The organism is Oribacterium sp. KHPX15 (assembly GCF_900107835.1).
Taxonomy (GTDB): Bacteria; Bacillota; Clostridia; order Lachnospirales; family Lachnospiraceae; genus Oribacterium.
Genome location: NZ_FNRG01000009.1, coordinates 1 through 57,671, shown reverse-complemented (window position 1 = coordinate 57,671; position 57,671 = coordinate 1). Strand labels below are relative to the sequence as shown.

The following is a 57,671-nucleotide window of genomic DNA, read 5'->3' as shown; positions in this document are numbered from 1 at the left end:
ATGGTGCTTAATAAGGTCAATAAATCACTTGTACAGCTCATCAACAACCTGGGCGGTAAATCTGTGGGTATCTCCGGCAAGGATGGAAACCTTCTTAAGTGTGTAAAGAAATACAGTAATGGAGAGGATATCGGTTTTGTAGGAGAGGTTGTAGACGTTGATACCACCGTCATTAAAGATCTCATGGATGATAACTTTATACCTGTTATTTGTCCTGTAGGCTTTGATGATCACGGTCAGACTTACAATGTTAATGCTGACGATGCGGCATGTGCCATTGCAGCAGCTATGCATGCCGAGAAGCTTGCTTACCTTACTGATGTAGAGGGCGTATACAAAGATTTTGAAGATAAAAATTCCCTTATACATACATTAAGCCTTGATGAGGCTCAGGAAATGATTGATTCCGGAATTCTCGGAGGCGGAATGCTTCCCAAGCTTCAGAACTGTATAGATGCCATGAAGAAGGGCGTTAACAGTGTGCATATACTTGACGGAAGAGTACCTCACTGTCTCTTGCTTGAGATATTCACTAATAAGGGTATCGGAACCATGATTGAGAAATCAATTGATAAAGCATTTGACTGAGATTGAATTATGAAGCGTTTCTCCATGAAAAATTGGAGAGACGCTTAAAGCATATATACAGAGGGGAAAGACCCCGGTATCGGAGGTATGACAATGAAGTTTATGGATGATTCCATAGTAAAAGGCAACGTAGTAAATGACCGTGTCATAAATGACGGAGACAAAGTATTTTACAAGACCTATAATCGTTTTCAGGTTGCATTTGATCATGCAGAAGGAGTTTATCTCTACGATGTAGGCGATAATAAGTATCTGGATTTCGGAGCAGGAATTTCAGTTTGCGGTCTTGGATACGGCAACGATCTTCTGAACCATACGATGAAGTCTCAGATAGACAAGGGACTTCTTCACACATCAAATCTGTTTTATAACGAACCGGCTGTGGAAGCTGCGGAGAAGCTTACCGAAATGACCGGAATGGACAAGGTATTCTTTACTAATTCGGGAACCGAGGCTGTAGAGGGTGCACTTAAGATCGCCCGCCGTTATCATTTCAACAAAGGAAAAAAGGGCTGCGAGATCATCGCCATGCAGGGTTCCTTCCATGGAAGAAGTATGGGTGCTCTCAGCGTGACAGGTAAGGATCATTATCGCGAGCCTTTTGAGCCGCTAATCGGAGGAGTTAAGTTCGCAATCTACAACGACCTTGATTCGGTCAAGGCTCTTATCAATGAAAACACCGGAGCCATCATCATGGAAACATTCCAGGGTGAGGGCGGAATATATCCTGCCACAGAGGAGTTCCTTAAAGGCGTGAGAAAGCTCTGTGATGAAAATGATCTCCTTCTTATTCTGGATGAGATCCAGTGCGGAATGGGACGTACCGGATATCTTTTCGCATGGCAGGAGTACGATGTGAAGCCGGATGTCATGACAGTGGCAAAGGCCCTTGGTAACGGAGTTCCCATCGGCGCTTTCCTTGCCTGCGGGGAAGCTGCAGAGGCCATGAAGCCAGGTGATCACGGATCCACCTACGGCGGAAATCCGTTTGTTTGTGCGGTTGCTTCAGCAGTTCTGGATGTATTTAAAGAAGCAGACATTCCGGGACACGCAAAGAAGATGGGAGAGCATCTCTGGAAGGCTCTCGAGGAGATTAAGGAAAAATACCCTGATCTGGTGGTTGACCACAGAGGAAAGGGTCTTATCCAGGGACTTGAATTTGCGGAAGGAGTAAAGGTTGGTGAAATCGTGAAGAAAGCCCTGCTCGAGCAGAAGCTGATCCTCATTTCGGCAGAACACAACACCATCCGTTTCGTACCGCCTCTTGTTATCGAAAGAGAGCATGTAAACGAGATGCAGGAAAAGCTGGAAGCAGTGTTTGCCGGTCTCAGTTGAAGTGATCAATAACAGTATCTGTACATGACTCATATCAAATTATTAGGTCATATAATCCACAGGAGACGGTTCCTTTATAAGAAAACCGTCTCCTGTGGATTAGCTTTTATAGAATATAATTAGCGAAGCTTCATGATCTCATCCAGCAACCTGTTTGCTGCATCCCATTTTGAAAGCAGTGGGAGTTCAACTTCCGAATCATGTGAGATCAATGTGAGGACGTTGGTGTCGCCCTGGAAGCCGGCGCCTTCGACTTTAACGTTGTTTGCGGCGATGAGGTCCAGGTTTTTCTTTTCAAGCTTCTTTCTGGAGTTTTCAATCATGTTCTCGGTTTCCATTGAAAAACCGCAAAGGAACTGGCCTTTCTTTTTGTGTTTTCCGAGATATTTCAGTATATCATCTGTTCTTTCCAAAGGAAGTGAGAGATCAGATCCGTCATCCTTCTTCTTTAGCTTGTTATCTGCAACGGTAGCCGGTCTGTAATCTGCTACGGCAGCCGCTTTGATGATGATATCCGTATCCTTCTGACGAGAGGTGATTGCCTCGTACATGTCAGCGGCACTTCTGATGTTAACAACCTTGACATTTGCAGGATGAGGAAGGTTCACAGGCCCGCTTACCAGAGTAACTTCTGCACCTCTTGCGGCAGCGGCTGAAGCTATGCTGTAGCCCATCTTGCCGGAGGAACGATTGGTAAGAAAACGTACAGGATCCAGATCTTCACATGTAGGTCCGGCACTGACCATGACGCTGAGCCCCTTCATATCCTTTTCGCAGGCCGCCTGATTGATGACCCAGTCAACTATCACAGATGGATCTTCAAGCTTTCCGGCACCTTCTGTACCGCATGCAAGATGTCCTGACGCGGGTTCGATAACAGTCCATCCGTAATGCTTGAGCTTCTTCAGATTGTCCTGAAGTATGGGATTATTCCACATCTTGGTATTCATGGCAGGAGCGATAAGCTTGGGACATTCGCAGGCCATGAGAGTAGTTGTCAGCATGTCATCAGCTATGCCGTTTGCCAGCTTTCCGATTATATTGGCGGTGGCAGGGGCAATGATGACACAATCCGCCTTATCCGCCAGGGCAATATGCTCAACCTCCCAGGGGTGGTTTCTGTCAAAGGTATCTGTTACCACCTTATTGTGGCACAATGCTTCGAAAGTATTGGGAGTGATGAAGTTCAGGGCATGCTCGGTCATGATGACGTCAACATTGGCATGGTTCTTAACCAATCTTGAGCAAATGTCAGCGGCCTTGTAAGCAGCAATCCCGCCGGTTACTCCCAACAAAATATTTTTACCTTTAAGCATAAATACTCCTTCCTGAAGTTTTTATTTGATGGTCTTGTGATACAGTATTTCGAGACCGTTCAGCAATAGATCCGGTTCAAAACAGACCTCGTTCTTCAGCCAAGGCAGGATAAGTTTTCCCAGTCCCCCTGTGAGAACCAGAGGTAGTTTATTCTTTGGGAGACCAATCTCCTCAGCCACCCGGTCATGAATTCCGTCGATCATGGCAGCTGTGCCAATGACTTCTCCGTTAATCATACACGAAACCGTGTCATCCCCCAAGAGCTTTTCAGGTGCATCAGCAGTGAGCTTCGGAAGCTGGGCAGTCTTTTCTGCTTCAGCATCCAGGCTCAGCTGTATCCCTGCCGAAATCATGCCGCCAATGAAATAACCCTCACTATCGATGGTGGACATGGTGGTACAGGTACCGAGATCATAAACCATTACGGGAGCACCATATTTTGTAACCGCAGCCAGCATATCCACAAGTCTGTCCATGCCGAGAAGAGACATATCGTAATTTCTGACAGGGATGTCAATGTTCTGTTTGCTTGCAATCTTCGGTACCTTTCCTATAAGTCTCTTTATCGCGGAAACAAGTATAGGGTTAATGTCCGGCACAACCGAAGATATTATGGAACCCTCAATCTCCGAAGGAGAAACAGAATTCTTATCAAGGATAGTCTGAAGCTCATTCATGAAGCTAAGCTGATCCCATCTCTGTTTGGTAACTGCTCTGTCCTGAAAAAGCTTTGTGCCATTTTCAAAAACACCTATAACGATATTTGAATTACCAACATCTATCAAAAGAATTTTCATAATAATCCTCATTCCGCCTATTACTGCCGGCGGAAAAAATACCAGTCAAATATAAAATTTGACTGGTATAAATTAATCATTTAATAAAATTTATTTTGCTGCAATTCGTGATTTGATAAGTGCTGTCACAACGATAGGAACGATAACAGCAGCAACGATCATTTCAGGAACACCGTTTCCAAATACTATGCCAAGTATCACTCCGAGAACCTGGTCAACCGGGATGTTATTGGCTGCGGCATAAGCATTCTTAAATACCACATAGATGGTGCCCATAACAAGACCTGTGTTTGTGAAAGCTCCCACAGCGCCGCATAAAACCAGAACAGCAAAGCGGATTGCATCATTCATCTTGGGAAGAACCTTGCTGAATGCTTTGTAAACAAGCCATGGTGTAACACCAACAAGCATACGAGGTACAAAACATATGAACAGAGCCCATGGTGATCCGTGTGAAAGACCCGGAACAGGAACTGTCGGTGTAAATGCAAATGAAAGGATACTTGGAGCCATGATGTTCTTAAAAAGACTTGTTGCTCCGAAAAGGAATCCAAGGAAAGCACCCTTCTTAGGTCCCATAAGGATTCCGCCGATGATGACCGGCACATGTAAGATAGTAGCTTTGATGAGAGGCAGGTCAATGATGCCAAACGGGGTGAATGCCATGATCAGCACAATGGCTGTAAACATTGACATGATGGAAAGGTCACGCACCTTGCCGGAAACATTGATACCAACCTGTGACTGAGTGGTTGAAGTTGATACATTATTATTCATTTTTATCCTCCTGCTACGGTCTTTGACTTATAAGGCATCTGCCGAACGACTATCGTACGGAGTCCAATGCAAAGTATCGTGCAATTTCATTATGTCATTAGTTGACTTTTCTTGCAATGTTTTGGAATGGACTTTTTGGCATACAAGATATAGATATTTAAAAGGAAATATACATGATATTTGGTTAACATGTATATGAGCATTAAATATAGCAATGATGCTTGCTACTTTAATAAAATATCCGTTATACTTTCCTCATCTGTTAATGCCGCTTTTTGAGCCATACTATCTGACAAACTTGTTCATAGCTTAAGGGCTCTGTATAAGCATTATCTTTAAATCTATATCTGACATGTAAATGTAGATTATATCGCTGATAATTTAATTATGGAGGATCAGGACATGACAGCAGGAGATACAGTATTAAAAGAATATCTGTCTAAGCTCGGGGCGAAGGAATCGGTCCCGGGAGGGGGAGGCGCCAGTGCACTTTCAGGAGCCTATGGCGTAAGCCTCGGACTTATGGTCTGTGCATTCACAAGCGGTAAAAAGAAGTACGCTGACTTTGAGCCGGAGCTTATCAGGATACAGGAAAAACTCACTAAACTGAGAGAGGATTTTCTGAAGCTTTCAGATGAAGATGAAGAAGTGTTCTATCCCCTCAGCAAAGCCTACGGACTTCCCGAGGACACAGTGGAGGAAAAAGATTATAAGGAAACAACTCTCGAAACCTGCCTGTCCAATGCTTCCATGACACCCATAAAAGTTATGGAAAAAGCCTGTGAAGCTCTTATCTATATGCAGCAGCTAGCGGATAACGGCTCAAAGCTTATGCTTAGTGACGTTGGAGTGGGAGTTTCATTTTTGAATACAGCCATCGAAGGAGCTGTGATGAATGTTTACATCAATACCAAAATGATGAAAAACACTAACCGCATGATTGAGCTCAATGAATATGCAAGAAAGCTGCTTCTGGACGGAACCTCCAGAGCGAGACTCATCTATGAACAGGTTGAAAGCACCATTAAACAAAAGTATGATGATGGGGATAAAATAGAAAGAAATAAAGTAGATTTCAGCTGACAATTAAATCGGAACAAATTGATTTCAGCTGATAGTTAAATCGGAACAGGTTGGGTTTTGGTCAGATAGCTCTGTTTTGCAGAAGGATGCCGGGACCTGAAACTGAACCAGGCACAATATAATTATCATATAAAGGAGAAAAATGAAAGAATTAAGAGGAAAGCTTATTGCAGACAGAATAAAGGGCGAATGCCTGGACTTTGTGGGAAAGTACAACGGAATCCTTCCGGCTCTCGCAGTACTGAGAGTAGGTGAGAAGGAAGACGACATCGCCTATGAAAGAAGCATCAAAAAACGATTTGTGGATTACGGACTGGAAGTAAAGGATTATGAGCTTCCGGCAAACTGCACCAACGAAGAATTCCAGGAAGTCTTTGACTTCATAAATGATGACCCTGAAATCCAGGGAATCCTTGTTATGAGACCTCTTCCCGCACAGATAGACGAAGAGGCAATGCTGAAAAAAATGAATCCTCTAAAGGATCTTGATGGAATTACCGATGCCAATGTTGCCGGTGTGATGCGTGGTGACAAGCATGCATTTGCCCCCTGCACCGCACAGGCAGTTGTGGAAATCCTCAAGGACTACAATATCGAAATGGCCGGAAAGCGTGTCTGCGTAATCGGAAGATCCATGGTAGTAGGAAAACCCCTCTCCATGCTCCTTCTCAAAGAGAACGCCACAGTTACAGTCTGTCACTCAAAAACAGAAAACATCAAAGCCGTTGCCAGTGAAGCAGACATCGTAGTTGCCGCCATCGGTAAAGCCAAAAAAATAAGCAGCGGTTACGTCAGAGAAGATGCCACCGTCATTGATGTCGGAATTAACGTTGACGAACAGGGCAACCTCTGCGGAGACTGCGACTGGGATCAGATCGTCCTCAAAGCCTCAGCCGCAACCCCCGTCCCCGGCGGCGTAGGTACCGTAACCACTGCCGTCCTTGCCCAGCACCTCGTCGAAGCCACAAAACTCCAGAAAAACCTTTAATGATTATTTATGTAAACAGCACCAAGGTGGTCTTGCCTACTCTTAGGTGCTGTTATTTGCATCCATAAATATCCAGAAATAAAACATATGCCCGAGCCGGTCATTCAGACTGCTCGGGCATTTTCACATTCATATATAGTCTAAAAACAGACATTGTGCGATTTATCTTTTAGTACTACAATACAGCAATACATCTCTTACGGCTGAGAAAACCAGGAAAATGGAAGGGATGGGTGGCAAGGCTTGCGGGTTGAAAGAACATTTGGTGCAGACATGTACGAACAGGATGCACAGAGTGCAGCCTGGGCGAACATGGATGTGCCAAATGTTCTTTCAATCCCGTGGGCCGTCACACGTCCCTTCCATTTTCCGTCCTGTTTATCACTAACCCTGCGTAGCCACCGTAGCCTTCACTCTGTCAAACGCATGGAATACCGAAGTGGCCCTCAACAGCACAACAGTCACGAGCGCCTCAGCCCCGATGTAGATCAAATTGTAAACCGCAGAGTAAGCGGCCGGATTCCAACCACTCCAGGCATATTCGCCCCAGAAAACCCAACCTGATAAGAAAGAAAAGAACCATCTAAGACAACAGGCTGCCAGATATCCGATGAACAGCCCATTCTTCCTGCTGCAGAAGAAACCTGACACACCAAAAGCACCAAAAGCAAGAATGTAATCAAGGATAACCTGCACAGGTGAAAGAACAAAAGGCTCCAGAATAAACTGGAGAATTCCATAAGTTACACCGGAAACGAGACCGACTACAGGTCCGAAAAGAAAACCCGGAAGAGTTGCGAAAAGCATGGAACATAGAGTGATAGCTCCGCCCGTAGGAAATTCAAAGACCTTGATCATTGAAGTTACGGTAGCCAGTGCGATGCAAAGCGCACAGTAAGCGAGTGTCCTGACATTTTTTGACATAAAAAAACCTCCTTAAAATGGAGGGGCAGACTACTATCCGGACATGGATAGTCAGATATTTGCTTCCCTACGCAGGTACTAACCTGATCAGGTAAAAAGGGTTGATCCTTAGATCATCTCAGCAAAAGCGCCCCTAGCGTTTACATAGAAATTATAAGCTATGAGGAAAAACTGTCAAGTTAAATCTGGTTGCATAAAAGTAATATTTAATATAAAGAAAGTGAATAAAATATATGACTGAAAAGAATAAATATAAACTGCAAAAAAAACTCGAGAAAGTAAAACAACTGATAATTATAGGCTTGATGGTATTATGCGGACTATGGTATGTGACCAAAGGCAGGGAAAAGGATAATTCAGCCTATGCCTTCTCGGAACAGAAGTCTTCAAAGATTATTATAGAAAAAGAAGGATACGGAGTGGATTCAGATTCATCAGATGATATCGAAACCCGGGCATCTGCGGATAATGATTCCGGAGATCGCATCAATCTTAACAGTGCCACTCAGAAGGAACTTGAATCTCTTCCGGGAGTCGGACCGGCAACCGCCAAAAACATTATCGATTACAGGGAAAAGTATGGTGGATTTGCGGATGTCGAAGAAATAAAAAATGTAAAGCGAATAGGAGACAAGACCTATGAGAAACTGAAAGAATATATAACGGTCTAAGCTACGGCACATACTTTCACCGGCTTATCAAAGATAAATTCGGAGTCAGGTTTTTGTATAAAAGATTCCCTAATGCATAATATACAGAATTGTGCTATCATAGACGTAAGATTACAAAAAAATTTGTCGGACTATGCCTAAATCTGAAAATATTCTGTACAAATCAGGCAGATGTCTGTAAAATGTGCATTTGCACAACTTTTAAGGGAGGCTCTTAATGGAACAGAATCAGGAGAGAATGACTCACGTTGTATATTCAAAAGATGATGATGGTCAGGTGATAATCGCAGATGAGGTTGTTGCCATCATCGCAGGCATTGCTGCCACAGAAACAGAGGGTGTTGATTCCATGGACGGAGGATGGTCAGGTGAGATCATTTCCAGAATGGGTATCAAGGACCTCAGTAAGGGAGTTACCACCAGCATAGAAGAAGGACATGTATCCGTAAATTTAAGTCTCAATGTTAAATATGGTTACTCCATACCCGAGGTATCAAAGAACGTACAGGAAAAGGTTGTTCAGGCCATAGAATCCATGACAGGACTTAACGTGCTTGATGTTAATGTTAAGATTTCCGGCGTTGTCACCACAGAGTAAAGTTAAAAAATTATACTATCGAAAGGTATAACTATTGATCGTAAGCAAATGACTAAATCATTTGCAATATAGAAATAATATTATAGATAGGACAGATATGAATAAGCGAGAAGAAAGAGATCACAAATTTAAACTTCTTTTCTCCACACAGTTTTATCCCGGAGATGAGATCCCTGCACAGATGGAGAGCTATTTTGCTTCACCTGATTATGAAGACGGCGATGTACTCTTCAGGGTTGAGAATGTTTCCGAGGAAGAACAGCAGGAACTTGAAGCCGCAGTGCAAAAGATCGTAGATAAGCTTCCTGAGCTTGATGAAAGGATCAATTCATCAGCTGAAGGCTGGAAGACAGACCGTATGACAAAAACTGATCTTACAGCCATACGTCTCGCTCTTTATGAGATAAGCTATGATGACGACATCCCCGAGAAGGTAGCCATAAACGAAGCCATAGAGCTTGCTAAAAAGTATGGTGGTAACGAATCAGGATCTTTCGTTAACGGAGTTCTTGCAAGACTTGTTGATGGCAGCCGTGAGTCTACCAGAGTAGAAAAAGCTCCCCGTAAGCTTCAGGGCGAGATAACAGAAAAGAAGTCTTCGGAAGGTAAGAGTGTTCATATCCTTATCAATAAGAATAATAAGTAAGTTATGAATAAGCCGAATCGAGCATATTCAGTATCACAGCTGAATCGCTATATTGCCAATATGTTCGCTCAGGATTTTGCCCTTTCAGGCATTACCATAAAAGGCGAGATATCAAATCTGAAATATCATTCTTCAGGTCATATTTACTTTACTTTAAAAGATACAGCTTCGCAGATTTCCGGCATCATGTTTGCCGGAGATCGTGCGGGGCTTCAGTTTAAGTTAGAGGATGGCATGAGTGTCCTTTGCACCGGAAATGTAGGTGTATATGAAAAGGGCGGAAGTTATCAGATTTATGCCAAAAGTTTCACCGCAGACGGACTTGGGGATCTCTATGTAAAGTTTGAACAGCTGAAAAAAGAACTTTCCGAAATGGGGATGTTTGATGAAATGTATAAGAAACCGATTCCCCAATATGCCGGAAAGATAGGTGTGGTTACTGCCAAGACCGGTGCAGCTGTAAGAGATATCATTCAGATTGCTAAAAGACGTAATCCATATGTAGATATCACTCTGTATCCGGCGCAGGTTCAGGGCGAAGGTTCCGCCGAGTCTATAGTCAGAGGCATTAAAACTCTGGATCTTATGGGACTTGATGTCATTATCGTCGGAAGAGGCGGAGGCTCCATCGAGGACCTTTGGGCATTTAATGAAAGAATAGTGGCACAGGCAATATTTGATGCCGACACACCTGTGATTAGTGCTGTAGGTCATGAAACAGATACCACAATTGCCGATTTTGTTGCTGATCTGAGAGCTCCAACCCCCAGTGCCGGAGCTGAACTGGCTGTATTTGATCTTGATAAACTGTTTAATGATCTTTCAGGTTACCGGGCAACTCTGGATGCTTCCATGTCAGAGCATATTCTGGATGAACGCCAAAAGCTTTCCATGTATAAGCTGAAGATCAATCAGCATAGTCCCAAGTCTATTCTCAGCGAGTATCAAAAGAGGGAGATCCTGTATAAAAATGAGCTGAAGCAGCTTATGCAGGATAAACTGACCGACGAAAAAGAACGATTAAAGGATTATGATGAGTTTAAAAACATCATGAGAGACCGCCTGCTAAAGTCAAGAAACAGACTCAGAGATTATGAACATCTGCCTTCTGTCATGAGGCAGAGTATTGAGAAATCAAAACACAGACTTTTGATCCATACTGAAAAGCTTGAAGCGGTAAGTCCTTTACGTAAGCTATCTTCAGGTTACGGATATCTTCAAAATGAAGACGGAGGCAAGGTTTCAAGTGTGAAGGATGTAAGCATTGGATCAGTTATCACAACAACCTTGAAGGACGGCAGCATCAAGAGCAGAATTGAATCTGTTAATGAATCCTGATCTGTAAAGGTGATTAACGTTTGTTAATAAAAAATGTTGAATGTGACAGAAAGAATTTACGTTTTTAAATCAATAAGATTTTCCGGGAGGAACGATGTATGCCGGTGAAAAAGAAAAATCCTGATGTTAGCGGCGTTGAGGCTGATGAAAATAAAAAACCTTTAAATGAAGTATTTTCGGAACTTGATGAGATCCTTGAAAGTATGGAAACAGAAGACAGCCTTGAGAAGACCTTTGAAATGTATAAAAAAGGTGTGACTCTTCTGAAGGAGGCTTCTCTAAGTATCGATAAGATTGAAAAACAGGTAAAGGTGTTGGATGAAGATGGAATTCTCTCATGAATTTGAGCTTACAGTTAAGAATATAAATGAAATTATAGAGTCATATCTTCCTGAGCGGGAGGGCCTCCAGAAGCTTGTTATCGATGCCATGGATTATTCAGTTGAGGCAGGCGGAAAACGCATAAGACCCATGCTAATGCTTAAAAGCTTTGAGCTTTATAAAGATAAGATGAGCAGTGAAAAATATGAGTTCATGCTTCCTGTGGTACATTCCTTTATGACTGCACTGGAGATGATTCACACTTTCAGCCTCTGTCATGATGACCTTCCATGCATGGATAATGATAAATACAGAAGAGGAAGGGAGTCCACCTGGTATAAGTATGGGGAGGATATGGGTACTCTTGCAGGAGACGGACTGACACTCTACGCCTTTGAACTGGTTTCCGGGGTATTTGACCGGCAGCTTAAAAAAGTGAGATCAGGAGAGGCTGATGTCCCGGCCGAAACATTGGCGGAATCCTCTCAGGCTTTTGTGAAAGCCGTAAATATCCTTTCCGGCAAATCTGGCATCTACGGAATGCTGGGCGGCCAGTCAGTTGATGTAGAGATGACAGGAAAAGCCTTAAGTGATGAGCAGCTTATGTTCATTTACAGATTAAAGACCGGTGCGCTTCTCCAGTGTGCTCTCATGACAGGAGCAGTACTTGCCGGAGCTTCGGAGGATGATCTGAAAAAGCTTTCCGGTATCGGCGAAAAGATAGGCGTAGCCTTCCAGATACAGGATGATATTTTAGACGAAACAAGTACAGTGGAAGAACTTGGAAAACCCATACATTCTGATGAAGAAAATCAGAAAACCACCTATGTTTCCATTTACGGACTTGAAAAAGCCGGAGCTGAGGTGAAAAAACTTTCCCATGAAGCTATTGACAGTTTCACAGAGTTAGAGGGTGTCAATGAAGACGCCAGAGCCTTCCTCATTTCACTTACAGATCTTTTGATCCATCGTAAAAAATAAAAGAAAGTTATCGAAATGTTACTTGATGATATACACGGACCTGCTGATCTTAAGAAGCTAAATGATAAGGAGCTTCAGCAGCTTGCATCCGAAATCAGAAAATTCATAATAGAAAAAACTTCCGAGTACGGCGGACATCTTGCGTCAAATCTCGGCGTAGTGGAGCTGACCATAGGTTTATTCAGAGCACTTGACCTTCCTAAGGATAAGATAGTATGGGATGTCGGACATCAGGCATACACTCATAAAATCCTGTCCGGCAGAAAGGACGATTTTGACGGGCTCAGACAGTACCATGGAATAAGCGGATTTCCGAAACGTGCAGAAAGTCCCTATGACTGCTTCGGAACCGGTCACAGTTCCACCTCCATTTCTGCCGGTATGGGTATCGCTGAAGCCAGAGACATAAAAGGCGAAAACTATACAGTGGTTTCCGTTATAGGAGACGGTTCACTCACCGGTGGTCTCGCCTACGAAGGTCTCAACAATGCTTCCCGCATGAAGAAAAATTTTATAATTGTTCTCAATGACAACAAGATGTCTATATCCAAAAATGTAGGCGGAATGTCTAAGTATCTCAACGGTCTTCGTTCTGCCAGCGGGTATAACCGTCTGAAGGTTGATGTGGGAGGAACTCTTTTGAAAGTTCCTGTGGTTGGTGAAGCCCTCGTTCATCAGATACAGCAGGCAAAAAACTCTCTTAAGCAGCTGGTTATTCCGGGAATGCTTTTTGAGGATATGGGTATCACTTACCTCGGTCCTATAGACGGCCATAATATAAAAGAGGTTGAACGCACCATTAATGAGGCAAAGCGCATCAATCATGCGGTCCTTGTTCATGTGATCACAAAGAAGGGCAAGGGCTATAAACCTGCGGAAAGATTCCCTGCAAGATATCACGGGGTTTCTCCTTTCAATGTTAATACCGGGAAGCCTCTCTCAAACGGAGGAAAGACCTACACAGAAGTATTCTCAGACAAAATATGTGAGCTTGCAAAGGACAATAAGAAGATTGTCGGAATCACTGCAGCTATGCCGGATGGTACCGGACTCACCAGATTTTCCGAGGAGTTCCCCAACAGATTTTTTGATGTGGGTATAGCTGAGCAGCATGCTGTAACCAGCGCTGCGGGCATGGCTTCCAACGGACTTAAGCCTGTATTTGCGGTTTACTCAAGCTTTTTGCAGAGGGCCTACGATCAGATAGTTCATGATGTCTGTCTTCAGAAGCTCCCTGTGGTTTTCTGCATTGACAGAGCAGGTCTTGTGGGTTCTGACGGAGAGACTCATCAGGGTATTTTTGACTACAGTTTCCTTACATCCATCCCTAACATGACTGTGATGGCACCTAAGAATGCAGGTGAACTTGAGATGATGATGGAATTTGCCATGAAGTATCCTCTTCCTATAAGCATCAGGTATCCGAGAGGCGTGGCTTATCAGGGTCTCAGTGAGTTTAAGGAGCCTATAGAGTATGGCAGGTCAGAGATAATATTTAAAGGAAAAGACATTGCCCTTTTTGCGGCAGGTTCCATGGTTTCCACCGCCGAACATATCAGAGATAAGGCGATAAAAAGAGGCTATGATCTGACTCTCATTAATGCCCGTTTTGTAAAACCCATAGATACCCATGTGATCGATGAACTTGTCAAGGATCATAAGGTCATAGTTACACTTGAGGAAAATGTCAAGCAAGGCGGCTTTGGCATACAGGTTGAGGCTTATGTTCATGAGAATCATCCCGGAACAAAAGTTGTCACAATTACCCTTCCCGACAAATATGTAGAGCATGGTAATGTTACAAAGCTCAGGGAAGGACTTCAGATTGACAGTGAATCAGTCATGAAGCTTCTGAGTGAAAAGGGCATCATTGATTTCGGATGTGAGGAAGAGGGATAATATTGAAAAAAGAAAGACTGGATGTTTTGCTTGTAAATAAGGGTCTTGCGGAATCAAGAGAAAAAGCAAAACGTACGATAATGGCAGGAATCGTATATGTTGACGGACAAAAGGAAGATAAGGCCGGAACAACATTTGATCCTGAGGTTTCAATTGAAGTAAGAGGAAATGTCCTTCCATATGTTTCGCGAGGAGGACTTAAACTTGAAAAAGCTATTAAAGAATTCGGTGTTTCCTGCGAAGGAAAGGTATGCCTCGACATAGGCGCCAGCACCGGAGGATTTACAGACTGCATGCTTCAGAACGGAGCAGTAAAGGTATTTGCCATAGACGTGGGACACGGACAGCTTGACTGGAAGCTCCGGAATGATGAACGCGTCGTATGTATGGAAAAAACCAACATCAGGTATGTGACACCTGAAGATCTCGGCGAGAAGGCAAGCCTTGTTTCCATCGATGTGAGTTTTATAAGTCTGAAGCTGGTGCTTCCCGTTGTTAAGACACTTATCAATGATGACTGCCAGGTGGTCTGCCTTATCAAGCCCCAGTTCGAAGCCGGAAGAGACCAGGTTGGAAAAAAGGGAGTTGTAAGGGATAAAAAGGTACACACAGAAGTCATTGAAAAGACATTGTCCTTTGCCTACTCCATAGGTTTCGTTCTTAAAGGACTTACCTTCAGCCCCATAAAAGGACCTGAAGGCAATATCGAGTATCTTGCGGAACTTGTGCCCGGGGAAAGCGAAGAAACAGATCTTACATGGCTTCATGATGAGGCAGTAAAGATCGTTGATGCGTCACATGATATGCTGGATATAAAGTGATTATTGATGCGTCACACGATATTCCGGACATAAAGTGATTGTTGATACTTCATATGATATGCCGGACATAAAAAAATAATCCACTGTAACTCTGGCTTGAAGAATACTTCCTGAGAACAAAAATCTCAGGGGACTGCCAAGCTAAATCAGATCTGATAATAAACGAGACTAACATGAATGTAATACTGGTTGTGAATAAAAGTAAAACAGAAGCTCTGGATTTTCTGAAGACTGTAGAAGAGTACCTTGATTCAAGGGGAGTTCATCACAGGGCCCTTCTTCAGGAAAATTACACAAGAGACGATTTCAATGATGCTGATGCCATTGTCAGCATCGGCGGGGACGGCACCATGCTGAGGATTGCCGGAGTACTGAGAGGCCAGGATACCCCTATGCTTGGTATCAATGCAGGGCACCTGGGATATCTCACTGAAGTATCCACAAAGGAACAGATACCGGAAGCTCTGGACAGACTTATAAGACATGATTATCTGAGAGATGTAAGAGGAATGCTCCACGGAAGTCTCAGACGTAACGGTGAAGTCATAGGCAGGGGAACCGCACTTAACGAAATACTAATCACCCGCAGTAAAGGCATCATGGTCACTAAGTTTTCGGTTGTCTGTGACGGGAAGTTTTTAAGCAGCTATATAGCGGACGGAATTCTTTTTGCCACCCCCACAGGCTCAACAGCCTACAATCTTTCTGCAGGAGGACCTATAGTGGCACCGGGATCACCGGTGATCATCATGACTCCCATATGTGCCCACAGTACGAGCAGCAGACCAGTTGTGTTACCGTCTTCAAGCCGTATAGAGATTACCATCGAATCCCACGGAGAGATGGTGGCCTTTGACGGTGAGCATGTGATAGAGCTTCAGGAAGGTGATCTCGTTACCGTACGTAAAGCAAATGAGCTTACAACCCTTATAAAACTAAGAGAAGGAAGCTTCCTTGAGACTCTAAGGGAAAAGCTGGACAGTGAACGCTGACCATTAAACAATAACAGAAACTATCGGGATAAAGCAGACGAAGGAGAGCTGAGATGAAGAAATCACGGCACCAGAAAATAATTGAGCTTGTTGGTCGCATGCGCATAGGTACACAGGAAGAGCTTGCGGATATTCTGATAAAAGAAGGATATAAGGTTACTCAGGCAACTGTATCAAGAGATATTAAGGAGCTTAAGCTCAGTAAGGTTGCGGGCAATGACGGAGTCCAGTACTACCAGATCATCGAAAAAGAGGAACAGGTATACTCTGAGAAATATATACGGGTTCTGAGGGAAGCTCTCATGAGCATGGATACAGCAGGAAACCTTCTGGTTATCCGTACCATGTCAGGCATGGCCAATGCAGTTGCTGCGGCATTGGACCAGTTCAGACTTGAGAAGATTGTCGGTACACTTGCGGGAGATGATACCATTATGTGTGCCATGAAAAATGCCCAGGATGCGGAAGACATAAAGAAACGTATCCAGGAAATAATGGGCTGATTTCTTATGATATTTACGGATGATAAATCAACTGAAAAGAGGAGACAAAATGCTATATCATCTACATGTAAAAGATCTTGCACTGATTGATTCTGCGGAGGTTGAGTTCGGACCGGGGCTCAATATCCTTACAGGTGAAACCGGTGCAGGTAAGTCCATATTGATTGGATCCATAAATCTGTGTCTTGGTTCCAAAGGAAGCAAAGATATGATTAGAAGCGGAAAGGAATCCGGCTTCGTCGAAATGGTTTTCGGAGGGCTCAGTGAACATCAGGAAGCAGAGATGCGTGCTCTTGATGTTGAGCCGGAGGACGGCCAGATAATCATCAAAAGAAAGATCTCCAACACAAGGTCGGAGATTAAGATTAATGATGAAACCGCAACTCTTTCGAAGCTTAGGAAGGTTGCCGAACTTCTGATAGACATTCACGGACAGCATGAACACCAGTCTTTGCTAAGGGATGGTTATCATCTTAAGGTCCTTGATGATTTCCAGATAAAGGATACTTCGGACTTAAGAAAAGACATAAGCGATAAATATCATGAATACACCGCGCTAAAGGATAAGCTTTCGGGTTTTGATATGAACGAAGCCGAAAGACTCCGGGAACTGGATTTCCTTAAGTTTGAAATCGATGACATCGAGAAGGCAGAACTTAAGGAAGGCGAAGAGGAGGAGCTGGCCCAGAAATACAAGAAATACCAGAATATACAAAAAATCTACGGTTCTGTTCAGAAGGCAAGAGCTGTAATGGATGAGGTTGATTTCAGTACAGCCATAAAGTCCATACAGGATGCATTAAATTATGATGAAAGTCTGCAGAACATAAGTGACAGTCTTTATGACCTTCAGTCAATTTCCGAAGATACCATAAGGGACCTGGATCATTATCTCGATAATAATGATTTTGACGAGGAAGACTTTCAGGAGATCACAGAGCGACTTGATTATATCCGGGGAGTTATGGCGAAGTATGGCGGCACAGTCGAAAAAGCCGAAGCTGCTCTCGTAAAGAAACAGGAAAGACTCAGATTACTGGAAGATTATGATGAGGAAAGAGAGAAGTGCCAAAAGGCACTGAAAAAATCCGAAACAGAACTATTAAAGCTTTGCGAAGAGCTGACAGCGAAAAGAAAAAAAGGTGCAGAGATACTGTGTGACAGGATACGTACCGAGATGACTGAAATGGGATTCCTGGATGTTCGTTTTGATATGGCATTTTCAGAGCTGAAGGAACCCGGCTCCAACGGAAAGGATGAGGTACATTTTGTTGTCAGCCTGAACCCGGGAGAACCGGTGAGACCTTTAAGTGAAGTTGCATCCGGCGGTGAGCTGAGTCGTATCATGCTTTCCATCAAAACAGTGCTGGCTGATACAGATGAGATACCGACTCTTATTTTCGATGAGATAGATACCGGCATCTCCGGAAGAACAGCAGAGAAGGTATCTGAAAAGCTTAAAAAGATAGCTCAGAATCATCAGGTTATATTGATAACTCATCTGCCTCAGATCGCGGCAAAAGCGGGTGTTCATTTCTGTATCGAGAAGCTTTCCGAGGACGGACATACACATACAGATATCAAAAGACTTACAGATGATGAATCTGTCATGGAGCTTGCAAGACTTCTTGCCGGAGGAAGAGTTACAGATGCTGTTCTTGCCAATGCCAGGGAGCTTAAAAACCTTGCTAATGACACATTGAAAGAAGTATAATAAAAGAAGTTATATTGTGTTAATTCTTAAGTTAAATAAGATGATACAACAACCACATAATACAAGTTGGGAGGCTGCAAAAATATGAAGAATGTATTGATGCTTGCATCGGAGTCTGTTCCTTTTATCAAAACCGGCGGACTTGCCGATGTTGTTGGTTCTCTTCCTAAGACCATCGATAAGCGTTACTATGATTGTCGTGTAATGATTCCTAAGTACATGTGCATTCCATGGGAATGGCGTCAGAAGATGGAGTATGTTACACACTTTTACATGGATTATCTAGGGCAGTCCCGCTATGTAGGTGTTCTCAAATATGAAAAAGACGGAGTGACCTATTACTTTATTGATAATGAGTCATATTTCTCCGGAGACAGACCTTATGGAGACTGGTATTGGGATCTTGAGAAGTTCTGCTTCTTCTGTTATGCAGCTCTTTCAGCATTACCATTACTTGACTGGCATCCTGATCTGATTCATTGCCATGACTGGCAGACCGGTCTCGTACCTGTACTTTTACATGATAAGTTCGCAGGCGGAGAGTTCTATCGCTCCATCAAGTCAGTTATCACCATCCATAACCTTAAGTTCCAGGGTGTATGGGATGTAAAGACTATTCAGAGATTTACTCAGTTAAGTGATTACTATTTCACCTCCGATAAGATGGAATGCAAGAAGGATGGCAACCTCCTTAAGGGTGGTATAGTTTATGCTGATGCCATCACAACAGTTTCCGATACCTACGCAGAAGAAATAAAGATGCCATTCTACGGAGAAGGTCTCGATGGACTTCTCAGAGCAAGAGAGCATGATCTCCGCGGTATCGTTAACGGAATTGATTATGATGAGTGGAATCCGGAGACTGATAAATATCTGAATTTCAATTACGGTGCAAAGAATTTCCGCAAAGAAAAAGCGAGAAACAAGAAGGCTCTTCAGCAGGACTGGAATATGGATGTAGATCCCGGCAAGATGATGATCGGTATCGTATCCAGACTTACCGACCAGAAGGGACTTGATCTCGTTGAGTGTATCATGGACGAGCTTTGCCAGGACGATATCCAGTTTGTGGTTCTCGGAACCGGTGATGAGAAGTATGAGAATATGTTCCGTCATTACGGCTGGAAGTACAGTAATAAGGTATCTGCTCAGATTTATTATTCCAATGAAATAAGCCATAAGATTTATGGTGCATGTGATGCGTACCTCATGCCTTCACTTTTTGAGCCATGCGGTCTTTCACAGCTTATCGCACTTAGATACGGAACTGTTCCTATCGTCAGAGAAACAGGTGGTCTGAGAGATACAGTAGAGCCGTTCAATGAGTACGAGGATAAGGGAACAGGATTCTCCTTCACCAATTACAATGCTCATGAAATGCTCAATACGATACGTTATGCAGAGAAGATCTACTATGATCGTAAGCGTGATTGGAACAAGATGGTAGATCGTGCCATGGCAACCGATTACTCATGGAGAACTTCTGCAATGAAGTATCAGGAATTATATGATTGGTTGATAGGATATTAATTTTAGATGGATTTTATAGTTGAGTTGTTAGATAATTATATGCTTGTAACTGCGATCAGTTCATGGTTTCTGGCGCAGGTTTTAAAAACCATGATTGATGCTTATTTTAATAAAAGCATCAACTGGGAAAGGATGACAGGATCAGGAGGCATGCCTTCCAGTCACTCTGCTTTTGTGGTTTCAATGACTACAGCGGCAGCCATAGAACATGGTGTATCCTCATCGATTTTTGCCATATGCTTTGTGCTTGCAAGTGTTGTTATGTATGATGCTACGGGAGTCAGGAGAGAGACGGGAAAACAGGCTGTTCTTCTCAATAAAATGTTGGAAGATAACCCCTTTAACTGGAAACCGGAAGAGTTTGAGATGAAACTCAAGGAATATGTCGGACATACTCCATTGCAGGTGCTTATGGGAGCTCTTCTGGGTATCCTGGTAGCCTTTTCGGTAAAGACAAGATATTGAGGATTACGATACTAAACAACATATGATTATTACAAGATTAAAAAGAACGATATTGTATTTACTGAGCTGCATGCTTTTGGCATGCAGCTTAGTTTCGTGTAAAGGTGTTGAGATAACCGGCAGGACAGAAGCCATTGATGAGTATACGGAAGCTCAGTGCAGACTGGTTTTGTTTTCCGAAAGGAACAGATATCAAAATGCTTTAGGCACAGCTATTTGGGAGCTGCCGCTTGAAGGTGAACTTGAGACCTCCTACGGACCTTATTTTGTTTCCAGGATGAAGGAGTTTCTTGAGGATATAAAAACATTAAACCTTATAGCTAAAGAGACCGGTATCGTTGCATCTACAGCCGATATGGATACCATAAGAAGAATTTCCGGTGAATTCTATGACGGACTTACGGAAGCGGACAAAAACATTATGGGAAACTGTACGCTTGAAGATGTCATCACCATGTATAACGAATATTTTCTGGCCTGTAAAACAGCCCAGTACTTTGTGTCCGAAGAAGATGAAGAAATAGCAGATGCCGATGTTAAGGTCATAAGGATTCAGGAAATCATAGTTTCAGATAAAGCAGCCGCAGATGATCTTCTCGAAAAGGTTAATGTCAAAGGCGCCAACTTTGCATACTATGCGAGACAGAACAGCGAAGATACAGAAATTGAAAAGACAATTTCAAGAGCTGAAGAACAAAACGCACGATTCAATGCGGCCTTTGCCCTTGAACAGGGCGAGATATCCGGTGTTATCGAGCAGGACGGAAAGTTTCACATCATAAAATGTATCAATTCCTACGATGAGGAAGCTACCGCCGAAAATAAAGTCCTTATACAGAATGCCAGAAAGACAGAGGCTTTTTTTAAGACATTTAATGGCTATACCGATGAACATATCATCAGGTTCAGATCTGAATTCTGGAAAAATATAGACTTGTCTACAGGTAGCGATAGTAAAGCTGAGAATTTCTTTTCATTGTTTGATGAAAATGTAATCTTAGAATGATCATCTAAATTATATTTCATTTAAAAAGGACAGGATAGATGTTAAATCCGTTTATGGATTATAATGTCTATCCTGTCCTTGTTATTTCTAAACCAAGATTTTAAAATGTGGAAGCCGACAGTCTATTAACGAAACATAAGATTCTCTACTTATATAGCGATTACAACTCCGCCATCTTCGGCATATATTGTGGAAACACCCATGGTGTCCGCGATGACGATCCTTCTGAAGCTGGCAAGTTTCAGAAGCTCTTCTTTAACATATTCTGCACGTTCAGGACAATTAACGTGTGTGATGGTTAAAAGCTTATCCTTGGTGTTTTCGGGACCTCCAACACGCTCGATTGCCAGCTGAACCATACGTTTGATGGCCTTGTTGACACCTCTTTGCTGTTCGAGCTTATGTATAACTCCATGAATTGCAACCATTACAGGTTTTATATTAAGGGCAGTAGCCATAAATACCTTCACTGCGGAAAGTCGTCCATTTTTACGAAGATTTTCCAGAGACCCAAGCACAAATAAAATCTGCATGGTTTGTATCTTTTCCTCAATAAGGGTTACAACCTCGTCAAAGCTTTTACCGGCTTCTTTAAGCTCCTGTACACTTATACAGAGATTCAGCTCGCCTGCGGTTGCTGCGTCGGAGCTGAATACTTTTATCTTTTTGTTACTGTCAGGGAACTCTTCTTCATACATTTGTGCGCCCACAACAGCAGCCTGATAAGAACCTGAAAGATGTTCTGAAATGGTTAATATATAAACTTCGTCTGCATCACTGTCAACGATTGCCTGCTTGTAGGCTTCCGGAGAAGGACATGCAGTCTTGGCACCTTCACGTGATTCTCTTGACCGTTTAAGAAAATCCGTCTGATCAAAACTCTCATCATCAATAACAGAATAGGATGAACCTATCTCAAGAGTAAGGGGAACGATCAAAAAATGGCCGTCTGCCTTAAGCTCCGGTGTCAGATCACAACAGCTGTCAGCAATAATTCTATAATCCATATTACCTCCACGTTTCATGACGTAGTTTTCATTACTACATATTATAGCAAATGAGAAAACCATGTCAATGACCTTGCCCTTAAGGTGAATTAGCGTTAAAATTAAAAACCGTATGTACTAAATTTAACGGATGAGGTTATGGATAAATGAGCCTGAAAAATTATTCAAGAAATAACAGCCAGAATCGTGATGACGATATCATAGATAATGTAACACGCATAAACCCGGAAGGATCCGGTCAGAAACAGAGACAGGAACCATCTTATCATAAGGATAATAATTATGGATTAAACAATGCTTCGGATTTGAATGATGATCCTATGGATGAAAGAGCATTTGAAGAACAGCTTCAAAGAAGACGTGAAGAAATCAGAAGCCGTCACAGAGAACGTTCGAGAAAACGTAAGATGAAACGCATCACATATACAATAATTGCGGTAGACATCATATTGTTACTGGTGCTTGGCATATTTATCGGAACAGGAAAACTTAATTTATCATCTGTTTTCGGAAAATCCGGAAACAGTGAAAAAACTGAAACTACAGCGGCTGCTGAATCTGAAGCAGAGACAACCGCTCCCGCAGAGGAAGATCCTGCTATAGTTCTTACGGAACTCATAGCACAGAGCGACAGACAGGCTATGATGTATGACTATGATGCTGCGGTAGAGACATTAAGTACATCGGAATATGCAGAGAGTCCTGAAGTACAGGCAAAGATACAGGAGTATGAAGCTCAGAAGGCAGCATGTGTTCCTTTTGACAACTCCCAGATAACACACGTTTTCTTCCATATTCTTTGCCAGGATACTGACAGAGCTTTTACAAACGATGCAGCCGGTAAGGATTTCAATCAGGTAATGACCACCATTCCTGAGTTTGAGGCTATCCTTCAGCAGATGTATGACAGAGGATATGTTCTTGTTGGTCTTCATGATATGGCTGAGATGCAGACACAGGAAGATGGTACCAGAAAGATGGTGAAGAAGCAGATAATGCTTCCTGAAGGTAAGAAAGCCTTTGTAATGTCTGAGGATGATGTTTGTTACTATGAGTATATGGAAGGTAAGGGCTTTGCGGACAAGATGGTTCTCGATGAGAACGGCAAGCTGAAGCTCCAGTACACAGACGCAGAGGGTAATGTTTCCATCGGTGATTATGATATAGTTCCTATACTTGATAACTTTGTTGAGGCTCATCCTGATTTCTCCTACAGAGGAGCAAAGGCTATCATGGCATTTACAGGCTACAATGGAGTCCTCGGTTATCGTACGGATGAAACCTATGACGAGTCTTCTGAGAATCGTGATCCGAAAATGAAGGCCAATCCAAACATTGCGGAAGACAGAGAGACTGTAAAGAAGCTTTTCCAGGCTCTTGTGGATGATGGTTATGAGCTTGCTTCCCACAGCTGGGGTCACATCAACTTTACTAATAGAGAGCTTGCAGACCTTCAGAGAGATACTGACAGATGGGAGCGTAATGTTGAGTCACTTATGCCCGGTAACTGCGATATCATCCTTTATCCTTTTGGTGCAGATATAGGAGACTGGCATCCCTATACAACGGAAAATGACAAGTTCAATATGCTTAAGGCTGCGGGATTTGATTATTTCTGTAATGTTGACTCAAATCCTGTATGGGTTCAGTATACTGAGGACGCAGTAAGACAGGGTCGTCGTAACCTGGATGGTTACAGATTGTGGATGGACTATTCAGGTGAAGACAACAAGCTTTCAGATATTCTGGATGCAAAAACTGTTTTTGATACAAGGCGTCCTACACCGATTACATGGAATTAAGGGCGTAATAGTTCAGCCGGGGCAGATGCCCCGGCTGAACTGTTACTGTATAATTGAAGTCGGAAATATGTATGCAATTTACTACTTGCAATGGAAAAATCTGAGTGCTATACTACTTTCATATACTAAAGTGTAAAAGCGCACAAATTAACGCGTGAAAATGCTAAAGTGCTTGTGCGTTTTAAACATTTTAAAATATAATAGCAGAGGTTTTGACATGAATGACAAATTAAAGACTAAGGAAGTAGACCATATATTCGACGCAATACTCACTTTGAAATCAAAGGAAGAGTGCTATAAATTTTTTGAAGATGTTTGTACCATCAATGAGCTTCTCAGTATGGCACAGCGTTATGAAGTTGCAAAGATGTTAAGAGAGGGTGAAACTTATCTGAACATTGCTAAGGCTACAGGTGCTTCAACAGCAACTATTTCAAGAGTTAACAGGTCACTGAACTATGGTGCAGACGGTTATGATATGGTATTTGAGAGACTTGGATTTGAGGATAACCTGAAGAAGAAATAAAAAGATGCAGCCGAATCGGCTGCATCTTTACTTTTTCATGAAAGACTATTTTTTCTTCATAGCTCTTTCGGCATTCTGCCTTTCAAGCTCTTTTTCATGAAGTCTGTCCGCGATCTTCTCCATGAGGAGTTTCTTTATAAATACATCCAACCCAAGCTCACACATAAATGAGAAAAGCTGAAGTTCCTCACGATCTTCGTCTGAAAGATCCTTGAACTTAGGGTCATCGGCACTGAAGGAATGAAGGGAAATTCTGTTCATTTCTTCAACTTCGTTAAAGATACGGCTCTTTTCGGCAGCCTCCATGGTAAAGACTTCGTCGTAGATATCTGTGAGACTTATGGAAGACTTTCCGCCGAAATACTTATCATTAAGAGGTTTCAGCAGTGCCTCGATATCATTAAGCTGAAGCATGCCCTTGTAGTAGTAAATAAAGAGAAGAACGAGCATATGATCCCTGTTGTATCTCTTTTTATCAGGTGGAGGCAGGAGCTTGTTTTTGGCATAGTTGTTTATCATGGTTTTGGTCAATGCCTTATCATCGTGATGCCGCTTTATAGGGTCGAGATTTCTCTCCATAAACCCTGTCACCTGATCCATATAGAGATCGAGATTCGGAATATCCTCGGACTTTATATAGTTAAGGGAGTGGAAATATTTAATTATTTCATCAATCATTGTTTTATCCATGCGAACAAGTATAACATAATCTATTTTTTGTCACAATACGTAGTTATAAAAACTACGTATATCTAAAACTATAAACAACGTAGCGAAAGAGAATGACTTATGCTATAATCAACCAACATATGTTTTGATAAAAATATATTTATATATAGGAGAATCATGGAGAATCTTGAAAGCATTTTAAATAAAGAACAGTGTGAAGCCGTACGGGAAACAGAAGGACCTTTACTTGTACTGGCTGGAGCGGGATCCGGAAAGACCAGAGTTCTGACCCATCGTATAGCTTATCTTATAGAGAATTGTGGTGTGCAGCCATGGAACATCCTGGCCATAACATTCACCAACAAGGCAGCCGGTGAGATGAGGGACAGAGTTGACAAGATAGTTGGGCTCCGGGGCAGAGAGGTCTGGGTATCTACCTTCCACTCGATGTGTGTACGTATACTTCGACGTCATATTGACAGACTAGGGTATAATTCGGATTTCTCAATTTATGATACGGATGACCAGCGCACAGTTATGCGTAAGGTTTTTAAAGATCTAAACATTGATTCTAAAAACCTGAAGGAGCGTGCGGTTCTGGCTGCGATTTCAAAGGCAAAGAATGAGGGGTTGACACCGGTTGAGTATCGCGATCAGATTTCAGGTGGAGATTACAATGAAAAAAAGATAGCTGAATGCTTTACCTTGTATGAGAAAATACTTCATCAGAATAATGCTGTGGACTTCGATGACCTGCTCCTGAAGACGGTTGAGCTGTTCGATACAGAGCCGGAAGTTCTTGAGTATTACCAGGAGCGCTTTAAGTATATCCTGGTAGATGAGTATCAGGATACCAATGACATCCAGTTTAACCTTGTGGATAAGCTTGCGGGGAAGTACAAAAACATCTGTGTTGTTGGTGATGATGATCAGAGCATTTACAAGTTCCGTGGAGCAAATCTCGAGAATATCCTTTCCTTCGAGAAAAGTTTTCCCGGGGCAAAGGTCATAAAACTTGAGCAGAATTACCGTTCAACGGAGAAGATCCTTGATTGTGCCAATGCTGTCATCGCCCACAATACCGGACGCAAGCAGAAGCGCCTCTGGACCGATCATAAAGGTGGAAAGGATGTCACCTTTAAGGAATTTGACGGAGCCAATGATGAGGCCAATGCTGTTATCCGTGAGGTAAAGGACTGCGGAAGATCCTATCACGATCAGGCCATCCTTTACAGAACCAACGCCCAGTCACGACTTCTTGAAGAGCAGTGCATCAAGATGAATGTCCCCTATCAGATCATCGGTGGAGTTAACTTCTATCAGAGACGTGAGATAAAAGATGTACTGGCATACATGAAGATAATTGCCAATGACTCTGACAATGTGGCATTTGAACGTATCATAAACGTTCCCAAAAGAGGTATAGGTGAGGCCACTCTTGAAAAACTCAGGGTTTTTGCTGCAGCAAATTCCACTTCGGAACATACGGTTACTATGTATGAAGCGGCTACAAAGGCAGGGATCATTGGCATAGGCGGAAAAGCCGGAAAGATGCTTCAGGAGTTTGTTAACATGGTGGAGAACTGGAAGGATAAGCTCCGCTATGCAGGTTACCTCAATGAAAAGGCAGTGGATGAGGATAGTTACTCAATTCAGAGGCTTATTGAATCCATCAGGGATGACTCAGGTTACGGAGAAGAAATCAAGCTTGAAGGTGTCGTAGAAGCAGAGACAAGGTTCCAGAATATCGAAGAAATCATTAGCAAGGCATCTGACTATCAGAAGAATGCAGAGGAACCTAAGCTCAGTGAGTTCCTGGAGGAAGTTTCACTGGTTGCTGACATTGACCGGAAGGACGACAATACGGATCTCGTTACACTTATGACCCTTCACGGCGCAAAGGGACTGGAATTCCCGAAGGTTTATCTGGTGGGTATGAGTGACGGACTCTTCCCGGGCTATAAATCCATGAACGAGCATGATGACCTGGAAGAGGAGAGACGACTTTGCTACGTGGGCATCACGAGAGCACAGGATGAACTGGTCATGACTTCCGCAAGAACCAGAATGGTCAACGGCAACTACGAGCGTATGAAACCCTCCATGTTCATAGATGAGATACCGGATGAGTTATGCCAAAAGACAACCTTAAACAGATACGGCGAAGACGAGATGCCGTTTGCGGATGCTTTTGGCGGAGGATCTTTCGGAGGAGGTTCCTTCGGAGGCAGCTCCTATGGTTCCGGAAGCTACGGTGACTATAGAAAGAGCAGGCGTGAAAATCAGAGATATGATGAACGCGACGAGTACCGCCATGACGATGATTTCGGTAATGTTATCGGCGGCAGAGGCAACAGCCATTCCGGAAGAAACAGCTCCGGAGGTTTCTCAGGTGGAAGCTCCGGCGGCTTTGGCGTGAACAGCTACGGTTTAAGCGGCATGGGTTCAACGGGGTATACAGGCAGAAGCGGTTCCTCCTATGGCTCAGGCAGAAAGTCAGGTTCCGGAATTCCCAAGAGTCTTCAGACAACAGGTGTCCAGAAATTAAGCAGCCTTGACTATAAAGTTGGCGATACCGTAAGTCACATTAAGTTTGGTAAGGGAACAGTACTTTCAATAGTCGATGGCAAAAAGGATTATGAGGTTACTGTTGATTTTGAAAAGGCCGGACAGAAAAAGATGTTTGCAAGCTTTGCCAAGCTGAAGAAGATTTAACAATATTTTTATTATTTTCCAGGTTTGATGGTAAAAATACGTCATAAATGTTATAATTTCCTCATATCAATAAAAAGATCGGAGGTATCTCATGGACAGATTTGATATCGAAGCGTTAAGAGATAATGCAAAGGAACTTACACATAATATTAAAGCTTACAGAAACGATGCAAGAGATCAGGCAGAGCTTCTCCTTCAGAAGCTGAAATTACAGAACTACATGGAGCAGAAAAGGGATGATGAGAAGCTTAAAAAAGTTCTCATGACACTTCTTGCTATCATAGGAATTGTTGCATCCATAGCTTGTATCGCATATGCTGTATATCGTTTCGTAGCTCCTGATTATCTTGAGGACTATGATGACTATGAGGATCCTGAAGAGGATGATGACGTAGTTGTTGAAGATTAATCGAAACTTGGAGATTAGTGTTTTAAAGTCTTCTGACTCTGTTTGGAGTTGGAAGACTCTTTCTTTTCTTAAATTTATATTTCAAGGAGATTTATAGATGGATTTATGTTCCAATGCAGAGAGATGCGGTGGATGTTACTATCAGGGTACATCCTATAATGACGAGATCAAAATAAAAGAAAAGCAGCTACATGAGCTTTTAGAGCCTGTAATAAGAACCGATGACTATATATTTGAGCCTATAGTTCCATCACCTGTGAACGAAGGCTACAGAAATAAAATGGAGTTTTCCTTCGGGGATTCGGAAAAAGACGGACCACTTACATTGGGACTTCACCAGAAGCACAGCTTTTTCAACATTATCAATACTGACGGCTGCTCACTTACACATAAGGATGCAGACTATATCGTCAGAGCCACAAGAGAGTACTTCTCAAAGCTTGAGATTACCTATGAGCATAAGAAAGCGCATGAAGGGTATCTGAGACATCTTCTCTTCAGAAGAGCTGTTAAAACAGGGGAGATACTTGTGGACCTCGTGACTACTTCCCAGTGGGACAGTGCCATGAGAGTTCCGGCTCCTCAGGAAGTGATCGAGCAGCGGGCAAAGGAGCTTGATGAGTGGTTCAACAGAAGATACAGTCCCAAGGCTCAGAAGAAACATAAAAAACCGGAGCCGGACAAATACATAAGAGTTAAACCATCTGTGTCAGAAGAGGAGGTTCTTGAGGGCTGGAAGGATATGCTTTTAGGACTCAAGGAGGAAGGCAAAATAGAGGGAACCTTCGCAGGTATTCTTCATACCATCAATGATTCCCTTGCCGATGCAGTCACCGATATGGGAACCACCGTGCTTTATGGTAAGAATTATTTCTATGAAGAGATATTGGGTCTCAGGTTCAGGATTACCCCCTTCAGCTTTTTCCAGACCAATTCACTGGGAGCAGAAAAGCTTTACAGCAAGGTAAGAGAGTACGCAGGCTTTATTGAGCTTCAAAAGGAACAGGAAAATGGAGACATTAAAAAACCTGTGATCTATGACCTTTACTCAGGAACCGGAACCATCACACAGCTTATGAGCAGCGTTGCTTCAAAGGCCATCGGTGTGGAGATAGTTAAGGAAGCCGTTGCTGCGGCAAGAGAAAATGCTGAGCTTAACGGAGTAACCAATTGCGATTTCATCGCCGGAGATGTCCTTAAGGTTATCGAGCAGGGCGGAAGACTCATTAAAGAAGACGGCACCTATGAGGACGCACCGAGACCTGATTTCATCATCCTTGATCCACCGAGAGACGGCATTCATCCGAAGGCACTGACAAAAATCATAGACTACGGCGTTGATAAGCTGATCTACGTTGCCTGCAAGCCAACCAGTCTTGCAAGAGATCTGACCCCGCTTCAGGCCGCCGGCTACAAGGTTGAGAAGCTTTGTTCCGTTGATATGTTTCCGCGAACAAACAACTGTGAATGCATCGCATTACTGATGAAAGATAAGTAGCATAGTTATCCACCGGGGACGGTTCTCACCGGAGATAACCGTCCCCGGTGGGTGTGACCCGGGCACCGCACCGAAAACGTCGTTTCCCCGGAACCATTATGGTGAGTTGTATATGAAAAAGAAATTATCTAGTGTTTTGATTTTGATTCTGCTTTACATTTGTGTTTTAACCGGATGTAAAGGAGAAGTTAATATCTCTGAACAAAACAACAAAGCAGAGACTACTTACGAATACTCTGAATATCCTTTGGAAAGAAACGGATTGAATCTTCATCTTGATTGCATGTCCGTAAGCGGAAAGGAAACCGGGAAGGACATCCTTCTTATCCATGGAGTTACGTACTCGTCAAATGAGTTTGATACCGATTATGAAGACTACAGTCTGGTGAGAAAACTGGCTCAGGACGATTATAGCGTATGGCGACTGGATATCGCGGGATTTGGTCAGTCTGAAACTGTTGTAGACGGCTTTGTTCCCGACTCTGATTATGCCTCAGATGACATTGCTGCCGCCGTAAACAAAATAGTTGAGGTGACAGGACATGACAAGATAGATGTTCTGGGATGGAGCTGGGGAACGGTGACCGTCAGCAGATTTGCTTCGAAAAATCCGGAACATATACGAAAGCTCGTTTTGTATGCGCCTATCCTTACAGGTATTGGTGAATATGAAGTGACAGAAGCATTTCACCACAATACATGGGAACATGCAGCGGATGATTTCCAAAGATGCGAGGACGGAACATTTGACTACTCTATAGCAGACAAGAACGTCATTGAGATATTCTGTTCAAACTGCTGGCACTATGACGGGGAGTATAGCCCCAATGGCGGAAGAAGAGACATTTGCGTACCCAAAGACACAGATTTGATCGACCTGAAAAAGCTGAAAAATCCTACGCTGATTATTTGCGGAGGAAATGACCCGTATCTAAACTATGATAAAATTCATGGCGCAAATGAAATGTTACCGGAGGGTTCGGAGGTTCAGGTGATTGACGGTGGTTCTCATGTGATCATGATTGAAAAACCGTATTATCATGAATTCCGGGACAGACTGATACAATTTTTACATAAAGAGTAAAAATAAGAAGAGGGCAGATAGTTATGGCAGCATAGCTACCTGCCATTTTTTTGTAGATTGATAACATCATTTTATATAGCAATAGACTATAAACTCCGTCCTCATAACCCTGAAAATACGATATACTATTATCTGTAATCCATAGAACATGGATCAAAGGAAGTGGAGAAAAGAAAAATGAGAAAAAAGACCATATTAACAGCGTTAATGCTGATATCAGCGGACCTGCTCCTCGGTGGATGCGCAGGCAATGTACCGCAAAGCCCGAAAGACAGCACACTGCAGAAAGAGAGTACACAGCAGAGTGAGAGCGCCGGGAGTGAGGGCTCCGGGAAAAGTGATTCTGGGGAAAATGCAGATCCCTCAGGACCAAAAACAGACTCGGATTCAGAATCAAAAGCAGACTCAGGCTCACAAGCAACAGATGCAGACTCAACCACAAAATCTGACTCAGAAACCCTCAAAGTCCCCGCCTCAGAAAAAGACCTTTTCACCTTCATGTCCGGCGAATGGAATCTCACAAATCCTGTAACTCATGAAGATTACGCACATATAGAAATCTCGGACAACGGTTATTTCAAGTACGGCTACACAGGCTCTGATGAAAGATGTACCGGAGTGTTCACGCCGGATCACCAGTACAAGGGAGAAGAGAACGTACCTCTGTCATTTGCTCTCAGTGTGTCGGGCCTGGATAAGATGACATTTCCCGACACGGGATATCTTGCTCCGGACGACGGATACGATTCCACTTATGCGAAGCTGTATTACGGAAACTGCGACGGAGAAGACTACATATACATGGAGGAGACAGGAAACGGAGATTCCTTCATGAGTTCCGTGCTGCTCCAGGATCCCAAATATCCGGACGAGACATTTTCACTTGGCTCAAACTCATTTATCATGCACAGAGAGAGTAGCAAGGCTGCTAATGCTTCTGCCGAAACTGATACCTTTTACGCATGGATATGGAAAGCCGACGATAGCGGCATCTGGGCTCAGGAGATGAAGCCCCTTACCTGGGATGATGAAAATGAATACACCGGAAACCCATACACCGCAGCGGCCTTTATGCCAAAGGAAATGGGTTCCAAATATTATAAGTATTCCAACAGTGTCAACAAGAAGCTGCTCCTCAACGAATACAACCTCGAGCTGGATTTCCCGAGATATATGTGCAGGCTGACAGTTAACTCAGACGGCAGTCTCAAGGATATCGAAGAGGTGGATAATGCTTTCTACGGAATGTATGACTTAGGAGACCTGGAGCCGGAAGTAAGCTTCGAGGGAATGACATTCCACTTTAAAAACAAGTTTTATGACCTTTCCAAACTGGGAGCAGGCAATGCCATCCTGGACGTGTTCCACGCATACGGTAAAGAAATCATAGATTGCCATGTAAGCCCGCACATGAGTGAATACTATATATATGACAGATTCCTGGGGGAGCTTTGCCCGGAGACCATACAGGGCACTAACCTTATCTGGCTTGATGATGATTTCACGACTGCCATATATTCACAGGGGAATGACGTAAGAGACCTTTGCGGAGATCTCATGTATCATTCGAATTATGATGAGATCCTGGACCTTGCCTTCATAGAAGATGGCAAAAAAGTCAGATGTTCGGCGATCAAATCAGGGGATAGTAAAACCTATGAAGAAGTCTTCGAAATGCCTGAAAGACTTGATGGTGCCATGAATGCTTACTGCACGTTTGCAGACTCTGGAAGAGCAAGCGACTACAGAAAGTTCATGGAGTATGCTCCTAAAGACGCAGTCTTCTTTGTTGCAATAGACCCTCAGATCTGGACCCGGAATGTATTTAACATGCAGGATGTGATAGAGGAAGGGGCCGAGAACGATGTCCTGGTCGTTGCATTACAGGATGATACCAAGACTGATGTATATGAGGGTGATAAGCAGCTCACCTATACAAAGTACCTGAACAAGGAGCGATGCGCCATGTACAGGATGACTGTTTCCGAAGGCATGCCCCGCTACACCGTCAAAGTCACCACACAAGATCAGGGAAAAGAGAAAACCAAAGATTGGCCTGTAACAGAATTCAGCGGAAAAACCTACACCCATTGCAAGTTTTTCAGTTGAGAATCGCACCCCCGTCTCACAAACACCATGAACAGGAAAGTAGAAGAAAATATACCACAAAACGGTGTCGTTGTGTCGATCGGTTATTCCGTGCTGGAAGAGGGAGACCACCATGTCAGGGACATATTTGAAAGAGCCGATAAAATGATGTATGCGCGCAAGCAGGAACTTAAAGCTATGGGCGCGAAAACGAGGGAATCCTAATAACCACCGGGGACGGAATATTAGTTGATTTTTCGGCCTTGCGGATATACGATGTATATACAAGGAGGAGATACATATGCAGACTCAGGTAAAAATATGGGGCAATAGTCAGGGAATCAGAATCCCTAAGGAAGTGCTTCAGGAAGCAGCTATTTCTGTAGATGATGTTCTCGATGTAAAGGTATCTAATGGAATGATAATGCTTGTTAAACCTTTCAGACATAAAACATTAGAAGAACGCGCTGCTGAATACGATGGAAAGCTTAATTTGGACGGTGAATTTGACTGGGGTGAAGCGGCAGGAAGAGAGATTTGGTAAATGAACGAAGAATTAAATCAGGGAGATATTCTTAAAATCGAGCATATCAGAAAACCTGTTCTCGTTGTAAGTAAAGATTTCTTTAATCAGACCTTTGAAATAATTGGTTGTCCTATTTTTGAAACAGGTGAAGCAGGACCATTGCATATACATATTAAGGCTGAGAATGTTGAAGGTTATGTACAATGTGAGAAGCTGGCATTGCTTGATTTGAATGCCAGAGGCTATACGAAAATAGATAGAATACATTATCCGGATATCATCAATATAACTGATGCTATTCAGGGTATATTCGACTACATTTGATGTGAGATTCATGGGAGAGGGGATTACAGATTTATGGATGTTATGATTCTGAACCGAGTGTCAAAGAACCGTGTCTTTATGAAAGGTTTAATTTCTAAATAAATGAGAGGTTGTTATGAAAAAGAAAAGTATCATTATAATTGCAGCCGTTGTTGCTGCGTCGCTTTCTGCATGTGTAGGCAATAACAGTATCGCAGTACCTGAAGCAAGTACCAATGCCGAATCAAGTGTTGCCGAGTCAACTGTTGCAGAATCAAGTGTTTCCGAATCAATCAATGATCCTTCGACTCAGCCCGATGCAAATATGCGTGAGGACGAAACAATACCTGAGGAAAAGATCGATATCGATATAAGTGATTGTAAAGATTTTGAACAGGTTATCGATAAACTCGAAGCTGATATGGGATATGCTGAACTAAAGATAGGTGGTACAGATGTGCTGCTTGTGACGCCCGGAACATTCAAAGGTGATGATAAAGGTACCAGAGCTGCTACTGTTGCAGAGGTATACTGGATAGATAAAGATAATAATTTAAAAGATGGTGGTCATGTCAGATCCGGAGGCACTGCGAATCCCCTCACCGCCGCAGGAGATTACATTTATGCCAGCGGACATCATTATGTAAAGAGGTATACATTAAACGATGATAACCTCGTGATCGATCTTGAGGCTTCAGAAAAATTTGATGAGAAGGGTAATGTCACCTATTACCTCCGTTCAGAACTTCGGGATGTTGATGCAGATGCAAATGGAGAAGTTAAAGACGATTCTGCGCTCAATAATTTAAATAAAGAAATGTATGAAGCAGATATTATCGGATTTACTGTGATATCAAAATCAAATTAGACGTTATTGAGTGATTACTGGACAGAAGGTTCGAAGGCATTTCCATGAAAAATGATTTCAAGACCATATACGGAGATGGAGTACAGAAAGCTTCCAATTCATAATAAGATTCTTGATGAACCTGGGGGACGGAGTCAGTATCCACCGGGTACGTTTCTCGCCGGCGAGAAACGTACCCGGTGGATTTTTTAGTGTTGAATTTTCTTCCAAACATATACTATATGTAAAAATAATTTTCAAATTCTTAATTAAGCTGCCAATATTTGTAGTATACTAAAGACTATAGGAGGAGTGGGTTATGTTTGAAGTGAAATTTGGAACACCGAAACCGGTGACGTTCAGGGAATACAGTAAATATGGCGATAATGTGGTGGAGTCAGACCTTCCTGATCCCTGATAACCTGAGGATAGACACTCGCATACAGATATGGAGAGACGGATATGATTTATACCAGAGATCGGGAAATAGAAGATTTGATAGAAAAATACCGGGCATTGGAACCGGTTATGGAAGAGCGGCTTAATGATACTTTAAGAGAGCTTGGCAGCTCAGTCATCTACGGCATCACCCATAGAATCAAAACAGTGAAATCCGTAAAGGGAAAGCTGGATAGGAAACCGGACAGGTATCATAGTGCTGAGGAGCTTCGTGACATCCTTGGTTTTCGTGTTATTTGCTATTTTGAAGAAGGGATAGATATGGTCGCCGGGAAAATTGCGGAAGCATTTCGAGTTGACATGACGAGATCAAAAGACAAAAGAAATCTCATAGACCCGACTTCCTTTGGATATCTTTCACTTCACTATATCATCGCACTTCCGGATAGTGACGAATATCCCGAAGAATTTCGTGATATGTGGGTTGAAGTACAGATCCGCACCTTACTTCAGCACGTTTGGGCAGAAATAGAACACGATATCGGATACAAATCAACCTTCACAACGCCACGTGAGGTTAGAAGGAATTTTTCAAAAGCAGCAAGTCTCCTGGAAACAGCTGATGATCTTTTCTCAGGAATTCACAATAGTCTGGTTCATTATAAACAGGAAGTTATCAGCAGTATAGAAAACGACTGTGCCGACAATCTGTATTTGGACGCTATAACCATCGCTGAGTTTACAAAAAGAAGCAGATCCTATCAGAAGCTTCTCAAGGAGATAGCAGCCATTACCGGAGCCACTGTAAACGAAGCGAATCCAGAATCACAGCTTATCCAGCTTGATTTCCTTGGAAAACGTACACTTGGGGACCTCGTTCAGATGATCGAAAGAGAGCATGATACCGCACTCCGCCTTGCTGAAGATAAGCTTGGCGGTACAGACCTTGAAGAGCTTTCCTCCACCGTCGCCTATTACTATCTTTACAGGGCAGAACTTGTAAACAGTGACTGCAGTCCCGAACGGATCAGGGAGTTTCTGTCACTTACCTCAAAGGACCCAAAATATATTGACAGAAATGTGCAGTGGATACTGAAGGTTCGTTCCGACAACAACTCCGTATAACCATATGGAAGTGCCCGCTTACCCGTTTAATATATGCCTGATTTTCGCTGATATAATAGGAATCGGAATAAAAATACTTTGAGTTTTCTTGATGAACATGGAGGTGAAAGCTTGAAAAAATCGAAGGTCATTGCTATCAATCTTATGATCATGGCACTGATACTTTTCTTTATAATTAAATATGTCAATACAAAGATGAGCGAGAGCAATGCGAATGCGGTTGAAGCTTTTAAAAAAATGACGATTTCCGCAGAGCAGATCGTCACCAACTACCTTTTTGACGAGCAGCATCTTTGTGATATCTGGGCAAATTACATCAATCGTTCCGCAGATGCGGGAACACCCATGACTGCGGAGGAAGCTATATCATTTATCAGAAAAGCGAAGATATCTCCAAGTATATACGGACATCTGATATTTCCTGAGGATACTTTAAAAAACGGTATATCTACACACCATGCATTGAAGGATCCGGAGGATTATTCGGTTTCATACCGCAATATCGATCTCTTTGGCAATACTTTTGACATTGGTAAAGAAGACGGTGTCGTAAACCTTACAAGAGCATATACGAACCCTCAGAACGGGGTACAGTCTATTGCCTTTATGAATTACGTTAAGGTTCTGGATGAAACAACGGGAGATCTTAAAGAGGCGATCCTGATGCGAGTCGAGCCGGTAAGCTCTCTTGAAGATAAACTTGTATTCTTTAACGGTGAGTATGACAGAGTTGAGATTTCACTCATTAACAAGGACGGAGATTATCTGGTTCATGGCAAGTCCCTGAAGAATTCCAATTTCTTCGAATATTTCAAGTCTTATAACCAGGCAGACAGCACCGTTTACAATAACATGACTCAGGAAATAACCTCGGATCTAGGTGCCATGAAGATGCTGAATTCAAAAGGAGAGGAATGTATCATTTCCCATATTCCTCTGAAATCACTTAATGCCTGGTATCTTCTTGCATATATACCGGCACGGGAGCTGGTTGCCAATACCGTAGTTGACTGGCTGCTTCTTGGCATGGTAACCCTGGGATTACTGGGATTACTTGTATTTAATTACATTATACTCATGACCTACAACCTTAAACTATCTGAAGCTGCGGTGGCTGCCAATCAGGCTAATGAGGCAAAGTCCCACTTCCTCTCCACCATGTCCCATGACATCCGCACACCTATGAATGCGATACTGGGACTTAATGAAATGGTGCTTAGGGACAGTCATGAAGAGGAAATCCTTGCATATTCGGAAAGCATCAGAACAGCCGGAAAAACTCTGTTGGAAATTATAAATGACATACTCGATTTTTCAAAGATAGAAGCAGGTAAGATGGATATACACAATGCAGACTATAATTTTGTTTCAATGCTTAATGATCTGGTAAATATGGTTCAGACCAGGGCAGAGGAAAAGGGACTTTTACTTAAACTTGATGTGGACAGGAATATCCCGATGGTCATGAACGGAGACGAGATACGTATCAAACAGGTTATCACCAATATCCTCTCAAATGCTGTAAAATATACAAAGGAAGGATCCATCACCTTTAAAGCCGGTTTTAAAGAAGAAGGTCCGGAAACCGTAAGGCTACTGATAAGTGTTACGGATACCGGCATAGGCATCAAGCCTGAAGATATGAAGAAACTGTTTATGGCCTTTGAACGTATAGAAGAGCTTAAGAACAGAAATATCGAGGGTACAGGTCTAGGTATGAGCATTGCACAAAGCTTTCTCAATATGATGGGCAGTCACATAGAGGTGGAAAGCGAATACGGAAAGGGATCCACATTCTCCTTCGAGCTTGTTCAGGTTGTAAAGGACCGGACACCTATAGGAGATTACGAGGAAACCTTCAGAAATTCTGTTTTGGAAAGAAAGAAATATAAGGAGTCCTTTACGGCGCCGGAGGCACGGATTCTGGCAGTGGACGATTCCGAGGTCAACCTTTTCGTTTTCGAAAACCTGCTTAAACGCACTAAGGTGCAGATAGATACAGCCACCAGCGGAGATGAGGGAATAGTACTTTATAAGCAGAGAAAATACGATGTCATATTCCTGGATCATATGATGCCTGATAAGGATGGTATCGAAACACTTATGGAAATGAGGGAAACACCGGGTACGCTCAATGCCCGGACACCTGTAATCTGTTTTACGGCTAATGCTATTTCAGGCATGCGTGAAATCTACATTAGCTCAGGCTTTGATGATTATCTTACTAAACCTGTGGATCCCGGACGGCTTGAGGCATTACTTCTTAAGTATCTTCCGAAGGATAAGATCGCTCCCGCATCCGAGGAAAAAGAGGAAAAAAGTCAGCTTATTCCGGAATTCATTTATGGTATCGAAGCAATCGATGTTAATACGGGCTGTAAATATTGCGGTAGCGATAAAGTCTATATGAGCACGTTGGAGAAGTATCTGGAAAATGCAAAGAAGAACAGAGAAGATATAGAAGGATACTTAGCTGCCGGAGATCTCAAAAATACAACGGTCAAGATACATGCGTTGAAGAGTTCTTCACGTCTGATAGGAGCTTTGAAGCTTGGAGATTTTGCGGAACGACTCGAAAAAGCAGGCGATGCCGGTGATAAAGCTACTCTTGACAAGGAATTGGGAGAACTTCTTGATCAGTACGGAAAGCTCGTAAGGGAACTTGAGCCACTTCAGTTCTATAAAAAAGCAGCGGAGGCTGAATCGGATGCTGCTGATGATAGACCTGTTATATCCGAAGATGATTTGAAGAAGGCATATAATGATATCAGAGAGAGCTGTGATTCCTTTGATTATGACAATGTAAGTGACATTGTGGAATCTCTCGGAAAATACAGATTGCCGGAGAATGAAAAAGGCAGGTTTGAAGCATTAAAAAAAGCTGTTGATGATTTTGATTATGAACAGATACCGGGGATTATTTCAGGTGAAGAGCAATAGAGTATAGGGTTCTGAAAAAGACCCGGAGTTAGATTTATATGAGGGGAGGCAGTATTATGTTGAGATTTTCGAGATTTAAACGAAGTATATTGATTACGGCAACAGCTTCATTAATGTTGTTTACTGCATGCGCGCAAAAGCCGGATAACAGCGGAGAGTTCAAGCCCGGATTAAAAACCGATACGGCATGCTCCATCAAGGTGGCAGGTAACTATTCAAATTTCGAATCACTAGAAAGTGAATTTGAGAGGTTTTATGAATACTATCCAAACGCAAGTCTGAATTATGTTTATTTGGATGATTACAATAACACTATCTCAAGTGCACTCATGAGTGATGAAGCACCGGATATCTATGTTACGGCATCATGGATGCTGGAGGATGACAAGATGGGTCCTGTTTTTGAAAATGCAGAGATCCTTTCCGATCCGTCCCTTAAAATAGATCTGGACTGCGTTCGTAAGGGGGCCAAACTCACCTTGGAAAACGGAGATATCAACATGCTTCCCATATTCACAAGATCCTACGGAATGCTTGTGAATATGGATATATTTGAGAAAAACAACCTGAAGGTTCCGAACAATTACAGTGAGCTCGTGGATGTATGTGATAAGCTTAAGGCGGCAGGCTACGAAACCCCGATCATGGGGGCCAATGGGACAACAGTGGCAGGTATGTACTATGCCTTTGACTTCCCGCTTTTCTGCTATGATGTCATAAAGAATCCGGAATCGGCAGCACCTCTCAATGCTATGGATAAGTCCGCAGGAGAAATGATGCGTCCCGCCCTTTTGAAGCTGAAGGATTTTGTGGACAAGGGATATCTGAATCCCGGACGATGCTCAACGGAAATAGAGGATGATTATAATGCTGTAATAATGCGCTTTTTCGAGGGAGACGTTCCCATGATGCTGGGAAGCGGAGATATGGTTTCCGGTACCTTGAAGCGTGAGAGTAAATCAGAAAAGTTCCAGTCGAATCCGTTTAAGTATAAATTCTATGTTGTACCAATCGGAGACGATGGCGGGTATTTCCTGGATGCAGTCAACCTTTTCTTCAGTGTAAATAAAAACAGCAGTAATCTCGATATGACCAATGAATTTATCAGGTTCATCATGAGAGAAAAAGAGCTTGGAAATATGGCTCAGATTAAGAGACTTATTACTCCGACAAATGATTTTTCTCTGGATGAGGTATATTCGTCTCTCGAAGGATTCCCTGAAGATAAGTCCTTCAGTTATCAGGAAACAGGTCTTAATGATGCCGTAAACAAGGAGTTTCGTGCAGCAGCCTACAAGGTTGCAAACGGTACACTGACTGTCGATGAGGCGGTAGCTCAATACGGTAGTTTGTGGGAGGATTAATCTTCCAAAGAAAGGAAATTAAATGGAAGAGCGGGTAGTTATTGTTGATGATGATGCCATCATATTGAAGAGTGCAAAAACTGTTCTTTCGGAAGCCGGGTTTAAGGTAACCTGCCTTAAAAGCGGCCGGCTTTTACTGGATTACGTTGAGAAGAATACCATTGATATGCTTCTTCTGGATATTAAGATGCCGGATCTTGATGGTTTCGAGACATTGAAGCTTCTCAGGCTTTGGGAAAAAGAAAACTCAAGGAAAGAAATCCCGGTAATTTTCTTTACTGCCGATGATGATTGTCACTCCGAGACTATAGGTCTTTCAATGGGTGCCATGGATTTTATCAGAAAACCCTTTGTGGCTGAGGTCCTGACACTACGTGTAAGACATCTTCTGGATCTCATCAGGCTTCAGCGGGATCTGCATGCGGAAGTTGAAAAGAAAACCAGAGAGATAGAAGGTTTATCCATACATATAGTTCAGACTCTTGCGGAAGCAATCGACGCCAAAGATACATATACAAAAGGACATTCCAGCAGGGTTGCCGAGTATTCCAGGGAAATAGCCAGAAGAGCAGGCTATACAACAGAAAAACAGGAAGAAATATACATGATGGGACTTCTTCATGATGTCGGGAAGATAGGCGTCCCCAATGCTGTTATCAATAAACCGGGCAGACTTACGGATGAAGAATATGATATTATAAAAACACATCCCGGAAGAGGTGCAAAGATACTTCAGAACATTGAGGAAATGCCTAAACTGGCCATCGGAGCCCGCTGCCATCATGAACGCTACGACGGCAGGGGTTATCCTGACGGAATATCGGGAGAGGATATTCCCGAAGAGACCAGAATCATTGCAGTTGCAGATGCTTACGATGCCATGACCAGCAACAGAAGTTACAGAGGTGTCCTTCCGCAGGATGTTGTCAGGAGTGAAGTTGAGAAAGGTTCGGGAACGCAGTTTGATCCAAAGTTTGCGGCAATTATGCTTGAGATAATCAAAGAAGACGTTGATTTCAAACTGCATGAATAAAGATCGGGTGTGAGTAATTATGAATTGTCAAAGATGCGGTACACCGCTGAGAGAAGGTGAGAAGTTCTGTCCGCAGTGCGGAACTCCGGTTATAGTACAGAAGCAGACTTTTGTGGTCAGACGTATGCCTGTACTTCTTATCATCGTCCTTACCATGGGATTTCTTATAAGTGCATTCATTTTCGAGGATGGGGATGCCAATCTTGCTGTGATGCTTTCCTGTGTTCCGGGCATAATTCTCATGTTTCTTATATACCGGATGGATCGCATAGAGCCGGAGCCTGTGGGGTTGATTCTTAAGCTTTTCCTTGTTGGGGCATTTATTGCCACATTTTTAGCAGGTACGATTGAATCCTTCCTTGGCATGTTCATAGATTTTCTGTTCTCATGGGATCCTATAGTTTACAGCTTTATGGAAGCTTTTGTTCTTGCTGCCGCAACAGAAGAGCTGGTAAAATATCAGCTTCTCAAATCCATCACATGGAAGCATCCTGCCTTCAATTACCGTTTTGACGGTGTTGTTTACAGTACCATGCTGGCCATAGGTTTTGATATAGCAGAGAATCTTCTTTATCTCGCTGACAATGCCCTAAGTACAGCCTTTATGAGAGCAGCATTTCCGGGACACTGCGTTTTCGGAATATATATGGGATACTACTATGGACAGGCAAAGTCTCATGAATTGCACGGGGACCCGGAAGGCGCCAAAAAGATGAGAAGGAAGGGACTGTTCATAACGATCCTTATCCACGGAGGCTACGATTTTCTTTGTATGCTTGGCAGTATTTCGGAGTCTGAATTTGCACAGATAATCATAGGACTTCTTCTTTTGTTTGTCATGGTGGCGCTTAATGTAACAGCTTATAAGAATATCAAGAAATATGCGTATTATGATTCTCCGGTGTGATTAATCAAACAATTATTATCCTATTTCAATCCATAAAATAATCAAACTATATAATCGTGAACTCTTAGCTTAGATATTGTTGGGGGAATATAAGGAGAGTATGGAAGAGAATAAATCACCACTTAGGATATATTGTAAAAACTGTGGTGCACCGGCTGATTTTGACATTGTAAATCAGACCTACAGATGTGCAAATTGCGGTGAGTCTACCGGAATAGAAGAAGCCTATGATTCGGTATATAAGTGGAGAGAGCTGAATAAAAACAGCGCAAAAATAAGAGCTTCCGGTGACAAAATAGAAGAGGGCTCATGCTCAGCCTGTGGAGCCAGAGTTATCTTTGGAGTAGGTGAAGCTTCGGAAAAATGTATATTCTGCGGCAGTAAACTGGTGAGATCGGAACTTACTGATTCATCTCAGATGCCGGATCTCATCATTCCTTTTGCCATAACGCCTGAGGAAGCAAAAAAGAGAATGCTGGACTGGGGGCATAAACATTCGAACACTCCTGAAGGAAAGGCTGTCGTTTCATCAATGGGACAGTTCCACGGTTCATATCTTCCCTACAGAGTTGCCAAGGGACCTGTTTATGCCAGTGTTTCCCGCGATGGTACCGAAAGAAGATATGAGTGCGGCGGATATCTTGACGGCACAGCTGTCAATACTTCAAAGCAGTTTGACAATCTGGTGATGAACGACATGGAGCCCTTTGACTGGTCCGGCGCCAGACCCTTTGAGTTCGGACTCATTGCCGGCATGCCTGTTAAGCTTAACGATTCACCCGATAAAGCTATAAACCAAAGAATCGAGGAAGAGGTTACCGAAGACTTCCGGCCTAAGGTTGAGTCGGTCATGCAGACCTCGGGAGTAAGCATTAACACTCATACTGAAAAGATCAATGTTCTCTCCGCCATACTTCCCGTTTACTTCATTAAAAACGGACCTCTGACGGCGGTTATGAACGGACAGACAGGTCGTATTGCAGTCTCAAAAAACCGTACGAAAAAATCATATCCATGGGTCATCGAGCCTCTTATCTATACAGTAATACTTACCATGATCATGGGATATTTCTATAGATGGGCTGCTGAGCCAATGTTCTACGGAGCCATGGTTTTCGGCTGCATTATCTTCTCGGTAATGGGAGACGGCAGAACGTCACTTGTCAGAAGAATCACTCTCAAAAGCGAAACTTCCAGGGCGTATCGCGAGGACGGCGAGCTTGTCATCAATGAAGGAAAAGGTGTTTTAAAGAATCCTTATGACAACACTCCTGTGTTTTATGAGTCTAATGCAAAGGGCGAGAAAGTTCCGGTGAGACTAAGGTTCTACACAATTGGAAGATGGATAGGCATCCTGTATAATGCACTTGTTACGGTGTTCCTTCCTCTTATCCTTGCGGCGCTGTTAAGGCTTGCAGATATGGAAGAAGGTGAAGGATTTTTTGACCACTTTTACCCTTTGTATGGTGCTGCGTGGTATGTATTGGCTGCAATGATAGTTCTGGTTTATTTCGTTAAGGGTGTAAGGAAAGATGCTTATGACCATCCTTATATCTATGAAATAAAACCTGATGGCAAAACACGACTTATAGGCAAACGCATAGACAGGAAGCTCAGCATTTTCTCAATGTTCGGTATCGGAAAGGTTGACAGAAACGGAAAGAGAATCACGTTGTTTGGAACTATGCGTGAAATGGGCTGTTCAGGTTTCGGACTTTTGATCGGGCTTTTCTTTATCTTGCTGGGAAGTACATGTGCGATAGTGTTTTAAGTAATTATGGGGGATTACAAATGAAAAAGAAATTATCAAGGTTTTTGGTTTCTGTTGGTGCTTCTGCGGCAGTGATTATGTCTATGGCTTCCTGCGGAGGTTCAAATGTACCTTCCGCAAATTCTGATGCTGCAGCTGGGACCACCGACAAAGCTGATGAGGAAGGTGAAGCTAAGCAAAACGAAGCCGGAAAAAATGAGGCTGAGAAAAATGAAGGCGGAAAATCCGGTGAATCTGAAGCTGCCGATGAGGTATTGCCTGATAAGTCTTCGGAGACCTCGGAAACAGAGTCTTCTAAAGCAGAGATGACAGATTTCTTCATTTCAAAAGTAGCAAAGGATGCCAATGTAGATACTCAGGAAGTGAGATCTTTCCTTGTAGATGATATCGACTTTGACGGTGAGTATGAAGGCTTTATGTTCATCGGAACAGAGGCTGACAAGGAATATAATTCCTGTGAAGGCGAGGTCTGGTTTGTAAACGAAGCAGGTTCAAAGAAGCTGCATGATAAGTTTCAATATTATTTAAACGATGAAGGTGATGTTTTCAGCATTGTGGAAGGACATGACAAAAACTTTGTTGTTTTCAATGACATGTATGCAACGTCGTTGGTAACTAACTTTTATTATACAGATGGTGAAACATGCAAGGAATCCGTTGTTTCGGGAGTTGGAGATGCTAAGGTTGACGAAGACACCGGGGACCTGGTCATCCAACTAAGTGCTTATGACTGTACCTGCGATTTTGAAAAGGATTCCAATGAACCTATGTGGCTGGGACACAGCTGGAAACCTTATTATTTCTACTACAGCAGGAATACCGGCGATTTCATGGAGTATGGTGCAAAGGAGATCAATGCTTCAGAGCTTAAAGATATTGTTGGTACCGATGTCATAAAAGAGTTGGAGGGTGATGGATATACCGTCGATAACATTATCCAAAGGGACAATGGAATCATCAATATTAATTACTCCAAAGAATCAAAACTGAATGATGGCTCCAGATCCATAAACTATATGAACGCGACCTTCGATACCCGAATCAACGACTACATAAAAGCCTGGGACGATGATGAAGCAGACCTTTACGGTTCTGACTTCGGCGGCATTTATGAAGTACAGCTTTTAGGCTCCGCTCATGAAAGCTCCGCGCTTCCCGAAAGTCCGGATGAGGTTTACGGCGTATTTGTAATGGCTTCAAAGAACTCAGACGATTGCTTGGATACAGAGGCGGCCTTGATGGATGCGGAATTCTACGATGAGTTCACGGTATATACTCCTGATTTTTCAGGCCTTAATAAAGAACCCTACTATGCAGTTGCCGCAGGACTTTTCAGCACAGAGGAAGAGGCAGAGAAGTGCCTCAAGGAAGTTAAGGCCGCAGGCTTCAAGGATGCCTACGTAAAGAATGCCGGTAAGTACATCGGAGGAGAGTACCTCTACACCATGACAAGTACAGAAGGAATCTCAGTTGAGGATGACTATATTCTTTTGAAGGATGTCCCTGTATCTCTTCCATATCCTGTGGAGTATGAGAATTCAACAATGAACCTCTACGTCGATAAAGACACAGAGTTCGCAAAGGACAGAGACCTCGGCACCTTCACCAACTACGAAGAAGGTGAAACTCCTTATGAGTGGATCAAGAAAAATCTTGAGCTCAACAAAACTGATCCTGAAGCTTACTCCGAAGGCGTTCCTCTTCACGGTGTCTTCAAGGTTGGTATAAAGGGTGACAGGATCACAACTTATTACAGCAGCGCATGGTGGGATTAAATAAACTGTTTTCTTAGATCCCGGGAGATTTAATAAACTGTTTACTTCGACCTGATGGCATCAAATAAAAATGGTTGTCTGCAATCCGGTAGACAACCGTTTTTTTTTGATTTCAAATAACTAATGATCCTATAGATATATGATAAAATAACTTTAAGTTAGTACACAAGATTTCGTAACAAATTCAATTAGGTTGAATGGAGATTGTCATGAGAATATGGGCGCACAGGGGCTGCAGTTTGAGATATCCTGAGAATACACTGACAGCTTTCAGGAAAGCAATGGAACTAAAAGATCTCACAGGTATAGAGACAGATATCCAGTTGTCAAAAGACGGTCACATAATGATCATGCACGACGAAACCCTGGACCGGACAACGGACGGAAAGGGTGAGATCAGAAACTACACCCTTGAAGAATTGAAAAACATGAAAATAGATGCAGGTGAAGCCAGAGTTGAAAGAATCCCTACAGTGGAGGAACTCCTGGACCTTCTCGAGCCACGTCTGAAGGCAGGCACACTTAAGCTGAACCTCGAACTCAAAAACAGCAATATCCGTTACGAGGGCATGGAGCAGAAGATAGTGGAGCTTATTCACCGGAGAGGTCTGGAGCATGCCATCGTGTACTCATCCTTCTACGGAAAATCCCTGAACCTAATTCGTGAACTTGATTATGAGGCTGAGATCGGCATCCTTGACCGCTACACCTCTGACTGCCTTTTTAAAATCCGTGGCGGTGTTAATGCTGACGCCCTTCACCCTGAATTCAGATCCATCGACAGCACACTTGATGAATTACAGGGCTACACCGTCAGAGCCTGGGGCAGCGGCCGCCTCTTCCCTGAACAGCCAAGCGGTAACAGGTTGAATCTCACAGGCCTTGAGGTCAAAGGCATTACCGACATAATACTGAACGAGCCAGAAGTATATGTTTCCTGAATTATATAAAAATTCTAAATTAAAGTTTGATACTTTCTGACTTCGTGCTGTATACTTGTCGGACTTTTAAGAAGTCATCTTAGCTGTGGACTTATATCTTTTCAAAGCGTATAGTATATGCATTATTTAAGAAGTCCATAGGGAGCTGTTCTCACTAGAGAGATGTGTTCCAGGTGGCTTAGACATTAAATAAAGACATCCATGGGAGAGACATATGAAGAACGACTTCAAAATCAGAAAAGCTTCCGAGGCAGATGCCGAAGCTTTAGTTTCGATATACGCGCCCTACGTTCTGGAAACAGCCATTACCTACGAGGTTGAAGTTCCAACAGTAGAGGACTTCAGGCAGCGGATAAAGAACATTCTTAAAAAATTGCCCTACCTCGTTGCAGAGCAGGATGGGAAGATAGTGGGATATGCCTACGCAGCACCATTTCACGTCCGTGTGGCTGCCAGGTTCAATGTTGAAGCCTCCATATATATCGATAAAAATTCTCAACACAGCGGCCTCGGCAAACGACTTTATATCGCACTTGAAGATATATTGAAGAAGCAGGGCTATCTGAATATTAACGTAAGCATCGCTTACCCGGATTCTGAAGATGATGAACACCTAAGCAAAAACAGCGCGGAATTTCATGAGCACCTTGGATACCACATGGTGGGAGAATTCCATAAATGCGGCTACAAGTTCAACCGCTGGTACAACCTGATCTGGATGGAAAAAATCATCGGAGAGCACGTTGAAAACCAGCCTGAAGTTAAAAGATTTGATGAGATTGAACCGGAAATAGACTTCAGCAGATACTAAAATTTGCAACTTGAATAAATCTATACAAGAGGTGATACATATGTCAAAAAACGGAATTGTAGTTATAGGTGCCACATTTGTTGACATCAAAGGATACCCCACAGAGACATTTCTTCAAAACGGAAGAAATGCGGGATCAGTAATGCAGGTGCATGGAGGTGTTTGTCGAAATGTGGCTGAGGATATTGCCAATGTTGAGCTGAAGCCAACATTCGTAAGCCTTGTGGATGAAACCGGAACCGGAGTCGATGTCATCAATAAGCTGAACCGCCACAAGATCAATACTAAATATATCAGAAAAGTCGAGGACGGGCTCGGCATGTGGCTCGCAATTTTCAACAATGATGGTGACGTCATAGCTTCCATATCCAAAAGACCTGACCTTAGTGATATTGAAGATATACTTAAGGAGCAGGGAGACGAGATAATTTCAGAAGCAGACAGCGTAGTTGTAGAGATCGACATGGATTCATCCATACTGAAGCTTGTATTTGATCTGGCAGAAAAATACGGAAAAGAAGTTTATGCGGTAGTTTCCAATATGTCCATCGCAATGCAGAGAAGAGACCTGATCAAGAGAACCGGAGTTTTGGTCTGCAATGAGCAGGAAGCGGGAATGCTTTTCTCCGATGATTATTGCAATAAAACTCCTGAAGAAATGATGCAGATACTTGATAAGCAGGTTAAGCTAGCACAGTATCCCCGTATGGTTGTGACCATGGGATCAAAGGGTGCAGTATATGCATCAATGAATGATGAGCCGGGATTCAGCCCAACCATATCAGTTGAGGTAATCGATACCACCGGAGCAGGAGATGCATTCTTCTCGGGCGTTGCCATCGGACTGACCTACGGAAAGTCTCTTAATGAAGCCTGCCAGATCGGATCAAGACTTGCAAACTCAGTAATCCTCACCACCGACAACGTCTGCCCGAGATTCCTTCCGGGAGAATTCGGAATAGAGGCAGAGCGCTAATGTTTCAGACCTGAATTATAAGTTGTACCCGGAGTTGCCGATTTCTGCAGTATTCAGCATCACTACAGAATATATTAAGTTCTTAAGTGCCAATGCATATCAAATCCCTATATTTGCGGTATGATATGGTTAGTTATAACTAAATATATTATCCAAAAAAATACAAAAAACGAAAATTATTTTGTTGTGATTTTTTAGAAACTATATTAAGATACAATACAGATGAGATTGAACACTTCATCGAACACTAAGTTTTGATTTATTATTATTTCAAGGAGGAACCTATATGTCACATTTTATCAATGATGAGTGCGTAAGCTGCGGATCATGTGCATCTGTATGTCCAGTAGAGGCTATCTCAGCTGGCGATTCAAAGTATGTTGTAGATGAGGGCACTTGCATCGATTGTGGAGCTTGTGAGGAAGCTTGTCCTACAGGCGCTATCGCTGCTAAGTAATTTCAAATATAATAAGATTTAAAGGAGTTGGTACTAAGTACCGGCTCCTTTTTTTGTGCTATAATTGATTTGTTAATATAAATCCGAGGAAACGCCAAATGAAAGAAAAAAAGAAACTCACCCCGGGGACGATACTGTTTTACCTTATCCCCGTCATAGCGGCAGCGGCAGCCATTTTTTTCGGGTATCTCTATATGAAAGATTATCTGAAATATAAAGAAGCCGCTGATGAATATGCCGATATCAATGACAATTACATAAAGATTCTTGAAGATACAGAAGACACAAAGGAACCTGCTGATGTATACGATGAAAGAACCGATTATTTTCCGACTCTTTCCATTGATTTTAAGGAATTAAAAAATATCAATGAAAGTATGGCCTGTGTTCTCTATGTGCCTGCGCTGGATATGACTTATCCGGTAGTTTACTCCAAGGATAATGATGACTACCTGCACAAAACATTTGAAGGTAAGTATAACTTTGCCGGATGCATATTCTATGATTATTTAAGTGAACGCGGCTTCAAAGGTTACAATACTTTTATATTCGGCCACAATATGAAAAACGGTTCAATGTTCGGAACCCTCAAGAAGCTTAACTCAGAACCCGGTCTCGCTGCCGAGAACCCGTATTTCTATATTTACACAGACGGACAGGTTAGAAAATACGAAATCTTTTCTTTCTATCAGACAGTAAGTTCATCAAAAACCTATGATGATATATTGTCGGAAGAAGATTATGATGCATACATTGACCGCGCATTAAAGAATTCTAATTTCATTGATTACATCGGAGACATTGATTTTGGTGAAAGACCCGGTATCGTAACATTATCCACCTGTTCCGGAAGATCCGGCGGAAATGAACGATTTGTGGTACATGGAGCCCTGATTTCCACCAGGAATCCATCAAAAGGGCAGAGACTGAATATTAAATGATGTACATATGTTACATGGAGCCCTGATTTCTACCAGGAATCCGTCAAAAGGCAGGAGACTGGATTTTAAATGATGTATAAATTCACTAAAATAGTCACCTTTGCAAATATTGAAAACGATTTAATCATTTTTTTAACAACTTAAGCGTTATAGTCTTACCTAGGTGATGGGAACTTCTGTATGCATATTGATTATTTGATATGCGTTGATTATATCCTGAAATAGGGGTCGGGATTTGATTGTAATACAGAAGTTGAAAGGGGAAATAGATGAATAACGAAACATTTATTGTTAACATTAAGTGTCGTGAGAATGCAACATGGCAGGGTAAAGTTACCTGGGCTCAGAAGTCAAAGACAAAGTATTTCAGATCCACTCTTGAGCTTATCAAGATGCTGAACGGCGCTATGGATGATGACAATTCTACTGAAGATTTCAACGAATAAAGATTATTAAGCTATAATTTTTCGACATTTTCCTGTATATTTAAATCATGGGCGCATCTCAAAATGACGCGTCTTGAGACTTTGAAAAAAGACTTGCTTTGCAGAACGGAGAATATATGGAAAAACTTAAAGGAATTAATCTTATCGGAATCCTTGTTGATAAAACCAGGGATCATGATTTCAGTGGTGTAATCATTAATCAGTATGACGACAGAAGAATCGAGTTTGACTCATGCATGAGTATGCTGAATGAACTTGATACCATATATGATGATTGGGGATTTCCTGAAGCGTCTTCAAAAACCCGGAGCTTCACTATGCATAGAAGTGATCTCACAAATGAGGGTGAGGCAGTGGAGAAGAAGAAACTTACTCATATAGCTGCTGAGACTAAACCCAGAGACATTTCAGAGGAAAGAGGGCAGGTAGCAACCTTCCTTTTACTTACAGAGATGCGTCAGCACTCCAGCTGGCAGGGAATGGTTCTTCATGTTGAAGGTGACAAGAGGAGCAGATTTGACAGTGTTCTCGATCTGTTATTCCTGATGGATGAGGCACTTGGATAAAATTCAGAAAAGAATCGAAAAAAAGATTTTAAATTGAGGGAGCGTTCTATCGTGATTTGGTCCGGTGGAAAGTTCCCTCAAAGTTTTTAATTGTTAATTCTTACAAAATTCTGTTAATTTTTACGAAAGTATTTAAAAAAGTACAATTTATTACAGCAAAATGCTTGTTTATATTTAATTTATCGTTTATAGTTGAATCAATGAAGGGAAACCAATAAGGTTTCGGTGGCCGGGCGCAAAGTTCGGCTTTTTTTGTATTTTTTTATTCCTAACATGTAAATAAAACTGTTGATTCACAGCAGATTTTCTTTCACGCTGAAAGATCCGAAAAAATTTTCTGAATTTCTCATTTTCATACCCTGAAACATTTATTAAATCACAAAAACACGTCGGTAATTTAGTAGAAGAATGCGCTAGCAATTTTTTTACTAAAGGCGGGAAAGAATGAAAACAAAAAGACTTGGTGACATGCTGGTCGAGATGAATTTTATTACAGATCAGCAGCTTAATGAAGCACTGACTATCCAGAAGCAGGAACATGAAAGACTGGGTACTACACTGGTGAGACATGGTTTCATAACTGAATCCCAGATGGTTGATGCCCTCCGTTTGCAGCTGGGTATCGATTATATTGACCTTTCAAAGACAGACATCGCACCGGAAATGTCTCAATATATCCCAAAGAAGCTGGCGAAGCAGAACCGTATGGTGCCTGTATCTGTTTCAAAGGACAATCTCTTCATTGCGATGGCCGACCCAACGAATTTCCTTGCGTTGGAGGATGCCAGAAAAGCAAGTAAAAAGAACATTATACCCATGATCGCAGCGGGTAATGCTGTAGATCATGCCATTAACACACTTTATGGTAATGAAGGTGCCGCCCAGGCCATGGCTCAGATGAGAGCCGAAGCCGGCATCAGCGATGATGAGGTTGTAACCTCCGCTGCAGACCAGACTATCGATACCAGCGAAGAATCCGCACCAACCATCCGTCTTGTAAACTCCATAATCGAGCGTGCCTATGTTGAGAATGCTTCCGATATCCACTGGGAGCCCTCAGAGAAGGATCTTGTGATCCGAATGAGAATCGACGGACACCTTCATAAGATTCTGACTATACCTCACAACCTGATGGAGCCTGTTATATCCCGTCTCAAGATCATGAGCCGAATGGATATCATTGAACGACGTGTCCCACAGGACGGTCGTGCCAGAGTGCGCATAAAGGGAAAAGACATTGATCTCCGTATTTCAACATTACCCTCTATATACGGTGAAAATATAGTTATCCGTATCTTGAGACGTGATGGTTCAAAGCTTAATCGTCGCGGCATAGGTATTCCGGAAGCGGAAGATGCAAAGATCACAAAGCTCCTTAGTCTCACCAGCGGCGTAATTATGATCGTGGGTCCTACCGGATCAGGTAAGTCATCCACCATGTATACTCTGGTAAGCGAGCTTCTTTCCGAGTCCACCAACATGATTTCACTGGAAGACCCGGTAGAGTACAACATGAACGGAGCTATCCAGGTTCAGATCAATGAAAAGGTCGGGCTGACATTCGCTTCGGGTCTTCGTGCCATCCTCCGTCAGGATCCGGATATCATCTGCGTCGGAGAAATCCGTGACAGTGAGACAGCGGAGATTGCCATGCGTGCGGCTATGACCGGACACCTGGTTATCACCACCATCCATACAGAGGATGCCATCAGCGCCATCGACAGACTTAAAGATATGGGCGTTGCGCCGTATCTTATTTCAGCAGGTCTCAGAGGTATCATTTCCCAGAGACTTCTCCGCCGTATCTGCACAAACTGTAGGGAAGTGGAGCAGGTTTCACCTGAAAAGCTCCAGCTTTCCAAGCTAAAGAACAGACCGGGACGTATATTCTATCATGGCAGAGGCTGTGACATGTGCTTCAATTCCGGCTACAGAGGACGAATCGGTGATTTCGAGGTTTTGGTCATGAATGATGCACTGAGACATTGTATCACCAGCGGCGGAGACAAGCAGGAGTTCCAGCGACTGGCCAAGGAAACCGGATATATCAGCATGCTTGAAAATGCCGACAAGCTGGTGGAAGACGGCATTACCACTGTGGATGAAGTTCTGAGAACAGTTTCCGAGCTGGAAGACTGATGAAAATTTATAGCGTCATTGTATTTTACAGGAGGATAGAGACTTTGTTCCTGACCGGTTGTGGCTTAAACTAAAGCGCGGCAAATGTTGATTTTTATTTTGGTCAGGGAGTTTGACAAGATATGTTTAAACTAAACAAAGCTCAGCTCAGATGGCTGGCAATGCTTACCATGGTGCTGGATCATTTTGCGGAAATGTTTCTGAAACCGGGGCTTGAGGGAAGCAGTGAGATTCTGACAAAGCTTCAACTTTCACAGCCCTTTGCAGAGATTCTCTGTAATGTGTTTATAAGTCTCGGCACCTTCACCGGAACTGTAATGATCTATTTCCTTATAGAGGGGTACTTTTACACAAAAAATCTAAAAAAGTATATGCTTCGGCTCCTTTTATTCGGAGTGATTTCACAGGGACCCTTTTATTTGGCCTTCGGGGTGCCGGCCTTAAATATATTATTTACACTTGCTGTTTGCCTGGGAGCAATATATGTACATTACCATGTTCCGGACTCAGGCAAAAAGAACCTGATGATACTCGGTCTTTTTGCGATAAACTGTTTTACCGACTGGACAATCATGGCAGTGCCGATAACCTTGTATCTGTCGGAAGCATTTGAGCCGGTGGAAGAAAAACCGGGCTTTAAAGTAAAGCCTGACCGTCTCAGACTTGCATTTATAAAAAGCTTTATACTGATGCTCATCATCCACGTAATATCCTTAGGTTCATTCCTGAAAGGAGTATCAACAACCTGTGGATTCGTGCTTGCGGCCATACTTATCACCCGGTTTTATGATGAAAGTAAACCGAAAAAATCAGGTACAGAGGAGAAGGGGTATATTGCTCCGACTCTTAAAAAGTACTTTTTTTACATTTTTTATCCTTTGCATCTGGTCATATTATCGGGCGTTTATAAATTGTTGATTTCATCTTAAAGTAAAGGAGTTCACATGATACACATTCAGGATATAGTTGACCTCGCAGCAAAAAGAGGTGCCTCCGACATACACCTCATTGCCGGACTCCGCATAAAGTGCCGTATTGACGGTCGTATAGTTGACCTTGCAGAGAATGTTCTGACCCCGGAAGACTGTGAGTACCTGGCGAAGGAAATGGCAGGAACTAAATACGAACTGATTGAAGAAATGGGAGAGCTTGACTGTGGAGGAACCATAGCAAACGAACGTGTCCGTATCAACCTTTTCCGTCAGCAGGGTAATATCTCCGCCGTACTCAGAATCCTGTCCAGTAATATCCCGGAGCTGCATTCTTTAGGACTTCCCGCGGTTGTATCGAAGTTCCCAAGTCTCAATAAGGGAATCGTTTTGGTTACGGGTGAGACAGGTTCAGGTAAGTCAACCACCCTTGCAGCCATTCTTGACTGTATCAACCACACGAGAAATGATCACATTATCACCCTTGAGGATCCTATCGAGTATGTATACAAATCCGACAAAAGCATTATCAATCAGCGCGAGATCGGAAGAGATACAGAGAGCTATACAAACGGACTCCGTGCCATCCTTCGTGAAGACCCGGATGTAATCCTTATCGGTGAGATGCGTGATCTTGATACCATAGAAACAGCACTTACGGCAGCCGAAACAGGACACCTTGTTTTTGCAACCTTGCATACCAACAGTGCGGTGGATTCCATTGACCGTATCGTAGGTGTATTCCCGGAAGCGAGACAACAGCAGATCAGGCTTCAGCTTTCAACCACCTTAAAGGCAGTACTGTCCCAGCAGCTTCTCGTTAAGTCAGGTGGAAAAGGAAGAGTTGTTGCTGCGGAAGTTATGATCGTTACTCCGGCACTGCAGAATCTGATCCGTGAAGGAAAGACACCGCAGATGCAGAGCTTTATGCTAAGCTCCGCAGATCAGGGCTCCATGACTATGGATAACTGCCTTATAAAGATGTTTAATGAGGGAAAGATAACTGCCGACACTGCCGTGAATGCTGCTGTGGATGAGCTTTATGTCCGGAAGAGAGTTATGGGGCAGTAGACATTAGAAGTGTTAAACGAAAAGTTTATGTAAGCTTATAGAGCCTATTACAAATTTTTATATATTTTTTATGAAATACATTTATGTTTTTCGGATTCACGACGATAAACTTTGTGTAGGAATAAAAAATATAAATAATACTATTGTAAATATTTATATTTTGCTTTATATTCTAAACATATAAAGCAATGACCTGAGCGATAAGGGGTGATTGCATTGGTTACTTATTCGTACAAAGCTTTAACTGCAGAGGGTGTTGAAACAAAGGGTGTCATATCGGCACCGGATGAATACTCGGCAGTTGCCCAGATAAGACAGAAGTGCCCGATTATTACGAGTCTTACTCCCATAGAAAAGGAGAAAAAGCAATTTGACAGCCTCCTCAATATGGAGATAGGAAGTCCCAGGATCAAGACCAGAGCCCTGGCACTTATGTGTTCACAGTTTGCGATAACGCTTAAATCCGGAATGCCTATTGGACATGCCCTTGAGATGATAGCAGGACAGACTGAGGACAAAAAATTAAAGAAAATATTGGAAACTGCTTCTGAAGATGTTCTCGGAGGTTCAACCTTAACCAGTTCCTTTGAGAAGTATCCGGATGCATTTCCTATAACATTTATTGAGACGATAAAAGCAGGAGAGGTTTCCGGTACCCTGGAAAATTCCTTTCAAAGGATGCACAAGTACTACGAGACCAGCGCTACCAATTCCGAGAAAATACGTGGTGCGCTTACCTATCCTATATTTGTAGTCATCATCGCAGTTATAGTTCTTATAGTCATCATGGTGAAGGTTGTACCAACTTTGGCGCAGGTCTTCAGCAGTCTGGGAGGCGAGCTTCCTCTGATGACAAGGATTATGATCAAAACCGCAGAGTTTTTCTCAAAGACGTGGTTAGCGATGCTGATCATATTGATAGCATTGATCGTTGTCTGGAAGGTGTTTGTAAAAACCGAAAAGGGAATGATTCTTGAGGCAAACCTGGCACTGACATTGCCGGTCATCGGAAAGATCAATGTTTTAAACGGAGCTTCCCAGTTTGCCAATACCATGTCAACCATGATCGGTTCCGGACTTACTTTAAATAACGCCGTATCAGTTACAGCAAAGGTCATGGACAACTATCTCTTACAGAAAGACATAGAAGGCATGATTGGGCGTATAGAAGAAGGTAAGCAGCTTGGTGAATGTATAAAGGGTTGCGAATACTTCCCGAACACACTTAAAGATATGTGTGCTGTAGGTGAGGAAACCGGTGAGCTTGATAAGACTCTGGATGTAATCGGCGAATACTTCGCCAATGAAACAGAGCGCCGTGTACAACAGGCCATCACCATGCTGGAGCCCACACTACTTGTTATCATGGCAATATTTGCAGGATTTCTGGTTATCTCCATCTACCTGCCAATGTTCACCATGTATAACCTGTTTTAACAAAATTTTTACCCGGAAACGGGTGAAGATAGATACTGCCGGTACATCCTGAAAGAAATGTATCCGGTGCCACACATCACATGAGCTGATCTGCAAGGATGCAGTTCAAAATTAAAGAAATAGAACATCGATAGGAGGAAAAAACATGTTCAAAAAGATTAACAAAAAAGGTTTCACATTGGCTGAGTTACTCATCGTAGTTGCTATCATTGGTGTACTCGTTGCGATTTCAATTCCTATTTTCACTGCACAGCTCAGAAAGGCAAAACTTGCTACCAATCAGGCAAATGCAAGAGCAGCATATGCGGCTGTAGTTGCAAAACAGCTTCAGGAAGGATATACCGGAGCACAAGGTACATATACTGTTTCAACAGCTCAAGCTAATGTAACTAGTTACACTACAGATGTTACAGCTAATTCTAGAGGTATTGATGCTTGGTCAGTTTCTTATTCAGGTGGATGGGGAAAGGGTAATCTTGGCGATATCCAGGTAACTGAATGGATAGTATCTATTGATGGCAGTGGTGATGTATCGATTGCAGCAAATGCTGTAAAGAGTTAAACTGTTTTAATAAGCGCTTTATGGTATGTTTCCGGAATTCCGGATCCATGTTAATAGTTAAGTACATATGGATGCCTGCCTGTAATATACAGGTGGCATCCATTTTTTTGCCTAAATCCTTATGTGAATATAAGTTTCTTGTATATAAAATGAATAATATATAATTAAAAGTAAAATATATGTCGATTGAAATAATGATAAGTATCTTTAAATTCATATACTTAAACTTCCCACATAAATAGTGGGCATCGCACCTTGAAAACTCTATATTCTAGACTATAAAAATACAATTACGCCACTTTGTAATCACTTG

53 protein-coding genes, 1 pseudogene and 1 riboswitch (1 of these 55 running past the window's edge) are annotated in these 57,671 nt (G+C 42.6%); of the genes and pseudogenes, 48 read left to right on the top strand and 6 right to left on the bottom strand.

Features of this window, described 5'->3' with window-relative positions:
• Nucleotides 1-588 carry the 3' portion of an acetylglutamate kinase gene (gene argB / locus BLV86_RS07610; RefSeq protein ID WP_029200584.1) on the top strand. The gene continues 294 nt to the left of window position 1, outside the view, so the window shows 588 of its 882 coding nt (coding positions 295-882); its start codon lies off the left edge, out of view; it ends in the stop codon at nt 586-588.
• Between the two features lie 102 nt (nt 589-690).
• Nucleotides 691-1,923 carry an aspartate aminotransferase family protein gene (locus BLV86_RS07605; RefSeq protein WP_090816102.1) on the top strand — a complete coding sequence of 411 codons (1,233 nt, stop codon included), beginning with the start codon at nt 691-693 and terminating at the stop codon, nt 1,921-1,923.
• 119 nt (nt 1,924-2,042) lie between these two features.
• Here BLV86_RS07605 and coaBC read toward each other — a convergent pair whose 3' ends face one another.
• From coaBC to BLV86_RS07590, 3 genes are all read right to left on the bottom strand, one after another.
• Nucleotides 2,043-3,239, bottom strand: coding sequence for a bifunctional phosphopantothenoylcysteine decarboxylase/phosphopantothenate--cysteine ligase CoaBC (gene coaBC / locus BLV86_RS07600; protein ID WP_090816048.1), 1,197 nt, complete (start codon nt 3,237-3,239; stop codon nt 2,043-2,045).
• 21 nt (nt 3,240-3,260) lie between these two features.
• On the bottom strand, nt 3,261-4,037 hold the full coding sequence (locus BLV86_RS07595; protein WP_031549551.1) for a type III pantothenate kinase: 777 nt from the start codon (nt 4,035-4,037) through the stop codon (nt 3,261-3,263).
• Nucleotides 4,038-4,127: 90 nt separating this feature from the next.
• Nucleotides 4,128-4,814, bottom strand: a complete 687-nt coding sequence (locus BLV86_RS07590; protein WP_090816046.1) for an ECF transporter S component — start codon at nt 4,812-4,814, stop codon at nt 4,128-4,130.
• A gap of 402 nt (nt 4,815-5,216) precedes the next feature.
• Here BLV86_RS07590 and BLV86_RS07585 point away from each other — a divergent pair, with 402 nt between their 5' ends.
• Nucleotides 5,217-5,897 (top strand): cyclodeaminase/cyclohydrolase family protein, encoded by a 681-nt coding sequence (locus tag BLV86_RS07585; RefSeq protein ID WP_090816044.1) that lies wholly within the window; start codon nt 5,217-5,219, stop codon nt 5,895-5,897.
• A 142-nt stretch (nt 5,898-6,039) separates the two neighbouring features.
• Complete coding sequence (locus BLV86_RS07580; RefSeq protein WP_031549546.1) at nt 6,040-6,885, top strand: bifunctional 5,10-methylenetetrahydrofolate dehydrogenase/5,10-methenyltetrahydrofolate cyclohydrolase; 846 nt, start codon at nt 6,040-6,042, stop codon at nt 6,883-6,885.
• 384 nt (nt 6,886-7,269) lie between these two features.
• Here BLV86_RS07580 and thiT read toward each other — a convergent pair whose 3' ends face one another.
• Entirely contained in the window at nt 7,270-7,809 is a 540-nt protein-coding gene (gene thiT, locus BLV86_RS07575; RefSeq protein ID WP_090816042.1) for an energy-coupled thiamine transporter ThiT, read from the bottom strand.
• 47 nt (nt 7,810-7,856) lie between these two features.
• Nucleotides 7,857-7,954: riboswitch (TPP riboswitch) on the bottom strand.
• 88 nt (nt 7,955-8,042) lie between these two features.
• Between thiT and BLV86_RS07570 the strand changes: the two genes are divergently transcribed.
• The 14 genes from BLV86_RS07570 to BLV86_RS07505 all read left to right on the top strand — a co-directional run bounded on the left by BLV86_RS07570 (nt 8,043) and on the right by BLV86_RS07505 (nt 21,294).
• Nucleotides 8,043-8,480 carry a ComEA family DNA-binding protein gene (locus tag BLV86_RS07570; RefSeq protein WP_090816040.1) on the top strand — a complete coding sequence of 146 codons (438 nt, stop codon included), beginning with the start codon at nt 8,043-8,045 and terminating at the stop codon, nt 8,478-8,480.
• 217 nt (nt 8,481-8,697) lie between these two features.
• A complete protein-coding gene (locus tag BLV86_RS07565; RefSeq protein WP_031549540.1) occupies nt 8,698-9,078 on the top strand; it encodes an Asp23/Gls24 family envelope stress response protein in 381 nt (126 codons plus the stop codon).
• Between the two features lie 97 nt (nt 9,079-9,175).
• A complete protein-coding gene (nusB, locus tag BLV86_RS07560; protein WP_044916223.1) occupies nt 9,176-9,724 on the top strand; it encodes a transcription antitermination factor NusB in 549 nt (182 codons plus the stop codon).
• A 3-nt stretch (nt 9,725-9,727) separates the two neighbouring features.
• Nucleotides 9,728-11,062 carry an exodeoxyribonuclease VII large subunit gene (gene xseA, locus BLV86_RS07555; RefSeq protein WP_031549538.1) on the top strand — a complete coding sequence of 445 codons (1,335 nt, stop codon included), beginning with the start codon at nt 9,728-9,730 and terminating at the stop codon, nt 11,060-11,062.
• Between the two features lie 104 nt (nt 11,063-11,166).
• Nucleotides 11,167-11,403, top strand: coding sequence for an exodeoxyribonuclease VII small subunit (locus BLV86_RS07550; protein WP_242873263.1), 237 nt, complete (start codon nt 11,167-11,169; stop codon nt 11,401-11,403).
• Nucleotides 11,387-12,364 (top strand): polyprenyl synthetase family protein, encoded by a 978-nt coding sequence (locus BLV86_RS07545; RefSeq protein WP_442950761.1) that lies wholly within the window; start codon nt 11,387-11,389, stop codon nt 12,362-12,364. The genes BLV86_RS07550 and BLV86_RS07545 overlap by 17 nt, the downstream gene beginning before the upstream one ends.
• A gap of 15 nt (nt 12,365-12,379) precedes the next feature.
• On the top strand, nt 12,380-14,263 hold the full coding sequence (gene dxs / locus BLV86_RS07540; RefSeq protein WP_031549532.1) for a 1-deoxy-D-xylulose-5-phosphate synthase: 1,884 nt from the start codon (nt 12,380-12,382) through the stop codon (nt 14,261-14,263).
• Between the two features lie 2 nt (nt 14,264-14,265).
• Nucleotides 14,266-15,084, top strand: coding sequence for a TlyA family RNA methyltransferase (locus BLV86_RS07535; protein ID WP_031549530.1), 819 nt, complete (start codon nt 14,266-14,268; stop codon nt 15,082-15,084).
• 173 nt (nt 15,085-15,257) lie between these two features.
• Nucleotides 15,258-16,076: an NAD(+)/NADH kinase gene (locus BLV86_RS07530; RefSeq protein WP_090816032.1), complete on the top strand. Its 819-nt coding sequence runs from the start codon at nt 15,258-15,260 to the stop codon at nt 16,074-16,076.
• A gap of 53 nt (nt 16,077-16,129) precedes the next feature.
• Nucleotides 16,130-16,579, top strand: a complete 450-nt coding sequence (argR, locus tag BLV86_RS07525; protein WP_031549526.1) for an arginine repressor — start codon at nt 16,130-16,132, stop codon at nt 16,577-16,579.
• 49 nt (nt 16,580-16,628) lie between these two features.
• Nucleotides 16,629-18,293: a DNA repair protein RecN gene (recN, locus tag BLV86_RS07520; RefSeq protein ID WP_090816030.1), complete on the top strand. Its 1,665-nt coding sequence runs from the start codon at nt 16,629-16,631 to the stop codon at nt 18,291-18,293.
• Between the two features lie 84 nt (nt 18,294-18,377).
• The gene (gene glgA / locus BLV86_RS07515; protein ID WP_031549522.1) at nt 18,378-19,823 is read left to right on the top strand and encodes a glycogen synthase GlgA; all 1,446 of its coding nucleotides are present in this window, start codon (nt 18,378-18,380) and stop codon (nt 19,821-19,823) included.
• A gap of 6 nt (nt 19,824-19,829) precedes the next feature.
• Nucleotides 19,830-20,288 carry a divergent PAP2 family protein gene (locus BLV86_RS07510; RefSeq protein WP_031549520.1) on the top strand — a complete coding sequence of 153 codons (459 nt, stop codon included), beginning with the start codon at nt 19,830-19,832 and terminating at the stop codon, nt 20,286-20,288.
• A 70-nt stretch (nt 20,289-20,358) separates the two neighbouring features.
• The gene (locus BLV86_RS07505) at nt 20,359-21,294 is read left to right on the top strand and encodes a peptidylprolyl isomerase (protein ID WP_442950760.1); all 936 of its coding nucleotides are present in this window, start codon (nt 20,359-20,361) and stop codon (nt 21,292-21,294) included.
• Nucleotides 21,295-21,443: 149 nt separating this feature from the next.
• On the opposite strand, the gene BLV86_RS07500 is transcribed toward BLV86_RS07505, so the two are convergent.
• On the bottom strand, nt 21,444-22,301 hold the full coding sequence (locus tag BLV86_RS07500; RefSeq protein WP_090816026.1) for a DegV family protein: 858 nt from the start codon (nt 22,299-22,301) through the stop codon (nt 21,444-21,446).
• A gap of 320 nt (nt 22,302-22,621) precedes the next feature.
• On the opposite strand from BLV86_RS07500, the gene BLV86_RS07495 reads away from it, so the two are divergent.
• Both BLV86_RS07495 and BLV86_RS07490 read left to right on the top strand, forming a co-directional pair.
• Entirely contained in the window at nt 22,622-24,103 is a 1,482-nt protein-coding gene (locus BLV86_RS07495) for a polysaccharide deacetylase family protein (protein ID WP_090816100.1), read from the top strand.
• A gap of 217 nt (nt 24,104-24,320) precedes the next feature.
• Nucleotides 24,321-24,629, top strand: coding sequence for a YerC/YecD family TrpR-related protein (locus BLV86_RS07490; protein ID WP_029200564.1), 309 nt, complete (start codon nt 24,321-24,323; stop codon nt 24,627-24,629).
• A gap of 45 nt (nt 24,630-24,674) precedes the next feature.
• On the opposite strand, the gene BLV86_RS07485 is transcribed toward BLV86_RS07490, so the two are convergent.
• Nucleotides 24,675-25,307 carry a DUF1836 domain-containing protein gene (locus tag BLV86_RS07485; RefSeq protein ID WP_242873262.1) on the bottom strand — a complete coding sequence of 211 codons (633 nt, stop codon included), beginning with the start codon at nt 25,305-25,307 and terminating at the stop codon, nt 24,675-24,677.
• Nucleotides 25,308-25,475: 168 nt separating this feature from the next.
• On the opposite strand from BLV86_RS07485, the gene BLV86_RS07480 reads away from it, so the two are divergent.
• The 28 genes and pseudogenes from BLV86_RS07480 to BLV86_RS07355 all read left to right on the top strand — a co-directional run bounded on the left by BLV86_RS07480 (nt 25,476) and on the right by BLV86_RS07355 (nt 57,358).
• Complete coding sequence (locus tag BLV86_RS07480; RefSeq protein WP_031549511.1) at nt 25,476-28,013, top strand: ATP-dependent helicase; 2,538 nt, start codon at nt 25,476-25,478, stop codon at nt 28,011-28,013.
• A gap of 91 nt (nt 28,014-28,104) precedes the next feature.
• Complete coding sequence (locus BLV86_RS07475) at nt 28,105-28,422, top strand: hypothetical protein (protein ID WP_081828061.1); 318 nt, start codon at nt 28,105-28,107, stop codon at nt 28,420-28,422.
• 97 nt (nt 28,423-28,519) lie between these two features.
• Nucleotides 28,520-29,920: a class I SAM-dependent RNA methyltransferase gene (locus BLV86_RS07470; RefSeq protein WP_090816022.1), complete on the top strand. Its 1,401-nt coding sequence runs from the start codon at nt 28,520-28,522 to the stop codon at nt 29,918-29,920.
• Nucleotides 29,921-30,032: 112 nt separating this feature from the next.
• Nucleotides 30,033-31,004 carry an alpha/beta fold hydrolase gene (locus tag BLV86_RS07465; RefSeq protein ID WP_090816020.1) on the top strand — a complete coding sequence of 324 codons (972 nt, stop codon included), beginning with the start codon at nt 30,033-30,035 and terminating at the stop codon, nt 31,002-31,004.
• A 177-nt stretch (nt 31,005-31,181) separates the two neighbouring features.
• Complete coding sequence (locus BLV86_RS07460; RefSeq protein ID WP_090816018.1) at nt 31,182-33,113, top strand: hypothetical protein; 1,932 nt, start codon at nt 31,182-31,184, stop codon at nt 33,111-33,113.
• Between the two features lie 24 nt (nt 33,114-33,137).
• A pseudogene (locus BLV86_RS18750) lies at nt 33,138-33,317 on the top strand (hypothetical protein); the annotation flags it as partial.
• Between the two features lie 76 nt (nt 33,318-33,393).
• Entirely contained in the window at nt 33,394-33,636 is a 243-nt protein-coding gene (locus tag BLV86_RS07455) for an AbrB/MazE/SpoVT family DNA-binding domain-containing protein (RefSeq protein WP_031549497.1), read from the top strand.
• Nucleotides 33,637-33,942: a type II toxin-antitoxin system PemK/MazF family toxin gene (locus BLV86_RS07450; protein WP_090816015.1), complete on the top strand. Its 306-nt coding sequence runs from the start codon at nt 33,637-33,639 to the stop codon at nt 33,940-33,942. It abuts the gene before it with no gap.
• Between the two features lie 115 nt (nt 33,943-34,057).
• Nucleotides 34,058-34,789: a hypothetical protein gene (locus BLV86_RS07445; protein ID WP_090816013.1), complete on the top strand. Its 732-nt coding sequence runs from the start codon at nt 34,058-34,060 to the stop codon at nt 34,787-34,789.
• A 441-nt stretch (nt 34,790-35,230) separates the two neighbouring features.
• Nucleotides 35,231-36,292, top strand: coding sequence for a GTP pyrophosphokinase (locus tag BLV86_RS07440; RefSeq protein WP_090816011.1), 1,062 nt, complete (start codon nt 35,231-35,233; stop codon nt 36,290-36,292).
• A gap of 111 nt (nt 36,293-36,403) precedes the next feature.
• Nucleotides 36,404-39,232 (top strand): ATP-binding protein, encoded by a 2,829-nt coding sequence (locus BLV86_RS07435; protein WP_090816009.1) that lies wholly within the window; start codon nt 36,404-36,406, stop codon nt 39,230-39,232.
• Between the two features lie 56 nt (nt 39,233-39,288).
• Nucleotides 39,289-40,596: an ABC transporter substrate-binding protein gene (locus BLV86_RS07430; protein ID WP_175456471.1), complete on the top strand. Its 1,308-nt coding sequence runs from the start codon at nt 39,289-39,291 to the stop codon at nt 40,594-40,596.
• Nucleotides 40,597-40,618: 22 nt separating this feature from the next.
• Entirely contained in the window at nt 40,619-41,629 is a 1,011-nt protein-coding gene (locus BLV86_RS07425) for an HD domain-containing phosphohydrolase (protein ID WP_090816005.1), read from the top strand.
• A gap of 19 nt (nt 41,630-41,648) precedes the next feature.
• Nucleotides 41,649-42,536 carry a PrsW family glutamic-type intramembrane protease gene (locus BLV86_RS07420; RefSeq protein ID WP_090816003.1) on the top strand — a complete coding sequence of 296 codons (888 nt, stop codon included), beginning with the start codon at nt 41,649-41,651 and terminating at the stop codon, nt 42,534-42,536.
• Between the two features lie 100 nt (nt 42,537-42,636).
• On the top strand, nt 42,637-44,307 hold the full coding sequence (locus tag BLV86_RS07415; protein ID WP_090816001.1) for a hypothetical protein: 1,671 nt from the start codon (nt 42,637-42,639) through the stop codon (nt 44,305-44,307).
• A 20-nt stretch (nt 44,308-44,327) separates the two neighbouring features.
• Nucleotides 44,328-46,082: an SPOR domain-containing protein gene (locus BLV86_RS07410; protein WP_090815998.1), complete on the top strand. Its 1,755-nt coding sequence runs from the start codon at nt 44,328-44,330 to the stop codon at nt 46,080-46,082.
• 209 nt (nt 46,083-46,291) lie between these two features.
• A complete protein-coding gene (locus tag BLV86_RS07405) occupies nt 46,292-47,023 on the top strand; it encodes a glycerophosphodiester phosphodiesterase family protein (protein ID WP_090815996.1) in 732 nt (243 codons plus the stop codon).
• A 214-nt stretch (nt 47,024-47,237) separates the two neighbouring features.
• Entirely contained in the window at nt 47,238-47,834 is a 597-nt protein-coding gene (locus BLV86_RS07400) for a GNAT family N-acetyltransferase (RefSeq protein ID WP_090815993.1), read from the top strand.
• 40 nt (nt 47,835-47,874) lie between these two features.
• Nucleotides 47,875-48,810 (top strand): PfkB family carbohydrate kinase, encoded by a 936-nt coding sequence (locus tag BLV86_RS07395; protein WP_090815991.1) that lies wholly within the window; start codon nt 47,875-47,877, stop codon nt 48,808-48,810.
• Between the two features lie 286 nt (nt 48,811-49,096).
• Nucleotides 49,097-49,267, top strand: a complete 171-nt coding sequence (locus BLV86_RS07390; RefSeq protein WP_029200537.1) for a DUF362 domain-containing protein — start codon at nt 49,097-49,099, stop codon at nt 49,265-49,267.
• A gap of 98 nt (nt 49,268-49,365) precedes the next feature.
• On the top strand, nt 49,366-50,208 hold the full coding sequence (locus BLV86_RS07385) for a class B sortase (RefSeq protein WP_090815989.1): 843 nt from the start codon (nt 49,366-49,368) through the stop codon (nt 50,206-50,208).
• 269 nt (nt 50,209-50,477) lie between these two features.
• The gene (locus BLV86_RS17795) at nt 50,478-50,654 is read left to right on the top strand and encodes a hypothetical protein (RefSeq protein WP_175456470.1); all 177 of its coding nucleotides are present in this window, start codon (nt 50,478-50,480) and stop codon (nt 50,652-50,654) included.
• Nucleotides 50,655-50,770: 116 nt separating this feature from the next.
• Nucleotides 50,771-51,220: a hypothetical protein gene (locus BLV86_RS07380; RefSeq protein ID WP_031549468.1), complete on the top strand. Its 450-nt coding sequence runs from the start codon at nt 50,771-50,773 to the stop codon at nt 51,218-51,220.
• A 444-nt stretch (nt 51,221-51,664) separates the two neighbouring features.
• The gene (locus BLV86_RS07375) at nt 51,665-53,359 is read left to right on the top strand and encodes a GspE/PulE family protein (protein ID WP_090815987.1); all 1,695 of its coding nucleotides are present in this window, start codon (nt 51,665-51,667) and stop codon (nt 53,357-53,359) included.
• A gap of 122 nt (nt 53,360-53,481) precedes the next feature.
• A complete protein-coding gene (locus BLV86_RS07370; RefSeq protein ID WP_090815986.1) occupies nt 53,482-54,288 on the top strand; it encodes a TraX family protein in 807 nt (268 codons plus the stop codon).
• A 15-nt stretch (nt 54,289-54,303) separates the two neighbouring features.
• The gene (locus tag BLV86_RS07365; protein ID WP_175456469.1) at nt 54,304-55,359 is read left to right on the top strand and encodes a type IV pilus twitching motility protein PilT; all 1,056 of its coding nucleotides are present in this window, start codon (nt 54,304-54,306) and stop codon (nt 55,357-55,359) included.
• A 216-nt stretch (nt 55,360-55,575) separates the two neighbouring features.
• Nucleotides 55,576-56,796 carry a type II secretion system F family protein gene (locus BLV86_RS07360; RefSeq protein WP_090815984.1) on the top strand — a complete coding sequence of 407 codons (1,221 nt, stop codon included), beginning with the start codon at nt 55,576-55,578 and terminating at the stop codon, nt 56,794-56,796.
• Between the two features lie 145 nt (nt 56,797-56,941).
• Nucleotides 56,942-57,358, top strand: a complete 417-nt coding sequence (locus BLV86_RS07355; RefSeq protein ID WP_090815982.1) for a type IV pilin protein — start codon at nt 56,942-56,944, stop codon at nt 57,356-57,358.
• The last annotated feature ends 313 nt before the right edge of the window (nt 57,359-57,671 follow it).

What these genes read in the sequence shown, in the direction of transcription:
- BLV86_RS07470 (WP_090816022.1), top strand. Translation starts at nt 28,520, where the DNA reads ATGGATTTATGTTCCAATGCAGAGAGATGCGGTGGATGTTACTATCAG.
- BLV86_RS07490 (WP_029200564.1), top strand. Translation starts at nt 24,321, where the DNA reads ATGAATGACAAATTAAAGACTAAGGAAGTAGACCATATATTCGACGCA.
- BLV86_RS07370 (WP_090815986.1), top strand. Translation starts at nt 53,482, where the DNA reads ATGTTTAAACTAAACAAAGCTCAGCTCAGATGGCTGGCAATGCTTACC.
- xseA (WP_031549538.1), top strand. Translation starts at nt 9,728, where the DNA reads ATGAATAAGCCGAATCGAGCATATTCAGTATCACAGCTGAATCGCTAT.
- argR (WP_031549526.1), top strand. Translation starts at nt 16,130, where the DNA reads ATGAAGAAATCACGGCACCAGAAAATAATTGAGCTTGTTGGTCGCATG.
- BLV86_RS07595 (WP_031549551.1), bottom strand. Translation starts at nt 4,037, where the DNA reads ATGAAAATTCTTTTGATAGATGTTGGTAATTCAAATATCGTTATAGGT.
- BLV86_RS17795 (WP_175456470.1), top strand. Translation starts at nt 50,478, where the DNA reads ATGAATAACGAAACATTTATTGTTAACATTAAGTGTCGTGAGAATGCA.
- BLV86_RS07365 (WP_175456469.1), top strand. Translation starts at nt 54,304, where the DNA reads ATGATACACATTCAGGATATAGTTGACCTCGCAGCAAAAAGAGGTGCC.
- BLV86_RS07495 (WP_090816100.1), top strand. Translation starts at nt 22,622, where the DNA reads ATGGATGAAAGAGCATTTGAAGAACAGCTTCAAAGAAGACGTGAAGAA.
- BLV86_RS07585 (WP_090816044.1), top strand. Translation starts at nt 5,217, where the DNA reads ATGACAGCAGGAGATACAGTATTAAAAGAATATCTGTCTAAGCTCGGG.
- BLV86_RS07475 (WP_081828061.1), top strand. Translation starts at nt 28,105, where the DNA reads ATGGACAGATTTGATATCGAAGCGTTAAGAGATAATGCAAAGGAACTT.
- BLV86_RS07500 (WP_090816026.1), bottom strand. Translation starts at nt 22,301, where the DNA reads ATGGATTATAGAATTATTGCTGACAGCTGTTGTGATCTGACACCGGAG.
- BLV86_RS07485 (WP_242873262.1), bottom strand. Translation starts at nt 25,307, where the DNA reads ATGATTGATGAAATAATTAAATATTTCCACTCCCTTAACTATATAAAG.
- BLV86_RS07530 (WP_090816032.1), top strand. Translation starts at nt 15,258, where the DNA reads ATGAATGTAATACTGGTTGTGAATAAAAGTAAAACAGAAGCTCTGGAT.
- BLV86_RS07400 (WP_090815993.1), top strand. Translation starts at nt 47,238, where the DNA reads ATGAAGAACGACTTCAAAATCAGAAAAGCTTCCGAGGCAGATGCCGAA.
- coaBC (WP_090816048.1), bottom strand. Translation starts at nt 3,239, where the DNA reads ATGCTTAAAGGTAAAAATATTTTGTTGGGAGTAACCGGCGGGATTGCT.
- BLV86_RS07450 (WP_090816015.1), top strand. Translation starts at nt 33,637, where the DNA reads ATGAACGAAGAATTAAATCAGGGAGATATTCTTAAAATCGAGCATATC.
- BLV86_RS07445 (WP_090816013.1), top strand. Translation starts at nt 34,058, where the DNA reads ATGAAAAAGAAAAGTATCATTATAATTGCAGCCGTTGTTGCTGCGTCG.
- BLV86_RS07480 (WP_031549511.1), top strand. Translation starts at nt 25,476, where the DNA reads ATGGAGAATCTTGAAAGCATTTTAAATAAAGAACAGTGTGAAGCCGTA.
- recN (WP_090816030.1), top strand. Translation starts at nt 16,629, where the DNA reads ATGCTATATCATCTACATGTAAAAGATCTTGCACTGATTGATTCTGCG.
- BLV86_RS07505 (WP_442950760.1), top strand. Translation starts at nt 20,359, where the DNA reads ATGCTTTTGGCATGCAGCTTAGTTTCGTGTAAAGGTGTTGAGATAACC.
- BLV86_RS07570 (WP_090816040.1), top strand. Translation starts at nt 8,043, where the DNA reads ATGACTGAAAAGAATAAATATAAACTGCAAAAAAAACTCGAGAAAGTA.
- BLV86_RS07375 (WP_090815987.1), top strand. Translation starts at nt 51,665, where the DNA reads ATGAAAACAAAAAGACTTGGTGACATGCTGGTCGAGATGAATTTTATT.
- BLV86_RS07430 (WP_175456471.1), top strand. Translation starts at nt 39,289, where the DNA reads ATGTTGAGATTTTCGAGATTTAAACGAAGTATATTGATTACGGCAACA.
- BLV86_RS07410 (WP_090815998.1), top strand. Translation starts at nt 44,328, where the DNA reads ATGAAAAAGAAATTATCAAGGTTTTTGGTTTCTGTTGGTGCTTCTGCG.
- glgA (WP_031549522.1), top strand. Translation starts at nt 18,378, where the DNA reads ATGAAGAATGTATTGATGCTTGCATCGGAGTCTGTTCCTTTTATCAAA.
- BLV86_RS07545 (WP_442950761.1), top strand. Translation starts at nt 11,387, where the DNA reads ATGGAATTCTCTCATGAATTTGAGCTTACAGTTAAGAATATAAATGAA.
- BLV86_RS07415 (WP_090816001.1), top strand. Translation starts at nt 42,637, where the DNA reads ATGGAAGAGAATAAATCACCACTTAGGATATATTGTAAAAACTGTGGT.
- nusB (WP_044916223.1), top strand. Translation starts at nt 9,176, where the DNA reads ATGAATAAGCGAGAAGAAAGAGATCACAAATTTAAACTTCTTTTCTCC.
- BLV86_RS07425 (WP_090816005.1), top strand. Translation starts at nt 40,619, where the DNA reads ATGGAAGAGCGGGTAGTTATTGTTGATGATGATGCCATCATATTGAAG.
- BLV86_RS07390 (WP_029200537.1), top strand. Translation starts at nt 49,097, where the DNA reads ATGTCACATTTTATCAATGATGAGTGCGTAAGCTGCGGATCATGTGCA.
- BLV86_RS07590 (WP_090816046.1), bottom strand. Translation starts at nt 4,814, where the DNA reads ATGAATAATAATGTATCAACTTCAACCACTCAGTCACAGGTTGGTATC.
- BLV86_RS07405 (WP_090815996.1), top strand. Translation starts at nt 46,292, where the DNA reads ATGAGAATATGGGCGCACAGGGGCTGCAGTTTGAGATATCCTGAGAAT.
- BLV86_RS07510 (WP_031549520.1), top strand. Translation starts at nt 19,830, where the DNA reads ATGGATTTTATAGTTGAGTTGTTAGATAATTATATGCTTGTAACTGCG.
- BLV86_RS07380 (WP_031549468.1), top strand. Translation starts at nt 50,771, where the DNA reads ATGGAAAAACTTAAAGGAATTAATCTTATCGGAATCCTTGTTGATAAA.
- BLV86_RS07580 (WP_031549546.1), top strand. Translation starts at nt 6,040, where the DNA reads ATGAAAGAATTAAGAGGAAAGCTTATTGCAGACAGAATAAAGGGCGAA.
- thiT (WP_090816042.1), bottom strand. Translation starts at nt 7,809, where the DNA reads ATGTCAAAAAATGTCAGGACACTCGCTTACTGTGCGCTTTGCATCGCA.
- BLV86_RS07420 (WP_090816003.1), top strand. Translation starts at nt 41,649, where the DNA reads ATGAATTGTCAAAGATGCGGTACACCGCTGAGAGAAGGTGAGAAGTTC.
- BLV86_RS07355 (WP_090815982.1), top strand. Translation starts at nt 56,942, where the DNA reads ATGTTCAAAAAGATTAACAAAAAAGGTTTCACATTGGCTGAGTTACTC.
- BLV86_RS07385 (WP_090815989.1), top strand. Translation starts at nt 49,366, where the DNA reads ATGAAAGAAAAAAAGAAACTCACCCCGGGGACGATACTGTTTTACCTT.
- BLV86_RS07605 (WP_090816102.1), top strand. Translation starts at nt 691, where the DNA reads ATGGATGATTCCATAGTAAAAGGCAACGTAGTAAATGACCGTGTCATA.
- BLV86_RS07565 (WP_031549540.1), top strand. Translation starts at nt 8,698, where the DNA reads ATGGAACAGAATCAGGAGAGAATGACTCACGTTGTATATTCAAAAGAT.
- BLV86_RS07460 (WP_090816018.1), top strand. Translation starts at nt 31,182, where the DNA reads ATGAGAAAAAAGACCATATTAACAGCGTTAATGCTGATATCAGCGGAC.
- BLV86_RS07440 (WP_090816011.1), top strand. Translation starts at nt 35,231, where the DNA reads ATGATTTATACCAGAGATCGGGAAATAGAAGATTTGATAGAAAAATAC.
- BLV86_RS07455 (WP_031549497.1), top strand. Translation starts at nt 33,394, where the DNA reads ATGCAGACTCAGGTAAAAATATGGGGCAATAGTCAGGGAATCAGAATC.
- BLV86_RS07395 (WP_090815991.1), top strand. Translation starts at nt 47,875, where the DNA reads ATGTCAAAAAACGGAATTGTAGTTATAGGTGCCACATTTGTTGACATC.
- BLV86_RS07465 (WP_090816020.1), top strand. Translation starts at nt 30,033, where the DNA reads ATGAAAAAGAAATTATCTAGTGTTTTGATTTTGATTCTGCTTTACATT.
- dxs (WP_031549532.1), top strand. Translation starts at nt 12,380, where the DNA reads ATGTTACTTGATGATATACACGGACCTGCTGATCTTAAGAAGCTAAAT.